This window comes from uncultured Cytophaga sp. (assembly GCF_937863595.1).
GTDB lineage: Bacteria > Bacteroidota > Bacteroidia > Cytophagales > Cytophagaceae > Cytophaga.
The window spans coordinates 1-45,966 of record NZ_CALMGQ010000078.1 but is presented as its reverse complement, the minus strand read 5'-3'; the positions used below and the strand labels follow the sequence as shown (position 1 = coordinate 45,966).

Genomic DNA, 45,966 nt, shown 5'->3' with positions numbered 1-45,966 from the left:
CGAAAACGATTGAAAATGGAGGGGTGTTGCATTTATGATTAGAATCCACCATCTTAATTATCCCATAAATTATAGAAAAGATGAAATTTACACATGTTAATTTATATTTTAAATATGTTGCACTTTCACAAGATGCAGTTAGATGGAAATTAGAATTTATGCAATAATCATAAATATAGGTTTTAAACCTACGTCAATTTCGTTATTGTATGTTTTTCAAAAACAAATCTAAATCTCTAATTAATAAATTACGTTCATTTGTATATCAATTAAAGATTACATTTTCAATCAGCTATGGAAACAAAAAATGAAAGTCACAATACAAAAAGAGTATTTATGGATATCATAGCTAATATGCTAGAAGTAATGCCTGGTGATATTCTTATTATGAGACCCATGCCGAAACAAACTATTATCTATGTAAGTTGATTTAGATCATTTAATTCTTTCTTAAATCCCCCGCTTAATATAGGGAAACGATACCACGAACGTGGATCTATATTGAAATCGTCCATATGAAAGGAGGGTGCGATGCGTTCTCGTTTCCATTGATTGATCGACCATAATTTATAAAACTTTGTTACCCAAAATTTGTATTCATTTTTAGTATGAAGGGTATCCTTAATTAATTCGGAATATACTTCTATGGGAGAAAGTCGTTCTTTAATTGCTTTTCGTTCTATACGAGCCAAAACTTCGTAGGGCATTAAATCCCGTTCGTCGGTTTGTGTATATTCGGTTGGTCGCAATTCGGCAGTAGGTGCCAAACCATTAACAAGAGCTAAGCCATTGTGTTTTCTATTTTTTTCAGCCCAACGCAACCAGTTACGAATGAAATTTTTGTCAACCCCTGCGATCGGAGCAATACCACCTGCTGTATCACCATCCATTGTTGCATAGCCAACATCGCCTTCGCTTCTGTTAGATGTTGTAATTAATAAGGCTTGTTTGATGTTGGTTAGCAACCAGATGATTGGTGCGCGCCCGCGTGCTTGAATGTTTTGTAATGCAAGATCATCTGTTTCCCAAGACAGTTCTCTGCCAATAACAGATTCAATGGTTGATTTATAACTTTCAATTTCGTCGTTAACACTCCAATTGTAAAATGTTGCTCCAATGGAATCGGCAAGTGATTTTGCAGATGTAAATGTTTCTTCACCAGAATTACTAGTTGATTGATACGCAGTAGTGAGAAATACGGAAGTGATTTTTTTAGCTTGTTCTTCAAAAGAAATCAAATGCAATGGTGCGAGATCAAACGCGTTTTCCATGCCCGATTTTTTTAAAAAAGCATCTAGTCCTAATTCTGCTAATCCTTTTCGAATCATTTCTGCAACCATGATGGCACAAGCTGCTGAGTCTGCACCGCCACTTAATGAAAGGACAAAACCTTTGCTACGACTTTTACGCATGTAGTCAAAAAGTCCGAGTGAAGTAGCTTCCCAAAATTCAAATTCTTTTTCTAAATCATCGTGCGTAAGTGCTATTTCTGACACCTCATTTGAGTCAATATCGATATCAGCATATATCAAGTTTACATTTTTAAACGACAAGCGATCGTTGCGTTGAACCAATTTACCTTTGTGCGCAATAAGTACTTCGCCATCATAAATCATGCGACCTGCTTCGTTGCCTAATAGGTTTGCGTAAATGTAGGTACAGTTAAAACGTTCAGAGCCACCAATGACTAAATCATACCGGATAGCAGATTTTCCAAATGCAAAATGACTGGCACTCGGATTTAATATTAACGTAGCGCCTTTTTCATAATTTCGAATCCCTACACGATCCACGCGCCATGCATCTTCGCAAATTTCAAAACCAATGCGAGCGCCTTTTACATTGTAAAGTACGTCTCCAATGGGATAAGTAATTGTATTGTATTTGAACGTAGTTATATGATTCCGCATCCATGCCGTAAACCATCGCGTTTCGTAGTGTACACCTTCGTTTGCTAAGAATTGTTTTGCTGTAAATCCTTGAACAACTCCATTATCAATCAAGCAAGCACAATTATAGGTATTGCCATTTAAACGAATAGGCAAACCGAGTGCAACTACTATATCTGTACACTCTACTGCAATTTTAAAACAATACTCTAATGCCGTCTCACTTACCCAGTCTGTTAAAAATAAATCTTCACAGCCATAACCCGTAATACATAGCTCGGGTAGGCACAAAATTTCTACGTTTGCATTCTTAGCTTCTTGAATTGCCTCCAAAATATTTGCAACATTATTTTCCCAATCAATGGGAGTTTGATTTATAGCTGCTCCGCCTATCCGCATGATACCCAAAATAAAGTTATGAAGTACTTGAAAGATAAGAAAAATAACGTAAAAAGTGTAACGTTTTATGTGTAAAATGGATAGCCAAAGTCAAAAGGCTTAAAGCTTAACTCTTTTGCCTTAGGCTTTAAGCATTAGGCTTTTCACCTTTCACTTTTTTCACCTACATTTACAGAATGTTATCAGTGAAAAATTTAAGCATGCGCTATCATGAAGGTGTTTTCGATGCCGTTCAGGATATATCATTCGATCTTCCTAAGGGCACTAAACTTGCCATAGTAGGAGAAAGCGGTAGTGGTAAAACAACCTTGTTAAAATTATTGGCAGGTTTATTTGATCCAAGCCAAGGAGAAATATTTTTAAATGAATCTCGGGTACTTGGTCCTGCTCATAATTTAGTTGCTGGTCACGAGCACATTCGTATTGTGTTACAAGATTATGGATTGAAAAAAAATCAATCGCTGAAAGAAAATTTGGAGCATCCTTTGCGTTATGATACACCAGCTGTTCAAGAACAAAAAATTGCAGCTTTTGCTAAAATATTCCACATTCAAGATTTATTAGATCGGAAATCCTATCAATTATCTGGCGGCCAACAACAACGAGCAGCCATTGCTACCTGCTTTGCAGCTAATCCACAGGTAATGTTGATGGATGAGCCCTTTAGCAATTTAGATGTTTTACTTGCAGATCATATACGCATGTATATGATGAAGGAAGTAAAAAAGAATAAAACCAGTTTGGTATTTGTGACGCATCAAACGGCTGATGCGCTTGCCTTAGCAGATAATATTCTTGTGATGCGCAATGGAAATATGGTTCAAATGGGTTCGGTTGAAGAAATTTATGACCAACCTGTTTCTCCATACGTTGCAGCATTATTTTCAGATATCACCTTCTTTCGTTTCTCTAAATTGGAAGACTTGAAATTGAAAGGATTTAAATCTTGTGTAAAAGAGTTAGGCGATACGTTTGTTTCAGGTATTCGTTCTCACGATATTGAAGTTATCACCAAAGGGAAAGGCTTAAGCAAAGCAGTCGTTATTCGAAAAGAATTTCATGGGGATCAATATAAATTATTTTTACGTTTGCCAAATAAATTGCAACTCAAAGCATTTACGGAAGACATGTCCGTACAAGTAGGGGATGTGGTTAAAATAAATTTTACTTTTGAAGATGTGTTGTTATTTTCCAATCAAACAACGTTGGAAGTTTAACAGAACGTATTAAATGTTATGCATATTCGTTGGAAAAAACATCGGTTGGAATTTACATTTCAAGCTGGAACATCTAGAGGTGTATTGTCGCATAAGGATACTTGGATGTTGATTGGTACAGAAAAAGATTCAGAATTTTATGGAGAATGTGGTCCATTAAAAGGATTGAGCATAGACGATCGTCCAGATTTTGAAGCCAAGCTAGAACTCGTGTGCGCACACCTTAACACACGTTCGATTCATGCATGGAATACCTTAGGTTTTGTAGATTCCTTAATTCCAGAATTACAATTGGTTGGGTTTCCTTCCATTGTTATGGGCTTGGAAACCTTACAAGCCGATTATTTGAATGCATGTAAGCAAGAGATTTTTGAAAACAGTTTCTATACCTTTGAAGCGCCCATAGCAATTAATGGTTTGGTTTGGATGAACGAACCCGAGCACATGTTGAATCAAGCCTTGCAGAAAATTGAAGACGGTTTTTCGTGTATCAAATTAAAAGTAGGGGCTATTGATTTTGAAAAAGAATGTTGGATTCTTGAAAAAATCCGTGAACAGTATTCTGAGGATAAAGTTGTGTTGCGTGTAGATGCAAATGGTGCGTTTACAGAACACGATGTGTGGCAAAAATTAGAAAAGCTTGCCGAATATGGAATCCATTCCATTGAGCAGCCAATCAAACCCAAGCAAATAGAATTGATGCGTCAATTGTGCAAGGATGGGGCACTTGATATAGCTTTGGATGAAGAATTGATAGGTGTTTCAACCCTAGAAGAAAAAGAACATCTGTTAGAAGAAATTGATCCGCCCTTTATTATTTTGAAGCCTACTTTACTCGGTGGTTTTGCAGCAACGGACGAATGGATCAAAGCTGCTGAATATAGAGGCATTGAATGGTGGATGACTTCCGCACTAGAATCCAATATTGGGTTGAATGCGATTTGTCAGTTTACCTCTACCTATTCAATTTACATGCCTCAAGGCTTGGGTACAGGCGGATTGTACAGCAACAATATTCCTTCGCCACTTACCGTTTATCGGGGTGGTATTCATTACGATTCAGATAAATCATGGGATTTTTCCCTTCTAAAATAAGAAATTAATGGAATCTGCTAAACCTCGTATTACCATAAATTTTTTGGCACTTGCGTTACAACTTGTTTTGTTTTTTTTATTCTATCTAGGGTTTGAAAAATCAGGATCAGACGAGCCAGCGTTATGGGCTGCCATGACCTATTTGGTATTGGCTTTTGGATTGAGGTATTTTGTGCCGCTGGATTATCGAAAAGGTATACGTGAAATGAAACTTGAAAATTATTCTGAAGCGATTACTTATTTTGATAAAAGTGCTATTTTCTTTTCAAAATACACGTGGGTAGACCGGTTCAGAGTATTTACGCTTTTTAGTATTTCTAAGCTTAGTTATCGTGAAATGTCTGAATTACATAAAGCACATTGTTTGGAATGCTTGAGGCAGGAGAAAAGTTAGCAAGGTGAAATATATAGTTGTAACTAAAGGGTAGTAATTTTTTCCAATCGAACAAAACTATCCCTGCGGGATTACGCAAAGATATGGGCTTGGTTTTTTACTATAAAGATTTGACCCTTACCTGGGTCATAACCTCCTAACAATCATTTGTAAAAAATAAGTAATGTAAACCATTAACAAACCAATTATTCATAAACACTATTGGTTAACCTAATTCGAAAAACATTTATACATTAATATAATAGTGGTATTGTTCCAAATTAAAAATAAGACCTACCTTCCCATTCCTGCACTGACTGCCGTAGGAGTCAAATCTTTATAGTAAACACAAAACCCAAAACGCATACGCGCGCTACCGAAGGTAGCAATAAGCGAGAGCAATAAATATGTCAACAAAACCATCCCTGCGGGATTGTGCGTAAAGGGATGGGCTTGGTTTTTTACTATAAAGATGTGACCCTTACCAGGGTCATTACCTAACATCACAAAGTTGTTGTAACATCCCATTTAACTCTAGATTATTGATCCGAATAATCGGAAACATATTTATTAACTGTTAAGATCAGCACTCTTTAACAGAGCAGTGTTCGAACGAACAAATGTGTCGTCTGAACATTGCGCTTAAAGCCGATTTGTCAGCTGCTAATAAGAACAACAATCTTGCCCCTTCCTTATTTTATAACTCCATTATCAACCAATTGCTGAAACATTTCAACGATAGATGCATCAATCGGACTGTAATGCATATCAAGTTGCTGAACACTTTTTGTATTATCAACTTTCCAGACGTGTCCAATATTGTTGGTAATCATTTTACGTTTAAAGCCTACCAGCGGCGCGAATATCCAAACGATGGATTTTGGTAAGTAGCGTGTTGGTAATGGAAAGGCTTTTCCAAATTTCTTATTTAATGCCTGGGTTAAAGCAAGTAGATTTGTGTTTTCTGCAGAAATAATATATCTCCCAGATGCGGATGGTGTAAAACCAGCCTTAATGTGCGCCTCTGCTACATCACGCACATCTACAAAGCCCAGATAAAATTCAGGTATACCAAAACGCATGCTTCCATCTCCAATTTGTTTTACAATATTAAAACTTTCGGAAGTTGCGAATGGATTTAAGCCTGGTCCGATAACTAGAGATGGATTAATTGTTACAAGATCCCAGCGCGTTTGTTTTTTATTTATTTCCCATGCAGCTTTTTCTGCTACAACTTTAGAGTAATTGTAGGCTTGGTGATTCACACTAGAAGTTGTATTCCAGTTGGCTTCGGTTGCTATTCCATTCGTATACGATTCGCAATCGATTGCATCGCCTATGATTGCAGCGCTGCTGCTTGTTAATACAACACGTTTTACGGATGGCGTTTTTTCAACCGATGATAAAACATTGCGTGTGCCGATTAATGCGGGATCTACTAAATCACGTTGTGGATCTTTTACCTTACTTATAAAGGGAGATGCGGTATGAAAAACCAGTTCACAGTCTTTCATTGCTTCGTCAAAGGATTCCGCTACTAATAAATCTGCTTTGAAATAAATAAGTTTTCCAGCAGATTTTTCTGCAATTGCAGTTAAGTATTTTAATTTTTCTGTGTCGTTGGGATTTCGTACGGTTGCATGAACGGTATATCCTTCGTCTAATAATTTTTTTACAAGCCAACCTGCAACATAGCCCGTTGCTCCTGTTACCAAAACTGGTTTTTCTTTATTAATAGTTGTCATGTGCAGGGTACGATAAAATGAATAAAATTTTCATGTATAAAAGATATACGAAGAAATAAACTGATCGGGTTTATTCGAGGGTATCTATTTCTAGTTTTATTTTTTTTGTTAATCCATTGTAAACGAGATTGTACGAATCGTCGATCCACTCTTTAATAAGCGCATCTTTAACGCTTCCATCGCAGATTATGGTATTCCAATGTTTTTTGCTCATGTGATAACCTGGTAATACACAATGGAATTTCTCTCGCAATTCAATCGCTATTTCAGGCTCGCTTTTAACATTAAATTGAACAGGAGAACTAGATAATGAAAATAGTAAGAATATTTTACCACCTATTTTAAAAACCAGCGTCTCTGCATCAAATGGGAAGCTTTCTTCAACTGCTTTTTTTTGTATGCAATAAGAGCGGAGTTCTTCGCTATTCATGATTGTATCAATTAGATGCTAAACAATGTATCTACAATATGGTGAAATATCTACGATAGAAGCAACTATCCTGAATTTATATGCTTACAACTACAATGTTTGTTACTAAAGGGTTTTTATCTTAAATTTATAGGAAATAAATATCTTTTTATGTCAACTATATTAGTTACGGGTGGTGCGGGTTATATTGGTTCTCATGCAGTTAGAGCATTAGCCAATTTAAATTATAAAGTCATTGTATTAGATAACTTGGTCTATGGACACAAAGAAGCCATTATTAATGCTGACGTTCGGTTTATCGAAGGAGATATAGCAAATAAGGCCTTAGTTAAGGATATCATTAAAACCTATGAAGTAGAGGCGGTGATGCATTTTGCAGCCTATGCCTATGTGGGCGAGTCTGTAACAGATCCGACTAAATATTACAACAACAATCTTGCTTCGTCTATTTTATTATTAGATGCAATGCATGAAGCAGGATGTAAAAATATTATTTTTTCATCTACCTGCGCATCCTATGGTACGCCAAAATACATTCCGATAGATGAATCACATCCACAAGATCCAATCAATCCCTATGGTGCGAGCAAATGGATGTTGGAGCGTGTGATAAAAGATTACCATCATGCGTACGGAATCAATTATGCATTTCTTCGTTATTTCAATGCTTCAGGTTGTGCTGCTGATGGCTTGATTGGTGAAGATCACAATCCTGAACCACATTTAATTCCGTTGATATTAAAAGCTGTGAAAGGCGAACGCGATGCCATTACGGTATTTGGTACCGATTACGAAACACCAGATGGAACCTGTGTACGTGATTACATTCACGTAGAAGATTTAGCTGATGCACACATCAAAGCGTTTACATATTTGTTGAGTGGGAAAGGACCTGTTATTTGTAATCTTGGTACAGGAGTTGGATTTTCTGTAAAAGAAATGATTGAAGCAGCGGAGCGTGTTACGGGTAAAAAAGTTCCGGTAATTTATGGTGATCGCAGAGAAGGAGATCCATCTCACTTAGTAGCCAATCCTGCAAAGGCATTAGCAGCGTTGGGCTGGAAAGCATCATATACAAACATCGAAGATATTATCGCTACCGCTTGGAAGTGGGAGAACGGTGAGCGCAAGGGCAGGTATTCTAAGTAATTATGAATTATGAATGATGAATTATGAATGACCATCTCGCGCGAGTCTTTGACGGGTGTGTATTATTTTGCAGTCTTTGACTGTTTTTTTTCTTGCACATTCACACGGGTATGTATCTTTTTTTTACTAGGGGCGCTGCCCCTAGCTTTGATGTGAAAGGCTTTCAGCCTTTGCTTTCTAGTATTGCTGAGCAGTAAATGTCAATTAAATGCGTTCAATCATGGATTTATATTATTCAGATTCTCCCTATTCAGCATTAAATACCGAACCCATCTCGCGCCAGTCTTTGACGGGTGTGTATTATTTTGCAGTCTTTGACTGTTTTTTTTCTTGCACATTTCAAACAATCAGTGCTCATCCACATTATTGAAAGGCTACATAAAGTGTATGTTTTCAACGCATATGCATTTCAGTTTTCGGCCACGTATCTGTATCTTTGTAAAATCTGCAGAATTAAAATACCATCATATTCAGGGTGCATGTGCTGACATTGTAAGGCAAACATCTTTTGTAGTTTTCTACTAATGCAATATATGCTTCAATCTCAATAAGCATTCTTTAATAATTTTACATGAAATACGTTTTCAATCTATTCGATTTATCTCAAAAAGTTAATTACAGAACCGAAGTCTTGGCGGGTTTAACGGTCGCCATGACGATGATACCTGAGTCTTTATCTTTTGCTATCATGGCAGGCTTTCCTCCTTTGGTAGGTTTGTATGGTGCATTTATTATGGGTTTGGTAACGGCAATCTTTGGCGGTCGTCCGGGTTTGATATCGGGTGGGGCAGGTGCAACGGTTATTGTATTAATTGCTTTGATGCATTCTCATGGATTGGAATATGTGTTCGGTGCAGTTGCTTTAGCAGGTGTCATACAAATACTCGTTGGCTTATTAAAACTCGGGAAATTTATTCGCTTGGTTCCGCAGCCTGTTATGTTTGGTTTTGTAAATGGTTTGGCGATTGTCATTTTTATGGCACAAATTGAACAATTTAAAGCAGTTGTAAACGGACAAACAGCTTGGATTACGGGTACGCCTTTTTTAATTATGGCTGGTTTGGTTATGCTAACCATTGCGATCGTGGTACTTTTGCCTAAAATAACAAAAGTCATTCCTTCTTCCCTTGTGGCAATTATAGTGGTGTTTGCACTTGTAATGCTTTTTAATATTGATACCAAACAAGTGAAAGATATTGCTTCTGTTAGCGGAAGTTTACCACCGTTTCACATTCCGAATTTTCCCTTTACATTTGAAACATTACAAATCATTGCTCCTTATGCGCTTATCATGGCTGCTGTAGGTTTAACAGAAGGGTTACTAACACTAAACTTAGTAGATGAAATTACAGGTACAAAAGGAAACAGCAACAGAGAATGTTTGGCGCAAGGTAGTGCGAATATTTTGAATGGGTTTTTCTTTGGTATGGGTGGTTGCCCTATGATTGCGCAAACACTTGTAAATTTATCTGCTGGCTCTAGAGCACGCTTGTCGGGTATTGTTGCCGCACTAACAATTTTGCTGATCATCTTAGTGGGTGCACCCGTAATTGAGAAACTACCAATGGCTGCTCTAACAGGTGTTATGATTATGGTTGCGATTGGTACTTTCGAGTGGGCCAGCCTACGCATATTTAACAGAATGCCGAAGTCGGATATTTTTGTAATGCTTGTAGTAATGCTTATTACTGTTCTCTTACACAATCTTGCCTTAGCTGTATTGATTGGTGTGATTATTTCAGCTTTGGTTTTTGCATGGGATAATGCAAAACGCATTCGTGCTAAAAAATATGTAGATGAAAAAGGAGTTAAGCATTATGAAATATACGGACCATTGTTTTTTGGTTCAGTAACTTCTTTTTCAGAAAAGTTTGATGTCGCCAATGACCCCAACGAAGTGGTAATTGACTTTGCAGAAAGCAGAGTGGTAGATATGTCTGCCATTGAATCATTAAATGGTATCACAAGTCGTTATCATAAAGCGGGTAAAAAAGTTCAGTTGAAACATTTAAGTAAGGATTGCATTGCCTTGCTTCAAAATGCAGAAGCCATCATTGATGTAAATATCATGGAAGACCCAATCTATATGGTTACAGGGAATGAAAAGTAGACTCTCTGGCTCTTGTTAAGAACAGCCTTCTGGCTGACTCTGGATTAACTCGCGTTACTTTTATTGTCTGTGGGCCACTATAGCCGTCAACTTAAGAAAAATTTTTGTCTGAACTCAATTTTAAACTTATTTGAGTAACATCATAGAGCAGCAGGTGGTTGGCCGAAAAGGCGCAACCACGGCGAGTTGGGGCGGCTAGGAAACGTAGATAGTTACCGACTATGGCAGAGGAAATGAAAAGTAGACTCTCTGGCTCGTTTTAAGAACAGCCTTCTGGCTGACTCTGGATTAACTCGCGTTACTTTTATGGTCTGTGACACAATCTTGAACGTATTCTATGGTTGTGTCACAAACCACGGAAAGGGTTTAAAAAGAATTGCTTCATGCAGCATGTAGAGTTTACAAAGATGTTTTTTCAGAACGTGTCAACCGGTCAATGTTACTATTTTTTCTGATCACTGACCACTTTTTCACTGATCACTCCCAATCCAAACATGTTATTATTGAAACATTTTTCATAAATGATGTAAAAATATTCGCTTGTTTCAATCTAGATTTGTTTACTATCACGACCATCGATTATGCATTTATAGAGAGTTTCTATCTTCATGCAAATCAATTCGTTCTATCACTTCATTAACCTATTCAAACTTTAAACACATACGTCACATGTTAAACGGAATCATGCTTCAATTTTTTCACTGGTATTCATGGGAAGGTGGTAATTTGTGGAATTACTTAAAAGACGAAGCTCCTAAACTCGCAGATCTTGGTGTTACTGCAGTATGGTTGCCTCCAGCTAGTAAAGGTTCAGAAGGAATGAATTCTAGAGGATACGATGTATATGATTTATACGACTTGGGAGAATTTTACCAGAAAGGTACTGTACGTACGCGATATGGTTCTAAAGAGGAGTATATAGAATGTATAAAAGTACTTCAAGAACATGGAATTACAGCAATTGCTGATATTGTATTAAACCACAAAGGTGGTGGCGACGAAACAGAAAAAGTTTGGGTTAAAAAAGTGAATCCAGAAAATCGGAATGAGTTTATAAGCGACCGTTTTGAAATTGAAGCGTATACAAAATTCACATTTCCTGGAAGACAGAAACAGTACTCTGATTTTGAATGGAACTCCCAATGCTTTTCAGGAGTAGATTATGATGCTGGTAATAAAGAAACAGCAATCTACAGCATTCAAAATGAATACGGTGATGGCTGGGAAGAAGTGATTGATATTGAAAAAGGAAACTTTGATTATTTGATGTGCTGTGACATTGAATACCGCAATCAAGCGGTGCGTGATGAAATTAAAAATTGGGGTAAATGGTTTTTAGATACTACTGGTTTTAACGGCATGCGCTTAGACGCGATTAAACATATATCTCCGAGGTTTATAAACGAGTTTTTAGATCACATGCGTGGCTTGAAAAATGATTTGTTTGTTGTGGGCGAATATTGGGCTCCTGGAGATTTGCCTTTATTGAAACGATACATAGAAGCTACACAAGGTCGCATGAGTTTATTTGATGCCTCATTGCATCATAATTTCTTCGATGCATCTCAAGCTGGCAGAGATTATAATATGGCAACTATTTTTGATGGTAGTTTAGTACAGGCAGTTCCCGCATTGGCCGTTACCTTGGTTGCAAATCACGATACGCAACCCTTGCAAGCATTGGAAGCACCTGTGAATCCTTGGTTCAAATCATTAGCCTACGCACTCGTATTGTTGAGAGAAAGAGGATATCCGTGTGTGTTCTATCCAGATTTATATGGAGCTTCTTATAAAGACAAAGGGAAGGACGGAAATGAATACGAAATATTTATGCCTAAATGCGATCATTTAGAAAACTTACTAAAAGCGCGAAAAGAAGTAGCATTTGGATATCAACGTGATTATTTCGATCATCCCAATTGTGTTGGTTGGACTCGCGAAGGTAAAGAAGACGACGATAAAACTGGTTGTGCTGTATTGTTATCAAATGGCGAAAATGGCACGAAGCATATGGAAATTGGTAGACGTCATGCAGGTAAAGCATTTTACGATTACTTAGGAGTAATTCAAGAAGAAGTACACGTGGATGATAACGGTTGGGCGGAGTTTAGATGTAACGGCGGAAATGTTTCTGTTTGGGTACAACGTTTATAATTTAATAAAATAAATAATAATGATGGGTTGGATAGGAGAAATGAGAGGTAAGAGAATATTCAGATTTGTTAAAGTAATATGCATCTGTGCATTTGTGTTAAACGGAAGTGTGGTATTTGCTCAAAAAAATAATTCAAAACACGATTCTAAAAAGGCTAGATATAGCATTCATCTTCCAAAGGGTTATACTTCTTCTAAAACGTATCCATTGGTATTTAATTTCCATGGAATGGGCTCGAAAGCCGTTAAGCACGAGCATTATTGTAAGATGGATAAAGTGGCAGACAAGGAAGGTTTCATCGTTGTGTATCCACAGTCTACACATTTTGGTTGGAATGCAGGTTTGGGATTTGCATCGTATACCAATGGTCCGGATGATATAGGAGATTTAAATAAATTATTAGATACGCTCGAGTCAATGTATTCCATCGATAAAAAAAGAGTGTATGCTACAGGTGTTAGTTTAGGTGGTTCATTGGTATACAGAATCGCATGTGAAATGAGCGATCGTATTGCTGCTGTTGCTTCCGTTTCTGGATTGATGACAGATAGCACACTCGTACATTGTAATGCTGAACGGCATATACCAATCTTACACATGCATGGAACCAGTGATTTTATTATGAGTTACGATGGCAAGCATCAAGCAAATGGGGTAGAAGAGTTGCTAAAAATTTGGACGTTGAAAAATCAATGTGTTCAAAAACCGGATACCATTCAAGTTCCGAACAGAGATAAAAAAGATCACTCAACGGTTCAATTGATAAACTATAAAGATTGTGCGGGCAAATCGGAAGTGTGGTTTTATAAAATAAAAAATGGTGGACATGCTTGGCCGGGTGGTGGAAACAAATTCAGAATAATGGGCACAAAAAATGACGATTTTAATGGCAGTCAAGCTGTATGGGATTTCTTTAAAAAGTTCACGCTGGATACTGGTAAGTAGATTGAAATGTAAGATAGTTAATTATTCTATTGGTACCATGCTATTGTGTTAAACGAAAAGGAACTATGGGTATTTAATATGTTTTTTTTAGATACCATTTTATATCCTAATCAAACACGGTAAATAGGTACTTCCTTTAAATAATTGGCGAAAATAATTATTCAAATTAAATTAGATAAAAAAAATTATAAGTTAGCAGCCCCTTTTATTCTATACTCCGTACTCGATACTCCGTACTTAATACACCGTACGTAGTACTGTTATTTCGCCTTAGGCCTTAATCTTTCCGCTTTAAGCGCTCCCATATAAACAAAAAAAGCTTCGTATTACTACGAAGCTTTTTTATATATTAAGAGTGTTGATTAACGATCACCTCTACCGCTACGACCGTTACCGCTTCCGCCATAACCACGGCTTTCGCCGCCGCCACCGCCACCGCCGTAACCACCGCCGCCGTATCCACCACCGCCGCCACGGTTTCCACCGCCGCCGCCGTAGCCACCGCCACCGCCGTTACCACCACCGCTGAATCCACTTCTTCTTGGACCATCTTTTTTCTCTTCTGATTTGTTAACAACGATTGTACGTCCGTTAACTTCAGCTCCGTTTAATTCGTCGATTGCTTTTTGTGCTGCTGCATCATCTGGCATTTCAACAAAACCGAAACCTTTACTTCTACCTGTGAATTTATCAGAGATGATTTTCGCTGAACTTACTTCACCGTATTCTTCAAAAAATTCTTTTAATTCGTTTTCTTCTAAACTAAATGGAAGGCTTCCAACAAAGATGTTCATAATTCTAAATGACCTAGTGTAAATTGATTATACTTTATAATACAAAAATAACCTTATTTTACTCAAGTACTAGAAATTCTACTTTTAATTTTGGTCTTCTTATAGGGAAAAATACCCTTTTTTGAAGCCATAAATTTTAATCAATTATCTAAGATACATCCTTTAAATAGCTGTTTTTTTTATAAAATGCTTTTAATTAAGTCTTTGAAAATGCATTTTTATTGAGCGGAGTCGTCTAATGTTGTGCTTTTTGTACTTTTGCCAACCAAATATACACCTACTAAAATGGCTATCGAGCTCAGTAATTTTTTGTCGTCTAGCGCATCAGATCCAAAATACAAGGCCACCAAGGTTGTTACAATGGGTTGAATATAGACATACATGCTCGAAACAGCCGGGCTGATATCTTTCAAAACATCTACACCAATATAATAATTTACGATGGTAGCAAAGACCACAATAAAGCCAAGCGATAACCACGCATAGGTTGGTATGTGCAGCCAATCGGTCGTTGTATAGTTTAAATAACTATAAGGAAAACTCAAACATGCACCCATTAAAAAAATCCAAAAGATAACCGTTACCGAATCGTAGGTGCGCATCAATTGGCGTGCGAGTATTAAAAAAATGCCATAGGAAATCGCGTTGATTAGAATAAATACATCGCCAATAAATAAGCCTTCAAACTTTCCTCTGGAATCTAATAACAATATCACGGCACCCGTTGCACTTAACAACAAGCCAAACAGATTCCAAGCATTCATTTTTTCTTTTAGAAACGCAATGGAAAGTATAAACACCGTGATGGGAATCCCAGACATAATCAAGGATGTATTGATGGGAGAGGTTCTACTCAAGCCTTCAAAGAAAAATATTTGATTGATAACAATTCCAAAAATGGCACACAAAAATAAACGGACATAATCTTTCTGTTCTATTTTAAAGGAGCGCTTGCTTAAAGCAATAAATAGCAAGAAGAACGTGGCTGTGCACACCATGCGTATCCAAATGATGCTGGAAGCTTGAATAAACTCCGGCATCACTTTTTTTGCTATCGTATAATTGAAACCTGATATAATGGTAAGTATGGTTAAAAAAATATGCGCGCGGACTATTCTGTTCATAATAGGAATTGGAAGCACAATTTTATGTAAATTTACTGTAGCAACCTCGTACTTGGACGGAAAAATAGTAATTCTTCCAGTAAGTGCCGTGCTTGGTCTTTTGACCAACCATCTTGTGCGTCGCCGTTTTGCCATGCTTGGTCTTTTGACAAAGCAACCTCTGCTTTCAGAAAAGAAGGCGGTGATTACAAATCACAAAAACGATTCCGCGTTAAAATAACATTCAATACTATCTCAAGACCATTACCACTATGCAACTGATCCCTTTGGCGGAACGTATGCGCCCGCAAACCATCGACGAAGTTTATGGACAAAAGCATCTAATCGGCGAAGGCATGGTTTTTAGACGATTTGTGGAAGAAGGTAAAATGCCTTCGATGATTTTATGGGGGCCGCCAGGCGTGGGAAAAACTACCTTAGCGCAGCTCTTAGCAAATAAAATGGGTTTGCCTTTTTATACCTTATCTGCTATCAGCGCAGGTGTCAAAGAAGTGCGCGAGGTAATTGCCAATGCGCAACAACAAGGCAAAGCGGTTTTATTTATCGATGAAATTCACCGTTTTAGTAAATCGCAACAAGATGCGTTACTTGGTGCGGTCGAAAAAGGAATCATACAATTGATTGGTGCAACTACTGAAAATCCTTCTTTTCAAGTAATATCTGCTTTGTTATCCCGTTCTCAAGTATACGTGTTGCAATCCTTGAGCGAAGAAGAATTGGTGCTGTTGATGCATCATGCGATTCAGAACGATGCATATTTAAAAACACGAAACATTACCATTCAAGAACATGAATCGTTACTCCGTTTATCGGGTGGCGATGCGCGGAAGCTATTGAATTTACTGGAGTTGGTAATCGATGCTGCGGGTAAAGGCGATATCGTTATTACGGATGAATACGTACAAAAAATTGCACAGAAGAAAGTTGCTTCTTACGATAAAAATGGAGAGATGCATTACGATGTTATTTCTGCATTCATAAAATCCGTTCGAGGCAGCGATCCAAACGCCGCAGTATATTGGCTTGCACGTATGATTGAAGGCGGAGAAGAAGTGGATTTCATTGCACGACGATTATTAATTTTAGCTTCCGAAGATATTGGAAATGCCAATCCCACTGCACTGGTAATGGCTACTACCGCCTTTGATGCCGTGCGTGTGATCGGCTGGCCCGAATCCAGAATTATTTTATCGCAGGTAACAACCTACTTAGCATCTTCTCCCAAAAGTAACGCCTCCTACATGGCCATCAACGAAGCTCAGCAATTGGTGCGCTCCATGGGCGACTTACCCGTACCATTACATTTGCGTAATGCGCCAACCAAATTGATGAAAAATCTAGACTACGGAAAAGAATATAAATACGCACATTCCTACGAAAATAATTTTGTAGAACAAGAATACATGCCCGACAAACTCGCCAACAAAAAAATCTACGAACCGGGTAATAGCGCGCGCGAGAATGAACTTCGAGTGTTTCTGCAGAAGAGGTGGAAGGCGAAGTATAAGTATTGAAGAGTACTTAGTACGGAGTACAAAGATTATGATCTTAGTATGGATTTTATAAAATCAAGTTTCGTGAAGGATGTAATCAATAATTTGAAAAAATAAATAAACGTTCATATTATCTATTAACTCTAACAATACTGTAAATACTAGATAAATATTTTTTCAAAGCAATATTTAATGTTTAAACCAAACGGCCTCATTTCAAATTGCGTTAAGAAATTATGGCTTATGGAGCTTTTTAAACGCTACAACTAGTCCTTTTTCAGGACGGTTTTGTAGCGTTAGCTCCCTAAGACATAATTTTAGCTAATTTGAAATCAGCCTTGATTTTTTGGTTCTTTTGTATCAAGACAAAAGAACAGAAGAATCGATAACAATCCATACCTGATATTTATAAAGAAAGATTTTTAGAAATTATTTTTTTAATTATACCAATTAGAAAAATCATATGTAATCTATTCAAATTATAAAATGGAAAGGTTTAAATAGTGTAATGAACGAATCGACATTTAACAATTAATTGCATAACTCACATTAACGAATCAATAAAGAAACTTTAATATTCAACCTTACAATCTATCTACAGCAAACAAATGGTTGGCAGTTTACAATCCTGATTTTTCAAATACTAGGTACATTTGTGACCGTAAACGTGCCAATCCATGGCTTATAAATCTTATCAGATTTACGCTATTCTTATTATTTATCTAGTTAAATACCAATTAGCACTAGAAACATAATCTTTGTACTTCGTACTCTGTACTCAGTACTTTTTTTCCTATCTTTAGCCAACAAACCGTATACATTTCCCTGTGTTAAAACGAAGCCTTTTTTTTATACTCTTGAACGTACTAGCACTTCCTTCCTTTGCACAAAAAAAAGGTAGAACTGCAACGTATTATTCATTGGGTGTACAGGGTATGGGAAGCTATTTTTTTGGAGATGTATCTTCGGGAATAAAAACCATACGTTGGGGTACGGGCTTACAATACTTACATAAAATTACGCCCAATTTTGCATTGACTACAGATGTAAATTACATTCGTTTGGTGGCAGACGACAATGCCGTATCTTCTCCAAAAAGGAACCGAACTCAAAATGCATACATTCGAAATTTGCACATGCGCAACGATGTGATTGAAATAGGCCTGCATGGGCGCTATGAATTTTTACCTACCTTTGATTATTTTACCAAGCGCAAAAAAATAAACGGATTTGCAACCCTTGGTATCGGACTTTTATATACCAATCCCAAAGCAAAAGACTCGACAGGGAATTGGCGCAATTTAAGAACCATTCAAACCGAAAATCATTCCTACTCGGCATTTACTGCTTACATTCCTGTTTCAGTAGGAGTGACATATAAAATTAGCAGTCATTTTGATATTGAGTTCGAATTGGGCTATCGATTTACTTTTACCGACTATTTGGACGATGCCAAAGGTACCTATGTAGATCCTGCACGTTTGAATTCTTCCGATGCCAAGTATTTCTCCAATCGTTCTGCTCAAGCAACCGATTCATATTCAGGAGATAAAAGAAACTTAACATACATTCAGAATGATTTGGGTTATCCCGTTCTAACCACTTCAGATGGCTATTCCTACGTTTCTAGTACCTCCGCTGGACAAAATCGAGGAACACGTTTTGGATTGGATGGCTATTTTGTTGCCATGGTCCGAATCGTCTATATTATCCCTAGAAAGTAGTATTTGTCCACCAAATGCGCTTTTAATGCAATTTTAATAGCAATAGGCTTTTTTTAACCCTGAAATCTTTTATTTTTGTAAGACTTAAATCCATTTAGCACTAATAAAATGAGCGTTCTAGTAAATAAAAATTCAAAAGTAATCGTACAAGGTTTTACGGGTACGGAAGGCAGTTTCCACGCACAACAAATGATTGAGTATGGAACAAATGTAGTTGGTGGTGTTACTCCAGGTAAAGGCGGTTCTTCTCACTTAGATAAACCAGTATTCAATACGGTTGCAGATGCAGTTGCTAAAACAGGTGCAGATGTATCCATCATTTTTGTTCCGCCAGCATTTGCTGCCGATGCAATCATGGAAGCCGCAGATGCAGGTATTAAAGTTATTATTTGTATTACAGAAGGTATCCCAGTTCGTGATATGATTGATGCAAAAGCATACGTTACAGCGCGCAAAATTACGTTGATTGGTCCAAACTGTCCAGGTGTAATCACTCCCGGCGAAGCGAAAGTTGGTATCATGCCAGGTTTTATTTTCAAAAAAGGTCGTATCGGTATTGTATCTAAATCAGGTACCTTAACATACGAAGCAGCCGATCAAATTGTGAAAGCAGGTTTCGGTATTTCTACTGCTATTGGTATTGGTGGTGATCCAATCATTGGTACAACTACAAAAGAAGCAGTTGAATTATTGATGAACGATCCTGAAACGGATGGTATCATTATGATTGGTGAAATCGGTGGACAATTAGAAGGCGATGCAGCAAAATGGATTAAAGCACACGGTACTAAACCCGTGGTAGGCTTTATTGCAGGTCAAACAGCTCCTCCAGGACGTCGTATGGGTCACGCAGGTGCAATTGTTGGTGGTGCAGACGATACAGCAGCAGCGAAGATGAAAATCATGGCTGAGTGTGGTATTTTCGTAGTACAATCTCCAGCAGACATTGGCGAAACAATGGCTAAAGTTATGAAGAAAGAATTGGTGTAATGTTTTACACTTTTAGATAATAAGAAAACCCTCGGTGTGTAAGCAGCGAGGGTTTTTTATTGGCTGGTCGTGGGAATGTAGCATTCTTGGATTGTTTTGAATGGTTTTTATTCTTTATAAACAAATATACTAGCCTCGGTTGTGCTTTTTCAGCCAACCGACTGGTGTTGTGTGTAGCTTGGAAATTTTGATTGAATATAAATAATAGCATGTTGAATTTAGTTTATTTGTTCTCGTTGCTTGTAAATTAAATGCTTATGATAAGTGGATTATAGTATTGCATAGTTGTTGAATAGTGACTAATTGAACTTTAAATTGATAATCATCGATGTACATTCTAAATTACACACTATGAAAAAAAATAAAGCTATGACTACGGTTTTAGAAAATTTGAAATTGTATTTTCAGAACAATTCAAAAGAGCAAATAGAAAAAGATTGGGCTGCATCTGAAAAATACGAACAATTGACGCATTCATGAATCAGTCACAGTTCCATTATGAATTGGAAAATAAGGATTCATTTTGGGAATTTAATTATTTAAACGAGATAGTAAAAAATCCGAAGTTCGCTTCGGATTTTTTTTTGTCTTATGTATCTAGATTATAATCTGGCTATTCAGATATGCATTTATGAAAAAAGAAGTCTAAACTTAAGAAACCTAAGCATCGTGTATCCGGACGAATATAATGCAGATTATTTGATATAGGCAACAACATGGTTTGCTGTAGAATGTTTTTAGCAAAATACCAATAAAATTTAGGATGCTTTTATTATACAAGCTTTATGCTTGATACAACAATCTAAAAAACCAATCTTACTCCATTGCCTACATGGCTCCGACAGAACCGGCGCCGTTATTGCAGGCTATCGTATGGTGTATGAAAATTGGACTAAAGAAGAAGCCATAGCCAAATTACGCGAAAAATAATTTGTCTACCACGAAACCGGGTTTCCAGAAATTGTAACGGTGTTGAGCGATTTGGATGTAGCATCTATACGCGCAGAAGTTTTTAAATCTAAAAATTGAAATGCCTGGGGGATATCCAAATTTTTTATTAACAGTCGTGAATGGGGTGAAATTAAAACATAATTCTGATAATCAATAGTTTGATTTAATTGATAATAGGTTTTTTAAATAATATTTTTTATAATTGTAACTTATAAGTTACAAATTGTGTTTAAATACAATCCGGGGGGAAATGAATAAAATACGAGAGATTATAGCTTATAAGCATTATTTCGAAGAGTTCTTATTGCAACAACCAGCTAAGGTTCAAGATAAAATCTTTAAAATAATTGAAGCAATAGAGACGCTAGAAAGAATACCACAGACATACCTAAAACACATGGAAGGTACGGATGGTTTATTTGAAGCGCAAATACAATTAGGATCTAATATTTGGAGGGTTTTTTGTTTTTTTGATAAAGGAAGATTGGTAATTATTCTTAATGGATTTCAAAAGAAAACACAAAAGACACCTAAAAAGGAAATTGATAAGGCCCTTGAACTAATGAAAGAATATTATGAAAGCAAAAGATAAAGATTCAACGATCAATTCTTGGTCTAATATTAAGGACCGTGTTTATGGAAAAACTGGTAGCAAGAGACGCGATAATCTTGAGCGTGAATCCGCGACTTTTAAAATTGGCTTGTTGCTAAAAGATGCAAGAGAATCTAAAAAAATAACACAAGAAGAGTTAGCAGGTATCATTGATAAAAACAGAACCTACATTTCTCGGGTAGAAAATGACGGGAGTAATATTACCTTAAAAACACTTTTTGATATTGTAGAGAAAGGCCTTGGCGGTAAGGTTAATATATCTATCGAGATCTAATTCTGTTTGGAAAAGTAAATTAATTCTAAAAATTGAAAAGCTTCGGGGATATCCACATTTGTTGTTAACAGTTGTTGAATGCCAATATCTATTTTCATCATACAACCGAACCTCAAATCTACACGTTGTTGTGACTTTTCTGGCAAATAACCCAGAAATGTCAGCAGGTATTTTGTAGTAATGCAGCGAAATGGATTAAAGCACACGGTACTAAACCCGTAGTAGGCTTTATTGCGCTTTTAAAATAGTAAGAAACCCCGTTGTGTGAGCAGCGGGGTTTCTTGTTGAAAACTTTTTTGGACTTTTTTTGTCCATTAGATATATATATATATATATATTTGGACATAATTTGACCAACATGCGAACGATTAAAAAAACAAAGTCTTTTGGTGAACATTTAAGAACTCTTCGAGAAGATGCTGGTTTAACACTTAAATCAGTTTCAGAACAAATAAGTATTGATACATCTTTACTTGCAAAAATTGAACGCAATGAAAGACAACCTACAAAGCAAATTATTAAGCAAATAGCAGATTATTTTAAGGTTGATGAAAAGGAATTGCTTAATGATTTTTTAAGTGATCAAATTGCTTATAAAATTATTGACGAAGAAGCGGATTTAAGTATTTTAAAAGCTGCAGAAGAAAAGGTTAAATATCTAAAATCAAATCTTGTAAAAAATTAATTATGCGTACTGAAACAATAGAAACAGAAATAAGCTTAGTGAATGAATTACAGTTGGACCTTATACAGCAGTATAAAAAAAGAGAAGTTATAGATCTAGAAATTGGAACGAAACCGTTAAATGTACTTTCTCTTTTTTCCGGATGTGGAGGCATGGATTTAGGTTTTGAAGGAGGATTTTCTGTATTACAATCTTCTATAAATGAAAAATTAAATCCTGATTTTATTGATAAAAAAATTAAAAATGGATTTGTATTGCTTAAAAAAACAAAGTTTAAAACGGTCTTTGCAAATGATATTTTAATTGATGCAAGAAATGCATGGGTGAATCATTTTTCAAAATACGGACATAAACCAGAAGATTTTTACAAAGAAAGTATTGTAGACTTGGTGAAAATGTATCGGAATGGAATTAACGTTTTCCCTAATGATGTTGATGTAGTTACTGGTGGATTTCCGTGCCAAGATTTTAGTATTGCAGGAAAACGAAATGGATTTAATTCTCACAAAAATCATAAAGGAGAACTCATAGAAAAAAAGACAGCATCAGTTGAAACTAGAGGCCAACTTTATATGTGGATGAAAGAAGTAATTGAAATTACTCAACCAAAAATATTTATTGCTGAGAACGTAAAAGGTTTAGTAAACCTTGATAATGTAAAAGAAATTATTCAAAATGATTTTTCATCGGCAAATGGAAATGGATACATTGTTTTAGATCCAAAAGTTTTACACTCTGCAAATTATGGCGTTCCGCAATCAAGAGAAAGAGTGATTTTTATTGGTATTAAAAAATCAGCATTAAAAAAATCGGCACTTGAAGAACTTGAAAAAAAAATAATTTCAAAAAAATATAATCCCTATCCTAATCCAACGCATTCGTATACGGTTGAAGGGGATGATTTAAAAGATTTTGTTCAATTAAAAGATCTTTTTAAACATTTAGACGAGCCTGAAAATGCAAAAGATTTGTCTCATAAATTTTATTCTAAAGCAAAATTTATGGGTCGTCATTGTCAAGGGCAAACGGAAATAAAACTTTCTGGAATTGCACCAACAATACGTTCAGAGCATCATGGAAACATAGAGTTTAGGAGGCTTTCACTAGAGAATGGTGGTAAAATTGAAAATGAATTAAATAAAGGTTTAAAAGAGAGAAGACTAACGCCAAGAGAATGTGCATTAATTCAAACATTCCCTCCAGATTATGATTTTGTAATAGAAAGTAAGACTGGCAGAAAAGGTTCGTTTTTAGTTAGTCCGTCACAAGCATATAAAATTATTGGAAATGCTGTTCCTCCACTTTTAGCTTATAATTTAGCAAGAAGAATTGAAGATATTTGGGATATATATTTTAAGAAGTAAAAATGATAGTTTCAGTAAATGCAGATCCAAATAGAAGAGAATTTGACTTATTGTTAAATTCAACAATGGATGTGCTTAAAATAAATGCTCAAAAATCGTCAAATAAAATAGCGACACTTACTGGTAGTAATTTTGAACCCTATGTCAGAGATGTAATGACCGATTTGGCATTTGGTACTGTATTTGAAAATTCTATTGAATTAATTGGAGGACAAAAATTTCCTGATATTGTTGCTAAAAAATATTATGGAATTGAAGTAAAAACAACCACTCAAAATCATTGGAAAACAACTGGGAATAGTGTTTTAGAAGGTACAAGAGTTGAAGATGTAGGGCGAATATTTATGTTATTTGCAAAACTAGCTCGCCCTATAGAGTTTCGTTGTCGTCCATATGAAGATGTATTATCAGAAGTTGTCGTAACACATTCTCCTCGATATTTAATTGATATGAACTTGGATCAAGGCAAAACAATTTTTGACAAAATCAATATGCCTTATGATATTTTACGAAGAAAAGAGAATCCAATTAAACCAATAGTTGAATATTATAAAAGCAAACTAAAACCAGGAGAAGAACTTTGGTGGATGGATTCTGAAAATAATAGTAAACCAAGTAGCATTATTATTAAGATTTGGAATAATTTATCACAAGAAGAAAGATATGAATTGAAAAATCGGTCAATGGTATATTTTCCTGAACTATTTGGTAATAACAGCGATAAATTTGGACGTCTTGCAATTTGGTTAGTAACTCGTGAAGCTGTTGTATGTCCCAATATTCGTGATTTGTTTACAGCAGGAGGCAAAGGAGATTTTATTGTAGGTAAAAAGACTTATAAAAAAGTACCTAGAATATTTTTAAATTTATTTGAAAATCTACCAGTCGTATTAGAGACTTTGATGCAAACGAACTCTATTGAACTTTCAGAGTATTGGTCAAATAAAACAACAGAAAAGAAAAAACTTTTTGATTGGATAGATTTAGTATCGTCTCATGCAAAAGGAATAAATGGAGCCAATCATTTAGACATAAAAAATATACTAACAGAGTTAGTTATGAAATAACAGAACTTCCAATACTCACCCTCACTCAAAAAATCACCCACCTGCAAACCTATCTAGAAACCGCAGAAGACAACTATGCAGATTCTTTTAAAGCAGACGTTGCAATCTGCTTAGGAGATTTTGAAGAAGGTAATCCATATTTGATTTTTTTAAGAACCCTCCGGTCGAAACAAGAAATCGAACTGTGGGTAGATACACTCACATCAAGAATTGTCTTAAAATTCAATGAAAACGAAGAACAACTGTCGGATTTTATACAGGAGTATATAGGCTAGGATAGAAAATGGGAGTTATAGAAGTGCAAAAATAGGCTACATTTTAGGCTTTCGGATCTTTGTATAATTATTCGTTAAAATAATTTCTATCCAATCCTTCAAAGCGTTATCTTGTGAAACGCAAGTGGTTAGATTTAGACCGTTTTAAGCATTCTAGCAAGATTCAAATTATTATGAACAGCGAAATACTGATATACGAAAATAAAGAGGGCAACGTCAAGGTAGATGTGCGCTTGGAAGAAGAAACTGTTTGGCTTACACAGGATCAAATGTGTTTGCTTTTTGGCAGGGCTAAATCAACCATAAGCGATCATATTAAAAATATTTTTGAAGAAGGCGAATTAAGTGCTGAAGTGGTAGTTCGGGATTTCCGAATAACCACTTCACACGGTGCTATCGAAGGAAAAACACAAGAATCTAAGGTTAATCTATACAATCTTGATGTGATCATATCTGTTGGATATCGGGTAAAATCGCAACAAGGCACGCAATTTCGTATTTGGGCTACCCAAAGACTCAAGGAATATATTGTAAAAGGTTTTGCATTGAACGACGACCGTTTTAAGTCGGGTACTTCAATGAATTATTTCAACGAACTTCAGAACCGTATTCGTGAAATACGGATTTCAGAAAAATTCTTTTATCAAAAAATAAAGGATATCTATACTACCAGCATTGATTATAATCCGAAGGACGAAAAAACGATTGAGTTTTTTAAAATTGTTCAAAATAAATTATTGTGGGCAATTAGCACGCAAACAGCAGCAGAATTGGTTTACAGAAGGGTGGATGCTTCTTTGCCATTATTAGGAATGCTTTCGTATGATAAAAAGGAAGGAAAAAATATAACAAAATCTGAACTTGTTGTTGCTAAAAACTATTTAAACGAAGATGAAATAAAATTACTCGGTTTGTTGGTAGAGCAATATCTTGCATTTGCCGAAACAATGGCGCAGCAGCAAACTCCTATGTACATGAACGATTGGATTCAAAGGCTGGATAGTATACTTCAGCTCAACGGTCGTGAATTGCTTAGTCATGCGGGTAAAATTAGCCATCAAAAAGCAATGGATAAATCCGAACAAGCGTTTCAAACGTATAAAAAAGCACAAAAGGAATTGGAACGGGAACAAAGCTTGAAAGAAATTGAAGAAGATATTAAAAAGCTAAAGCCCCAAAAATGAACCATTACAATACCAACAGTTAAACAAAAATCAGCTGCTGGTATAATAACATGGATAGGAAATTAGTCGGTTTGCACCAGCAGAAACAAAACACGAAAAAATCGTTTAATTAGATAGACGGCAAAACAAAATCAAACTTCCGATTATCAAAGCCTGTTGCAGGAAATAGCACTTCGCTACGAGCAAGGTAGGGCAAGAATTGCTGCCTATGTTAATACAGAGATTGTGCATACCAGATAAGGAGGACTTGTAATCCGAATAATGGCTTGTTGTACCTATTGAAATTATTCGCCAACTCCAAGTGAATGAACAAAGACTTTTCATTTGGCGATTAGAGTAAGAAATTATATTGCTTATAAATAGTAATTTAAATATTTATTCTAGCTGTATTTTTTTTAACATTTGTTAACCGATAAATCCATTTTACTATATTAAATTGTTTCATAATTTTTATAATTATTAAATCTTGATTAAGGTTTACGATAATCATACTTTTAAATTTTCATTAAAAGTAAAATTTATTCTACATTCAATAATCATCTAACCATCAAAATTGGAAATGAAACAAAACATTAAATTAATTATTATGTTTGCGATTTTTATCATTGGAATTACAAACAATTCACTTGCACAAAGTACTCCATCAAACAACGAAATCGAAGAAGATGAAATTGAAACGATGATAATAGAAAGAGATTTTTCCTCATTGACTACTTTAAACATAACTGCAGGTAAAACATATGTATTTATTGTGGATATAGAAAATCAATATTCAATGTTAGATGGAAGTAAAACCAATAATCAAGAAAAAGAAGAAAAAGAACTCATTAATAATTTTGGGAATGACGCATTTGAAATTCAATTTATTACAAGTAATACAGATATTTATTTTGCCAATAACCAAAAAATTAATTTTCGAGCAGATGGAGAATTAAATCAATCTTTTGCTTATTGGAGTGGCAAAATGGAAGATAATGTAATAGTGAAACAAGGTACACACCAATCTACAGAATTTGTTGCAGAACAAATGGGTGTTAAAAAAGAATCATCCTATGTTATTAACACACGCAGATGGAAATCGGAAGTAGCTTTGTTGCAAAATAAAAACAATGTTACCGAAAAATCTAAAATTGTTATGAATGCGTTTCTTAGTACTATTTCAAATACCTCTTTTGATAACAATATAGAAAAATACGCTAATCTGTTCGATCCAAAAAATGTAAAATTAAAAAATATAGAAACTTATTTTGACAAAAACGGTTCTAAGGTTTTTATCAAAAAAGTATCATTGAATGAAAAAGGGCAACCAATTTTATTGAAAATTTATTCACGCGATGGTGATGAATCTTCATCGATACAATTTATATATGAGAATGGAATGCTCACTAAAAGTATTGATGAAGAAGGTGAAATCATTCTTTTTACATACGATAATGAAAAAATGATACAAGTAGAAAGTAATAGGAATGAAAATGAAACAACAGTATTTACTCTTGTAGATAACATGTTATTACAAAAACATTATATCTTAAAAAGTGAAGCTTATAACAATTGGTGTTTTGAAGACAAATATGAAAATAATTGTAAAATTACATTTAGTAATAATTTTGTTTCGGATAAGGAATGTTTTAGTCAAATAGATAAATTTCCATTTATTTACAAATATACTTCTTTTCAGGATGGAGAAATTTTGCAGTTTGAAAAATCTAAAATTGAAAAGAAAGATGATAAAACGTTTGAAATGTATTTTTCAAAATCAGAATCAGAAGGACAAATTGATGATTATCAATTATGGGGAACTTTCAAATTAAATGAAAAAGGATTAGTGAATGCAATTAGCATTATTAATAATAATGAAACATTTGAAATAAAGATTGGTTATACGTATTATCCATAAAGAATATAGATATTATTCTTGGCTCAATATGATGTATAGTGGGTAGCGATAAATTGCATCAATACTAATTTGTTTTTTATCACTTAAGCCGGGTCTAAAAAATTTATACAATCATTCGTTAAGCACCGAACCCAATAGGGGTAGAATATTAATAGTATATAAATACGTACTAACTTATGCGCGCAATTCTGTAGGAATATGCATACATATAATCGGTTCAGGAAGAATTCCTGCGTAATTGCGGGTGCATTATTTATTTTCATTTTACTATATCAGCGGCTTCGGAATGTGATTTCTACCGGAGTCATAACTCATTTGAAAAGATCCAGAAAAATAAAATTTGATTGCTCACTATAAATCACATAAAGCCTTATTCTTTTAACCAAGGAATACATATATGCGAGTTCTGTATTCTAGGAAAATTAGATGTATTAGGTGAATGGTTTATTGCCTTATTAAAGAGAATGATTTTTTTAATGGAATAAACTGCCATCGTACAGTATTTATACGTTGGCCTCCGCTTTAGTGGATGCGCAACAAGGGCTTGAGAAGTGTGTAGGAAAACAGGTGGGAATGCCAACAACAGATAAATAGTAGTAGAATACAGTAACAAGTAAATAAAGAACGATAAAAAAAGTAGATCAATGAAAAAGGCAACAAAGGTAGTGGCTGTGACTTTGGGAGTACTCTTAGTTTCAGCATTTTTAATTTATTCTTTCAGCTCAGAACTTTCCGAAATTTGGTCTATGACTAACGTTTCAAATCATGGTGGGGAAGAAAACAATGGCTCCGATGAAGCTTACGAGGAATCAAATTTACCTTCAAATTATTGTTATGTTGGAGATGAAGAAAACGCATATTTAGCAAAAGGGAAATTGCTTGATAATTCTGCAAAGGAAATTTATGATAGTCTTCCTGACAAACTTATTTTTTTGGAATTTGGAGAAGGTTTGCAGTGCACGAACTGTTCAGATACGATAAAATTTGACAAACAAATGTATAATTATTATTATTGTTATGAAAAAGGAGCGGCAAAAAAAGGATTATCAGACCCCACTAGTAATCCTGCCTACGATAATTTGCGAAAATATACAATCCTTGCCGAAGAAGGTAAAGTAGAATATCCTACATATATATCCCCAGATCAATCAGAAGAATATTTGATTACAAGCAAAGCATTTTTGGCTAAATATGGTGACTATTTTATAAACACTGAGGATAATAGGCGAATGGACAGATTGCCATATGGCATCAAAGAAAAAGTGTTAGAGTTTTATCAATCAGAAGAAGGTAAAGATTATCGATATAGTCTTAGCGGAATCCATTATAGGAATGGTTTAATGTGGTCGGGAAATTTAACTGGAGCAGACAACAAAGAAATGGTAATTCTCTTTAAACAAACTACAAACAAACTAGAAGATAATTATATGCTATTGGCATTTGCAACACGAGATGTCCCGTACGAAAAAAATAAAGTTTACTATATCGTTTACAGTGAAAAATTCTATACTAAGGTTTTAATGGATCATTTGGTAACGAATGGAAGTGACGAAACGACCTCTATTCCATTTTACAAAAACTCAGATACGTTAGAATATGCGGATTTTGATGGCATCGTTTTAAAACAAGTTAATTATGCAGATAATGTTTTAGTGTACGACAAAGACTTCGATAGGCTGGTGAAATATGAACAAGTACCGAGGGTGTCAAAAGACGATTCCAACGAATATGAAGAAGATGAAGAATGAAATCTATTCATACTGGTCAGTAACAACGCCCGTTGAATCGCTTGTGCCTTTTCGGACAAGCGATACATACTGTTTGATGTTAATAGTATTGTTTTACCCAGCTCTTCGGATTTTGTATTTGTCGCGGCATACAGAAGCCAGATTTAAAAAAATGTAATCCGAATATAGTCTACTTGTTCCTATTACAGTAATATAAAAGGTGTTCAAACAATATGGAGAAAATAAAATCCCAAGATACCGATTACCAAATACTGTTGCAGCGAATTGCTCTTCGCTAGGAGCAAGGTAGGGCAACAATCGCTTTTTATGTTAACACAGAGATTGTACATATCTATTGGCATATTGGGCAATACTTTGTAGCGTTTGAGTAAGGTAGCAGTCAAAAAGCGGTCTATAGCAAAGGTTTGTTAGAGAACGTATGCAAAGATGTATCATTGGCTCATGGTAAAGGCTTTAGCCTGCCTAATCTGAAGCGGATGCCACAGTTTTATACTGTTTTTTCAATTAGTGAGGAGCTTCCTCACTAATTGAACTGGACGCATAATTGAACACTTTTATGTATTGATAATCGGGATAAAAAGGACTTTTATATTTTAAATTATAATTAGCTACTGGTCAAACAACATTAACATGAACAAAGAAATTCAGCCTAAAAAACTACTTGTTTCCATTAAAGAACTCATAGAGCAGAGCAAGCAGGAGGTTGCTGTAGCGGTTAATGCGAGCATGACGGCACTTTATTGGAAAGTAGGACAATACATCAATGAGGACGTGTTAAAAAATAATCGGGCAGAATATGGTAAACAAATTGTGCCATCACTCTCGGCATCATTAGAAGCCGAATACGGTAAAGGGTGGAGTGAAAAACAATTGAGGCATTGTATGCAGTTTAATATGGTATTTCCCAATGATCCAATTGTCTCCGCACTGCGGAGACAATTGAGTTGGACGCATATAAAAACAGTACTTTATATGGAAGATCCCTTAAAACGAGACTTTTATATTGAAATGTGCAAATTAGAAAAATGGTCTTCTCGTCAATTGCAAGAACGCATACAATCAATGCTTTACGAACGGACTGCTATAAGTAAAAAGCCAGAAATAACCATCCAAAACGAGTTAGGCCTACTCAAAAACCAACAGCAGCTAAATCCGGATTTGATTTTTAGAGATCCGTATGTGCTTGATTTTTTAGGATTGAGTGATAGCTATTCCGAAAAAGATTTAGAAACAAGTATTGTTGCAGAGTTGCAACGTTTCATTATTGAAATGGGCAGCGATTTCGCTTTTATGGCGCGTCAAAAACGCATTACGATAGATAATCGCGATTACTATATCGACTTGCTTTTTTATCACCGTAGGCTAAAGTGTTTGGTGGTTATAGACTTGAAATTAGGCGAGTTTGAAGCGGGCTATAAAGGACAAATGGAATTGTATCTACGTTATTTGGAAAAGCACGAGCAAATTGAAGGCGAAAATACACCCATTGGTTTGATTCTTTGTACAGGAAAAAAGGAAGAACATGTGGAGCTGATGCAATTGGATAAAAGTAATATACGCGTTGCAGATTATTTAACGGCTTTGCCTTCGCAAAAGCTATTGCAAGAAAAATTACATAAGGCTGTGGAGATCGCAAAAAGTAAAATGCTGCATCAGGAATAATTCAAATTATAGTGATTTGAACGCTTAAGTGCTTGTTCGGGATTTTCGAATAACCACTTGAGATGCTCCAATTGTGGGTAAGCACAAGAAAAGGAATTAATACATTATAATCTTAATGTGGTCACATCTGTTGAGTATAGGGTAAAATATCAACAATGCAGTTGGTAAGGCTTTAACAGAATGAAATGATATGAATATATATATTCGTATAAAAAAAAGGGAGCTTCATCTTTCGATGAAGTCCCCCCAAAAAAATCAAAAATATATTCGAAATTTTTATTCCTTCACCAATTTCAAGGTTTCAATCTTGTTATCGATATTGATTTTTACAACATACATACCAGATGCTACATTCTGACCAAATGTATAGGTACCACTAGCAGTCGTCGCTTCTACCAATATACCTTGTGCATTGTATACGTGTATTGTAGCCATTTGCGCATTGTTTGCTAAATGAATGGTTGTTTCTCCGGTAAATGGATTTGGGTAAACAATCGACTTCGTTTCAACAAATACCTCAGACCATTCTTCTGTGTTGCCTTCTCTAGCACTATTGCATTTTGGTATTGTGATGCAATAGGTAGTATAAGGAGCATTAGAATAGCTAACACCTACGCATAGTTGTCCAGTGTTGTAGTAGTTTCCTGTATTCAATGTTGTGTGATACCCTGATGGTATGAACGACTGTGTTGAACCAGTGAAGTACCAACCGTAACTTGTTGCATTTGCTCTTTTTGCAGCAGAGAGTTCATACGTAATCGTAGTGTTGTTGTTTGCGCAAGCAGGCCCAGTGATTGTAGCAGTAGATGCCGTAACAGGAACACCCATTATTGTGCTGTATGTATATGCACCTGCATTATCCGTTGCTTTTGCAGTAATGCTATAATTACCAACACCTACATTTGACCATGTATAGCTATATGGCGCAGTAAAATCTGTACCAATCAATGTGCTGCCACTAAAGAACTCTACTTTTGATACCGTTCCATTTGCATCGGCTGCATCGGCAGTGATATTGATGGTGGCAGGTGCAATGAATGCAGCACTTGCAGTTGGGGAAGTAATGGTTATAGTAGGCGCAGGGTTTGCAATTACATTTACTTGTGATATGGATGGCTGCGAAGCTAATCCAGCATCGTCAAAAGCTATTGCTATTATTGAATATGTACCTGCAGAAAGACTAAATAAAGTATATTCGTAAGGTGCATTATAGTCGGTACCAATAAGTGTTGAACCATTATAGAACTCTACTTTCCATATTGACCCATTCGCATCAGATGCCGTTGCACTTAAAGATATAGTAGCCGGAGCTGTAAAGTTTGAGTTTGATACTGGACTTGTAAGGCTTACCGTAGGAGCTGCATTTGCAAGTATTGCAACATTATTTACAGTATGTACTGCGGAAGCTCCTTTATCATCAAATGCAACCGCAGTGAAGGTATTCACGCTAGCAGTTATTCCATTTACAACGAATGAGTAAGGTGCTGTATTGTCGCTACCTAGTAATGTAGAACCTCTATAGAAATCTACACGTGCAATTGTACCATCTGTATCTGCAGCAGTAGCTGTTAATGTAATGTTGGCCGGTGCAGCATAGTTAGAACCCGAAACTGGATTCGTAAGCGTTACTGTAGGAGCGATATTTATAGTTTGTATTGTTCCGTAAAATTCAATTTCGGCTACATTACCTACTGCGCCTTCTGGGCCTATGTAGCGTATGTATTTAAAAGCAACTGTGCTAGAAACATCAAAACAGTTCCAACCAGATGTGGGTGCTGCAACTACTGTTGCTAAATCTGTATAGGTGCTGAAATCTTCTGAAGTACTACCTTGGAATTTTCCACCAACCATACGGCTTGCTAAATCTTGTCTAGGCACATAGCGTATGTTTGTAACGTTGTAGTAATTGCTAAGGCTCAAACCAGTCCAGGCCACGCTTTCATTTGCATCAAAAAAGGTATTCACATCTCCATCAAATGCTTTGTCGCGTGTGTTTCCTGAATTGTTCCAAGAACCCATTGTACCTATTACAGTACCCGTAATTTTGGTTCCTGCCGAATTACATGGTGTTGTAGTTATTACCTTAGATGAAACAGCTACTTTGCCTGTATTATCTGTAGTTTTAGCAACAATTGCGTGTATTCCACCGCTTACATTATTCCATACAAAACTGTATGGCGCAGTGTTATCGCTTCCTATCAACGTAGTATTGTCGTAGAAGTCTACTTTAGTAATTGAACCCGTTGCTACAGATGGAGCAGCGATAGCAGTGATCGTTACCGAATTGCTAGTATATGAGGTACCAGTTGTTGGCGATGTAATACTGACGGTTGGGAATGGCGTTGATGTGATAGTAATGTTATCAAATAATACCTTTGTAGGATAAGTAGTGTATCCGTTTCCTTTTGCAAAAAAACCAACATATGCCTTTGAAGACATCGAGATAGTTTGATTTTCAATCTTTACCCAATTTGATCCATCTCTTGATACATAGCTCTTAATTTGATCTCCAGTTCTTTCGATCTTTAACCAGTTATGTAATTCATACAGATGCAGGTCATTAAGTTTATTTGGGTTTTCTATCGTTCCGGCACCTGCAGAAGATCTTTGTATGGTAATTGCACCATTCATATTTGTTTTTGTAATCGCTGCAAAAGTAGCATTGGGCTCCAATGATTCGCGAATCATAAGACCTACTCTTTGATTTTGAACGGTATTGTAGTTGGCTAAATGCACAATGAATGTGCCATCGCCATTGATAGGCTGATACAAATACGTGAAATTGTCGGCACCATTGCCCACTGCATCGGAATAGGTTTCCAAGTAATACGCATTGCCCGTGTTTGCTACAAAATCCGAACTGTTTACGCTACCAATTGCAGCTTTTTGCCAAGGTGTTGGCAGTGCCGCTTGAGTTGCTTTTCTTTTGAACGTAACGGACACCGTTTTTGTACCTGAGATTCCTGATAATACAAAAGGATTTGCCGTTGCTACCACAAAACCATTTACTTTTACCTGATCAATTTCATAGCCAAGATTAGGTGTGAAATTAAATGTTTTACTTTGTCCATTAGCCACACTTAATGTTCCCTTTGGAGAAATGTTTCCATTGATGTCCGATGAAGCTACAATTGTATTGGGTCTTGCAGTTACAGTAAACTGCATGGTTGCACCTGGACTAGAAATGTTGTTTATATTAATTCCAAACTCACCACCGTCTTTCCAACGGAAAGGTGTACCATTGGGGAAGGATTTATTTACAGAACCATAAAGGTCCTCAAAGTCTCCTCTTACATCTGAAGGAACTAAAAATTCATCATGCATTTCATCTTTGTTATCTGCTTGCACCAGACGGATAAAATACTGGTTGTCATCATTGGGATTTAAAGGAGCGTCATAACCGGTTTCTTCGTCTACATACCAAATAGCCAAACCTTCTGGCGTATTAGTACCCATAATAGATTGGTAATAACCATCAATTTTGTAAGCGTTAAATAGTAAATATTCTTTTGGATTGTTTGGATTGGTGTATTTGTGAATTGTCGTGTAGCTGTTTGCAGTCAGTGTATAGGTTTGTGTAGTTGTTCCTGAAACAGAAATTACATTGTCAATCCAATGACGCTGCATACGCAAAGCAGGATTGATAGGCATTGGAGCATTATTAGTGCCGGCTGAAGCCATTACACAATAATTACCTAAGTTTGAAAAAGCGGTTGCGTAATAATCTGTCCAGCCCATTACACTATGACCCATTTCGTGGCAAATGGTATTTATATTTAAAGATGAAGATCCTAAAAAGGTCATGTTTCCTTGGCCTACTTCTATCTGGCTTGTTGTGTTGTTCTTTATAAATTTACCAGCGCTAGCACCATTAGTAGAGGAACGACCTGTAGCTCTAGATATGAAATTTATATGTAGTAATTTTCCATCCACGGGATCTGGAGTTAAATTCAGAAAACCATTCGGATAATTTTGATTTACTAAATCAATCGCTTCATCTACATAATTTAATTTATTGGTTTCATAATATCCAAAACTCTTTGATAGTGTAACTTTTACTACCGTACTAGTGATGGTAACTTTTCCACTGGTTTGTGTGTAAAAATAATCACGTACAGAACCTATCTGTTCGTTTCCAGTATAATTTTGTTTGTTCATTAGGTCATCCACTTCCTGAATTGGATCATTCATTGGAGCACCTTGAAATGCAACCATCACTGTAACACCTTTAATGATTGATGGAATGCTGACCTGCTGTGCCATAGATAGTTGATACAGCAGAATACTACAAAATAGTAAAATTGTGTTTTTCATTTGGGTAAAAAGTTTAGTTTAAAATATGCTATTGAAAATTGGCAGTCAACTTAAAAGTCGTTAACTCAAAAATAATAGCTGATCGTATATTGACAAACATATAAAATCTAAGTAAGGCAATTGTTGCTATTTAGTTAAAGGTTGCATTTTGCATTTGAATGGTTGGTAGTAATTAGTTTAAGGAATAATGAGCGTTTGTATAAATAACATTTCGCAGATCTTTATATAGCGTTAGATGGAACATGCCATGATTTTTAAACCATCCTTTTCGGTTGAGGTATCAATGTGCAAATGTGCTGGGGAATGGAAAAATCAGTTGGTCAATTTGCCTCTAAGTCCCGCCATAGTTAGTTTTTCCATACACGGTACGTGGCTCACAGACTGAAATTTTGAAATGTGGTTATTAAATGGTTTGTGAGCCATAGGCGATCGTAGATAATCCTATAAATCGATAAAATCACAAGAATCACAACCTGTCATGCTTTTGGGCGTGCGTTTAGAAAAACATTCAAACAGAGAATGCATTATTTCGCTAATTTCAATCGTAATTTTTCGGACCTATAAATATCAACTACTCTTTCTATCTTCGAACGGATGCCAGTAGAGATCCCATCTTTATAGCAAATTTTAAAATGGGAAAACGGCCTCCCGAAGTGAGCTTAGTTTTTCCAATTTTAAATACGTCATACCTTCGGTATGGAGCGTACTATTATTTGGTGGAGAGGTTTTCAATAAATAAGTGACCCTTATCAGTGTCATCACTATACCCTTAGAATTGAAATTTAAATTGAATTGCGAAATCATTGATTTCGTAATCAGTAGAGTGTTTTTTCTTGTTTTTTGAATTGTGTCCGCACCGCGGACACAATTCAAAAAACAAGTCTATTACCCATTCATACATTCCCAATTATCATCGAGCGCATCCTGCATCCATTTTACCATTGAGTAATTTTTTATATGTAATTACATATAATTTAAATAATTTATCAACTTTTATATGTAAAAGCATATAAATTATAATTTTTATGTATATTTATATTCAAATGCATATAAAATGGATCATTTAGCGGATTTTATAAAAGCCAAACGCAAGCAATTAGGCCTTACTCAGGAAGAATTTGCGGATAAAGCAGGGGTAGCCCTCACGGTAATTCGTAAGATTGAACAAGGAAAAGACAATCTGAGTTTAGCAAAAGTAAACCAGGTATTGATGCTATTTGGTCATGTATTAGCTCCAACAAGAAACACCGATGCGACAAGGAATAGTTAAGTACAATAACGAATTGGCTGGCCGTATTATAGAAGAAGACAAAGGCGAATATGTGTTTGTGTATGATGACGAATATTGTCAGAAATATCCAAGTCAATTTATCACCTTTAACATGCCTGTTACACAGCATCCATATAGAAGTACACGATTGTTTCCTTTTTTTGATGGCTTGATTCCGGAAGGTTGGTTGTTGAATATCGCAGCAGAAAGTTGGAAAATAAACAAAAACGATCGCATGGGTTTGTTATTGGCATGTTGTCAAAATGTGATTGGCGCTGTAAGTATTCACCCTGTAACGGATAAAGAAGATGCGTAAGTGTTTGTATTGCTATCAGGAACTGAACGAGCAGGAGGAAGCGAACGATTATCATGCCGCCTGTGCGAAAGCCTTCTTTGGAACGGCCAATGCCCCTATGTTACCCTACAAGTTGTCTGATATGGCAAAGCTCGCCAAAGAAGCTGCAGAGCTCTCTATAACAGTTCCTGGGGTGCAACCAAAATTATCATTGGGTTGGTTGAGGACTGAACTAGTAAAAGGGCATACGGGACGGTTGACCATTATGGATGCCATGGATGGCAACTATATTTTAAAACCACAAAATCCATTGTATGCAAACATGCCAGAAAACGAACATCTATCGATGAAGTTAGCTACACTCTTTAAAATAGATGTGGTTCCATGCAGCTTGATTCGATTGGCATCTGGAGAATTGTGTTACATTACCAAACGTATTGATCGCAAGCAAGACGGCTCAAAAATACACATGATAGACTTCCTACAAATATTGGAATTGGAAGATAAGTACAAAGGCACCATGGAAATGCTGGGTAAGACTATTGGTGAATTGTCTGTGAATACCTTATTAGATAAATTGCGTTTTTTTGAATTGGCTGTTTTTAATTATGTTATTGGTAACAATGATATGCATCAAAAAAATTTCTCGCTTTGGCTTACTAAGCAAGGCTGGACGTTAACACCAGCGTATGATCTGTTAAATGTGAAAATGATTTTGCCGAAAGATAAAGATGATACTGCTTTATTACTAGGTGGAAAAAAACAGAATTTTAACAAATCGTATTTTGACCAGTTTGGAGTGGTTTTAAAACTCAATGAAAAACAAATTAGATCTATTTATACGAAGTTTGCTAAATGGTTACCGAATGCAACGCAATTGATTGACGAATCTTTTCTGAAGCAAGAAGATAAAAGTGTGTATACGAAATTAATACAACAAAGAACAGCGATATTTATCGGATGAATCGATATGTTATATTGAAGTAATTTGTCAATTGTGTCCGCAAGAGGAAAAAATTGACAATTTACGAACGCACTGCGTTCGTAAATCAAGTAAGCCCTTTGGAAATCATATTGGTCGCAGCGAAACGAATCCAAATGAAAAGTATTTGAAAGTCCAATAACAAAACAACCCTCGAATAAAATAGTTCTTATTCCATTCGATCATATAACAAATATTTTAACCAACGAATAAAAAAAAATCAATGAATACCTACAAACAAATTGAAGCCGCAATACTATCGGCACAAAACATCGTTATCACTGCGCATAAATCTGCCGATGGCGATTCTGTTGGCAGCTCTTTAGGCTTATTATACTTCATCGAAAAGTTGGGAAAAAAAGCGGTTGTTTGTCACCCCGATAGAGCGCCGGAGTTTTTAAACTTTCTAGATCTGTCAAGCATCGTATTAATGAGCGACGAACCACAAAAAGTAACCGAAGCATTTCAGCAAGCAGATTTAATTTTCTGTTTGGATTACAATGCCGTCGATCGCGTAGGTGCAGATATGCAAGGATTGTTGGAAGCAGCAACGTGTGAAAAAATTATGATCGATCATCATTTAAATCCGCAAGACTTTCCAAATATTGTAGTATCTGAAATTACCGCATCTTCAACGGCACAATTGATTGTAGAATTGATTGATCAATCGGGAAATATAGGATTGCTGGATGCAAAAATTGGAACCCCTTTGTATGTGGGTATTTTAACAGACACCGGAAGCTTTCGGTTCTCATCCGTATTGCCGCGTACCCACGAAATACTTGCGAAACTATTAGCTGCAGGTGTGCAACATCATTTGATTCATGAAGCATTGAACGATACCAATACAGCAAGTCGTTTGCGTTTACAAGGCTTTGCGATGAGTGAAAAGATGGAAATATTAGAAGACTATCACATCGCCATTATTCCCTTGACGAAAGAAGAATTAGAAAAATACAATTACAAAAAAGGCGATACCGATAGTTTAGCAAATCTTGCCTTGTCGATTAAAGGGATGAAAGCAGCGATTGTATTTTCAGAGCGGGATGGCATCATTAAAATATCCTTCCGTTCAAAAGGAAAAGAGAACCCAGTAAATGTTTTTGCATCGGAACATTTTAACGGAGGCGGACATGCAAACGCATCAGGCGGTATGAGTGAATTGTCGGTACAAGAGACGTTGGATAAAATGAAGCGATTGATACCGGAGTATTTTACGAAGGGGTAGTAGGTGTTAAATTGGTGGTGATTGACAGTTATATTTGTATACAAAATTTTCAAAGACTACAAAAATAAACAGACACTAGTGACGCTGCGCTTAAAACTAAAGCCAGGTGTGCTGAGCGTTTGTGAGAGATGTATAGAATGTATTTATGAAAAATGGAGATGATACAACAAAACAATTTATCTGACTTATTAAAAGTATGCTATTGATATATTTATCATCAACCGATTTTCAAATCAATAATGTCTCCTTTACCTTTCCAATTGAAATAGAAAAGTTAAGAAGTGTATTAGTAGAAGCCGATAGAGTAAATATTTTGAAGAATAATTCCATTTATACTTGGGATGAATTGGGAATACTAGCATATTCTAAAGATGGAAATAATATTGAATCGCTTTGTGTAGAATTTCAAGTTAAGAATTATGCATTCAGTCCAAAAAATAAATTTAGTGGTACGTTTAATCTCGATAATAAAGAAATTAGATCGTATTATAAAATAAATAAAAAGAACCGTATCGGGCTTTTTGAAGGGGATACTTCTGGTGCATTTGTATTCAATGATATGAGTGTTTGGTTTAACTTTGAAGGAAAGGAGATTTCAATGATTCAAGTAAAAGCATTTAATCTTGAAGTACATAATAACGAAATTGAAAAGAATGTAGTTCCAAAAGATAAATACGTTATTAAAGAATTGGAAGATGAAGAAATTCGTTTTGTTGATTTTGGATTTAAGTTGGCAGTAATTCAAGAGTTGATGTATAACAAAGGCTTATTAGAACCTAAATTTGATTTGTATGAATTTGCGAAGTGGTACCCTCACAGAAAAATTGATATTGAAAAAGAAGGTTATGAGCCCATCGAAGAAGTAACGGAATATTTCAGAAACATACCAATTCCGAAAAAACTGGCTTTAGAAGTTACGGAAATTAATCAAGATGGTGGAAATGATATTTATATGGATCTATTGCGTTTTGGTGATGGCTGTGAAACGTATTGGGATATTGAATGCATTGATGATGTTGAAAATTTTCCAAATATTAAAACGGCCATACTTTGTTATGCAAAAGATAAGGTACTCGATGGACTCAATGCCATGGGTATAAAAGCGGAGTGGATATAGGGATACATGCCATTGGGGAAATAACTATTGTATAATAATGTGCATTCGTAATCTATTTGAACATAATTTTTGATAAAAATGAAACTAAAAACTACCCATCACTATCATGCACGTCCAGAAGAACTATGGCCCTTGTTATTTGGCTCTAAAATGGATGCAAAACGCCCTTGTAATTTTTTGTTTGGTTTACCAAAGCCACTAGAATGCAGATTGCAAGATGGAGAAGGTGGCGTTGGTAACATGCGCGAATGTGTTTCGGATAAAGGCATTATAAAGCAAACTATTTTAGAATGGGAACCGAATCGAAAATTATCTTTTGAATTAAAAGAAACAGATATTTATTTTGGTCCTTGTGTGACGCGTATTATCGAGGCCTTTATTATAAATCCAATAAATGATTCAACAACATCGATTACACGTGAAACCGAATTTGTGGTGATTTCTAAGATGCGTTTCTTTATTTCCATACCCATGTATATTGGACTTAAGAGCATACATAGGTATGTGTTTAAAAATTGGGATCGGATTGTTGAAGAATCTAGGGCATAATGGATAGGCTTATATAGAAATTGAAACACTATTAATATCTCTGTTTATTCTATTATTTCCACCATGCCCACCATAGAACTCCAAACCCTGATTCACGCAGAAAAGGAAATCGTTTTTGATCTTTCCCGCAGCATAGACTTACATAAAATATCTACCCAGCATACCCATGAAGAAGCCGTTGCTGGAAGGCTGACTGGTTTGATAGAATTAAACGAAACCGTAACCTGGAAGGCGAAACATTTTGGTGTATATCAATATTTAACTTCAAAAATTACTGCGTTTGATCGTCCCGATTATTTTGTGGATGAAATGGAGAAAGGTATTTTTAAGAGATTTAGACATCAACACATTTTTAAGAATCAGGAGAAGGGAACGATGATGATTGATATCTTCGAATATAAATCTCCATTGGGCTTTCTTGGAAAGATAGTAGATTTCGTATTCTTGAAAAGATACATGATGAATTTACTAATGAAGCGAAACGTAACCATTAAAAATTTTTCGGAAACCAGTAAATGGAAAGAAGTTCTAATACCAAATCTAAATTCAAAATAGTTCAAAATATATTTTGACTTTGCTAGTTTGTTGGCCAGAAAAGGCACAACCGTGTAGCTTGGTGCTTAGGTTATGATATACCCAAATATAAAAATGGACTATTTTGTAGAAGGAATTGGTAATACCCATTAATATTTCCAGTTCGTGTGTAAAAGCGATTCATATAAAATGTATATATATATATGCAAATTGTAGTATAGAATAAATACACAATAAATCTATAATATGCTTGCTTTTAAACCGGCTTTTAATTTTTCTTAAGCTAGTCAATTAATTTGAGCCAAAACTGAATAAGTATACTTAGATGGGATGACTGATATCATGTTTTGTACTGACATTCAATTTTACCTTTATCCCAAGATTAAAATTTAACACTCATGAGTAATTTGTCGCAATCACACAGAATGCTATTTTTAAACACACTCGCTTTTGCAGTTTGTTTTGGCTGTTGGACCCTAAATGGGGTACTTGTTACGTTTTTGGTAGATCAAGAAATATTTGATTGGAATGTCGTCCAAATAGGCTGGCTATTAGGTATTCCTGTACTTACAGGTTCCTTGATGCGTTTGCCCATGGGTATTTTAACCGATAAATATGGTGGCAAAGTCGTGTATTCATCCTTGTTGGTATTGGCATCTATTCCCTTGTTTTTACTTCCTCTAGCTACGAATTTCTGGATGTTTGCATTTTTGAGTTTTATGTTTGGGATGGTTGGAACAAGTTTTGCAGTTGGGGTCGCTTACACTTCGCTTTGGTATCCAAAAGAATGGCAAGGTCGCGCTTTGGGTATCTTTGGAATGGGTACTGCAGGTGCATCCATCACTCCATTTATTGCACCCAGTATGTTGAAACATTTTTCAGAATCGGATCCCATAAACGGATGGAAAACCTTGCCCATAATTTATGGAGCAGTATTATTAGGTATGGGACTTATTTTTATTTTCTTCTCAAAAACAAAAAAAATAGAAGCAAAACCTAAATCTATCCAGCAGCTTTTGCAACCCCTTAAAGAAGTGCGTGTATGGCGTTTCGGAATGTATTATTTCTTACTGTTTGGTTCCTTTGTTTCTTTTTCTCAATGGTTGTTGCCAAACTTTATGAATGTTTATCAAACGACTTTAATATTAGGTGGTTTGTTTACAACGTGCTTTAGTTTACCAGCAGGTGTTATTCGTGCCTTTGGTGGTTTTCTGTCGGATAAATTTGGCGCACGTAAAGTTATGTATTGGGTATTAAGTAGCTCGGTGATCTTAAGTTTTTTACTGCTATTCCCCAAAATGAACATCACCACTTCGGGTAATGGATTAATGGCAGGCAAAGCGGGTACTGTTACGGCGGTATCGCCCTCTAAAATTGTCATTGGCGAACGTGTGTATCCAATCAGCCAAAAAAATACCGATGAACCACACAGTCAATATTTTCCTTCTAAAAAGACATGGCAAGAAGTCGTTGTTGCAGAGAATCAAGTGGTACAGAAAAAAGAATTGATTGCAAACGGAATTACGGAAATACATTTTGAAGCCAATATGTGGGTGTATCTGGTATTGGTAATCTTATTGGGTTCTTGTTGGGGGATAGGCTCCGCAGCCGTGTATAAACACATACCCGAATATTTCCCAACGCAAGTGGGTGTGATCGGTGGTATGGTAGGTATGATTGGTGGTTTGGGTGGTTTTATCGGACCCATTGTGTTCGGTTATTTGCTTGCATTTACTGGTTTCTGGACAAGCTCTTGGATCTTTATCTTTGTATTATCATTGGGATGTTTGATATGGATGCATCGCGTAATTGTAAAAGTTACTGCTGAAAAACTTCCAGAAATTGCACATGATATGGATCGGAAAGATTAAAAAAATGAGTCGTTACATTCATTGGGATGCACCTAAACAGTTCATTGTTTTGTTGCATCTCATTGAGATGTAACTGATTTTAGGTAGAAAAGATTCAGTATAAATAATGAAATTTATATTCTAACACCTAAAGTTATTAAGACTAAATCTAATTTATGAATATAATATAGATTAGATTTGATAGTTTGGCAAGTCAATATTAACGGGTGGTGTGGGAATAATAATGGATACAGCACCTTACAATAAATAAAAAAATGAAAGGAAATGGGATTGCATATCTATGATTAACTACGGATGTATGAATCGTTTGATCTGAATAATAAAATCAAAGGAAGTTCATTAAAAAAAGAATGGGTATATTTATATTTTAATAAAGAGTAGAATACATATGAAAAATAAAACATTCAATAGGAAAGCATTACTGATTGCAACAGGCTTGTCGATATTGATGATTGTTATGGTGTTTTATGGCTCAAGAAAATTACAAAATTTTGATGCTGCTTTAATCACCTATTTGTTTGGAACGGTGTTTGCTTTTTTTGGTATTGTATACCGCTACTCTGTTTGGTTGCAAAGACCGCCAACTTGGATTTACTTCAAAAGGGGGGTAAGTTATTTAGTTACCGGAAAAGTATTCTCACATTTTTGGTTTGCTTCAAAAGAAACGATTGAAAACATTGCCTTCCAAAAATTTATTTATCCAAGAGGTAAATACCGTTGGATGGCGCACTTTATGATTGCCATCGGATGTACGTCTGCTTTTTTAATTACTATTCCATTAACATTTGGTTGGATCCATTTTACTATGGCACCCAACAGTATTTCTATATACGAAGCGCACTTTTTTGGTTTTAAAGTGATGGAATTTGAATTGGGTTCAATCATTGCCTTATTAACTTTTCATGCATTAAACTGGTCTTCATATTTAGTTATTTTCGGTTCCTTGTATTATCTACGACGCAGACTTACCAATCCTGGTTTGATTGCCACGCAAACATTTGAAGGTGATTTATTACCCCTCATATTATTAATTGCGATCTCTGCTACAGGTTTGGGATTAACGTATTCCTATCAATTTATGAAGGGCTTCGCATTTGACTTCTTAGCGGTGCTGCATGCTGTAACGGTTATTATGTTTTTAATCTGGGTTCCCTTTGGAAAGTTCTTTCACATCATTCAACGGCCTGCGCAGATTGGCGCCCACATCTACAAGAAGCAGGGTATGAAGCTTGGTATGGCTGTATGTGAGCATACGGGAGATGCCTTTGCTACGAAGTTGCACATCAACGATCTTAAAATTGTGACCAAAGAATTGGGTTTCAATTTTGATCGGCCAGACGGTACCTCGCATTTGGATTTAAGCCCCGAAGGCAAACGATCTCGTTTGGCAATGGCGCATTTGAAGGCAAGACAAGAAGGTGGAAATTTATTCGGATAATTTTTAAAAAAGACACACATGGCAAAATTACCTGTTTCTGAAGAAAACATTGTTACGGAATATGGACCGCATAAAAATTACAGTCCAAAAGACGGCTATGCGGGAAGAGACGAACCAGACGAGCTTGTAAAAACGCATTGCTGTTTTTGCGGCATGCAATGCGGCATTCAATTGTCTGTAAAGGATAATAAAGTAGTAGGCTTTGAACCTTGGATGGAATTTCCATTCAATGAAGGAAGATTGTGCCCGAAAGGCGTACAGCGTTATTTGCAAAACAATCACCCCGATCGGTTATTATCTCCCATCAAACGTGTGGAAGGGAAAGGATTTGAGTCGATTGCTTGGGACGAAGCGATGGATAAAACCGTTTCAGAGATCAAACGCATTCAAGCGACATATGGCAACGATGCTATGTCCATGCTTTCAGGTGTTTCGTTAACAAATGAAAAAAGTTATTTGGTTGGCAAGTTTGCACGTGTAGCACTTAAAACAAAGAACCTAGATTACAACGGACGCTTGTGCATGGTTAGTGCAGGTGCAGGTAATAAAAAAGCTTTTGGTTTGGATCGCGCATCCAATACCTATGCCGATTTAGAGTATGCTGAAGTAATTATTGTAGCGGGTGCAAATATCAGTGAAACGTTTCCAACCCTAACACACTGGATTTGGAAAGCACGCGATAGAGGTGCGAAATTAATTGTAATTGATCCGCGCATGATTCCCTTGGCACGTACGTCTGACATCCATTTAGATGTACGCCCGGGTACAGATTCTGCTTTGTACGGCGCAATGTTAAAGTACTTGGTAGATCACGACATGCTCGATCACGATTTTATAAACAATCATACTTCGGGTTTTCAAGATACCATTGATGCGGTAAAAGACTATACGCTCGAGTGGGCAGAAGAAGTTACGGGTATAAAAAAAGAAAAAATACAAGCTGCTGCGGAATTATGGGGCAGAGCGAAAACAAGCTTTTTACTTCATGCTCGTGGCATCGAACACCACTCAAAAGG

At 35.9% G+C, this 45,966-nt stretch carries 39 protein-coding genes; 32 read left to right on the top strand and 7 right to left on the bottom strand.

Features of this window, described 5'->3' with window-relative positions; all coding sequences use genetic code 11:
- Positions 1-416: 416 nt before the first annotated feature.
- A complete protein-coding gene (gene nadE / locus Q0543_RS07175) occupies positions 417-2,297 on the bottom strand; it encodes an NAD(+) synthase (protein WP_299250808.1) in 1,881 nt (626 codons plus the stop codon).
- 167 nt (positions 2,298-2,464) lie between these two features.
- On the opposite strand from nadE, the gene Q0543_RS07170 reads away from it, so the two are divergent.
- Genes Q0543_RS07170 through Q0543_RS07160 form a run of 3 tightly spaced genes read left to right on the top strand, consistent with a single transcriptional unit; the run spans position 2,465 to position 4,994 of the window.
- Complete coding sequence (locus Q0543_RS07170; RefSeq protein ID WP_299250806.1) at positions 2,465-3,505, top strand: ABC transporter ATP-binding protein; 1,041 nt, start codon at positions 2,465-2,467, stop codon at positions 3,503-3,505.
- Positions 3,506-3,523: 18 nt separating this feature from the next.
- The gene (locus Q0543_RS07165) at positions 3,524-4,600 is read left to right on the top strand and encodes an o-succinylbenzoate synthase (RefSeq protein WP_299250804.1); all 1,077 of its coding nucleotides are present in this window, start codon (positions 3,524-3,526) and stop codon (positions 4,598-4,600) included.
- A 7-nt stretch (positions 4,601-4,607) separates the two neighbouring features.
- Entirely contained in the window at positions 4,608-4,994 is a 387-nt protein-coding gene (locus tag Q0543_RS07160) for a hypothetical protein (protein ID WP_299250802.1), read from the top strand.
- Between the two features lie 273 nt (positions 4,995-5,267).
- Here the strand turns inward: Q0543_RS07160 and Q0543_RS07155 are convergent, their stop codons facing one another.
- The 3 genes from Q0543_RS07155 to Q0543_RS07145 all read right to left on the bottom strand — a co-directional run bounded on the left by Q0543_RS07155 (position 5,268) and on the right by Q0543_RS07145 (position 7,148).
- Positions 5,268-5,480, bottom strand: a complete 213-nt coding sequence (locus tag Q0543_RS07155) for a hypothetical protein (RefSeq protein WP_299250800.1) — start codon at positions 5,478-5,480, stop codon at positions 5,268-5,270.
- Between the two features lie 185 nt (positions 5,481-5,665).
- Positions 5,666-6,718 carry an NAD-dependent epimerase/dehydratase family protein gene (locus Q0543_RS07150; RefSeq protein ID WP_299250798.1) on the bottom strand — a complete coding sequence of 351 codons (1,053 nt, stop codon included), beginning with the start codon at positions 6,716-6,718 and terminating at the stop codon, positions 5,666-5,668.
- A gap of 70 nt (positions 6,719-6,788) precedes the next feature.
- Positions 6,789-7,148: an MmcQ/YjbR family DNA-binding protein gene (locus tag Q0543_RS07145; RefSeq protein WP_299250796.1), complete on the bottom strand. Its 360-nt coding sequence runs from the start codon at positions 7,146-7,148 to the stop codon at positions 6,789-6,791.
- Between the two features lie 150 nt (positions 7,149-7,298).
- On the opposite strand from Q0543_RS07145, the gene galE reads away from it, so the two are divergent.
- The 4 genes from galE (at position 7,299) to Q0543_RS07125 (ending at position 13,507) form a co-directional block, all read left to right on the top strand.
- On the top strand, positions 7,299-8,297 hold the full coding sequence (galE, locus tag Q0543_RS07140) for a UDP-glucose 4-epimerase GalE (protein ID WP_299250794.1): 999 nt from the start codon (positions 7,299-7,301) through the stop codon (positions 8,295-8,297).
- 571 nt (positions 8,298-8,868) lie between these two features.
- A complete protein-coding gene (locus tag Q0543_RS07135) occupies positions 8,869-10,407 on the top strand; it encodes a SulP family inorganic anion transporter (RefSeq protein WP_299250792.1) in 1,539 nt (512 codons plus the stop codon).
- A gap of 669 nt (positions 10,408-11,076) precedes the next feature.
- The gene (locus Q0543_RS07130; RefSeq protein ID WP_299250790.1) at positions 11,077-12,561 is read left to right on the top strand and encodes an alpha-amylase; all 1,485 of its coding nucleotides are present in this window, start codon (positions 11,077-11,079) and stop codon (positions 12,559-12,561) included.
- Between the two features lie 19 nt (positions 12,562-12,580).
- Positions 12,581-13,507, top strand: a complete 927-nt coding sequence (locus Q0543_RS07125; RefSeq protein WP_299250788.1) for a PHB depolymerase family esterase — start codon at positions 12,581-12,583, stop codon at positions 13,505-13,507.
- Between the two features lie 362 nt (positions 13,508-13,869).
- On the opposite strand, the gene Q0543_RS07120 is transcribed toward Q0543_RS07125, so the two are convergent.
- The gene (locus tag Q0543_RS07120; protein ID WP_299250786.1) at positions 13,870-14,301 is read right to left on the bottom strand and encodes an RNA-binding protein; all 432 of its coding nucleotides are present in this window, start codon (positions 14,299-14,301) and stop codon (positions 13,870-13,872) included.
- A gap of 218 nt (positions 14,302-14,519) precedes the next feature.
- Positions 14,520-15,425, bottom strand: coding sequence for a DMT family transporter (locus tag Q0543_RS07115; protein ID WP_299250784.1), 906 nt, complete (start codon positions 15,423-15,425; stop codon positions 14,520-14,522).
- Between the two features lie 52 nt (positions 15,426-15,477).
- Here Q0543_RS07115 and Q0543_RS07110 point away from each other — a divergent pair, with 52 nt between their 5' ends.
- The 15 genes from Q0543_RS07110 to Q0543_RS07040 all read left to right on the top strand — a co-directional run bounded on the left by Q0543_RS07110 (position 15,478) and on the right by Q0543_RS07040 (position 31,352).
- The gene (locus Q0543_RS07110) at positions 15,478-15,645 is read left to right on the top strand and encodes a hypothetical protein (protein WP_299250782.1); all 168 of its coding nucleotides are present in this window, start codon (positions 15,478-15,480) and stop codon (positions 15,643-15,645) included.
- A 31-nt stretch (positions 15,646-15,676) separates the two neighbouring features.
- The gene (locus tag Q0543_RS07105) at positions 15,677-16,939 is read left to right on the top strand and encodes a replication-associated recombination protein A (RefSeq protein WP_299250780.1); all 1,263 of its coding nucleotides are present in this window, start codon (positions 15,677-15,679) and stop codon (positions 16,937-16,939) included.
- Positions 16,940-17,775: 836 nt separating this feature from the next.
- Positions 17,776-18,642 carry a DUF6089 family protein gene (locus Q0543_RS07100; protein WP_299250778.1) on the top strand — a complete coding sequence of 289 codons (867 nt, stop codon included), beginning with the start codon at positions 17,776-17,778 and terminating at the stop codon, positions 18,640-18,642.
- A 108-nt stretch (positions 18,643-18,750) separates the two neighbouring features.
- Positions 18,751-19,632 (top strand): succinate--CoA ligase subunit alpha, encoded by an 882-nt coding sequence (sucD, locus tag Q0543_RS07095; RefSeq protein ID WP_299250776.1) that lies wholly within the window; start codon positions 18,751-18,753, stop codon positions 19,630-19,632.
- Between the two features lie 351 nt (positions 19,633-19,983).
- The gene (locus Q0543_RS07090; RefSeq protein WP_299250775.1) at positions 19,984-20,112 is read left to right on the top strand and encodes a hypothetical protein; all 129 of its coding nucleotides are present in this window, start codon (positions 19,984-19,986) and stop codon (positions 20,110-20,112) included.
- Positions 20,113-20,421: 309 nt separating this feature from the next.
- On the top strand, positions 20,422-20,562 hold the full coding sequence (locus Q0543_RS07085) for a dual specificity protein phosphatase family protein (protein ID WP_299250774.1): 141 nt from the start codon (positions 20,422-20,424) through the stop codon (positions 20,560-20,562).
- Positions 20,563-20,833: 271 nt separating this feature from the next.
- Positions 20,834-21,175, top strand: coding sequence for a type II toxin-antitoxin system RelE/ParE family toxin (locus tag Q0543_RS07080; protein WP_299250773.1), 342 nt, complete (start codon positions 20,834-20,836; stop codon positions 21,173-21,175).
- The gene (locus Q0543_RS07075; protein WP_299250772.1) at positions 21,159-21,470 is read left to right on the top strand and encodes a helix-turn-helix transcriptional regulator; all 312 of its coding nucleotides are present in this window, start codon (positions 21,159-21,161) and stop codon (positions 21,468-21,470) included. The genes Q0543_RS07080 and Q0543_RS07075 overlap by 17 nt, the downstream gene beginning before the upstream one ends.
- 358 nt (positions 21,471-21,828) lie before the next feature.
- Entirely contained in the window at positions 21,829-22,155 is a 327-nt protein-coding gene (locus Q0543_RS07070) for a helix-turn-helix transcriptional regulator (RefSeq protein WP_299250771.1), read from the top strand.
- Positions 22,156-22,157: 2 nt separating this feature from the next.
- Positions 22,158-23,519 (top strand): DNA cytosine methyltransferase, encoded by a 1,362-nt coding sequence (dcm, locus tag Q0543_RS07065; RefSeq protein ID WP_299250770.1) that lies wholly within the window; start codon positions 22,158-22,160, stop codon positions 23,517-23,519.
- A gap of 2 nt (positions 23,520-23,521) precedes the next feature.
- Complete coding sequence (locus tag Q0543_RS07060; RefSeq protein WP_299250769.1) at positions 23,522-24,586, top strand: hypothetical protein; 1,065 nt, start codon at positions 23,522-23,524, stop codon at positions 24,584-24,586.
- A gap of 448 nt (positions 24,587-25,034) precedes the next feature.
- On the top strand, positions 25,035-26,045 hold the full coding sequence (gene rhuM / locus Q0543_RS07055) for a RhuM family protein (protein WP_299250767.1): 1,011 nt from the start codon (positions 25,035-25,037) through the stop codon (positions 26,043-26,045).
- Positions 26,046-26,631: 586 nt separating this feature from the next.
- Entirely contained in the window at positions 26,632-27,942 is a 1,311-nt protein-coding gene (locus Q0543_RS07050; protein WP_299250765.1) for a hypothetical protein, read from the top strand.
- Positions 27,943-28,586: 644 nt separating this feature from the next.
- Positions 28,587-29,690, top strand: a complete 1,104-nt coding sequence (locus tag Q0543_RS07045; RefSeq protein WP_299250763.1) for a hypothetical protein — start codon at positions 28,587-28,589, stop codon at positions 29,688-29,690.
- 630 nt (positions 29,691-30,320) lie between these two features.
- The gene (locus Q0543_RS07040) at positions 30,321-31,352 is read left to right on the top strand and encodes a PDDEXK nuclease domain-containing protein (protein WP_299250761.1); all 1,032 of its coding nucleotides are present in this window, start codon (positions 30,321-30,323) and stop codon (positions 31,350-31,352) included.
- Positions 31,353-31,628: 276 nt separating this feature from the next.
- Here Q0543_RS07040 and Q0543_RS07035 read toward each other — a convergent pair whose 3' ends face one another.
- Complete coding sequence (locus Q0543_RS07035; protein ID WP_299250759.1) at positions 31,629-35,666, bottom strand: Ig-like domain-containing protein; 4,038 nt, start codon at positions 35,664-35,666, stop codon at positions 31,629-31,631.
- Between the two features lie 1,054 nt (positions 35,667-36,720).
- On the opposite strand from Q0543_RS07035, the gene Q0543_RS07030 reads away from it, so the two are divergent.
- From Q0543_RS07030 to Q0543_RS06985, 10 genes are all read left to right on the top strand, one after another.
- Entirely contained in the window at positions 36,721-36,936 is a 216-nt protein-coding gene (locus Q0543_RS07030; protein ID WP_299250757.1) for a helix-turn-helix transcriptional regulator, read from the top strand.
- Positions 36,917-37,252 (top strand): HipA N-terminal domain-containing protein, encoded by a 336-nt coding sequence (locus Q0543_RS07025; protein WP_299250756.1) that lies wholly within the window; start codon positions 36,917-36,919, stop codon positions 37,250-37,252. Before Q0543_RS07030 ends, Q0543_RS07025 begins: the two co-directional genes overlap by 20 nt.
- A complete protein-coding gene (locus tag Q0543_RS07020) occupies positions 37,245-38,195 on the top strand; it encodes a HipA domain-containing protein (RefSeq protein WP_299250754.1) in 951 nt (316 codons plus the stop codon). The genes Q0543_RS07025 and Q0543_RS07020 overlap by 8 nt, the downstream gene beginning before the upstream one ends.
- Positions 38,196-38,436: 241 nt before the next feature.
- Positions 38,437-39,441 carry a bifunctional oligoribonuclease/PAP phosphatase NrnA gene (locus tag Q0543_RS07015; protein WP_299250752.1) on the top strand — a complete coding sequence of 335 codons (1,005 nt, stop codon included), beginning with the start codon at positions 38,437-38,439 and terminating at the stop codon, positions 39,439-39,441.
- Positions 39,442-39,637: 196 nt separating this feature from the next.
- Positions 39,638-40,558, top strand: coding sequence for a hypothetical protein (locus tag Q0543_RS07010; protein ID WP_299250750.1), 921 nt, complete (start codon positions 39,638-39,640; stop codon positions 40,556-40,558).
- A 78-nt stretch (positions 40,559-40,636) separates the two neighbouring features.
- Positions 40,637-41,107, top strand: a complete 471-nt coding sequence (locus Q0543_RS07005; protein ID WP_299250748.1) for a hypothetical protein — start codon at positions 40,637-40,639, stop codon at positions 41,105-41,107.
- A 63-nt stretch (positions 41,108-41,170) separates the two neighbouring features.
- Positions 41,171-41,662, top strand: a complete 492-nt coding sequence (locus Q0543_RS07000) for an SRPBCC family protein (RefSeq protein ID WP_299250747.1) — start codon at positions 41,171-41,173, stop codon at positions 41,660-41,662.
- Between the two features lie 377 nt (positions 41,663-42,039).
- On the top strand, positions 42,040-43,512 hold the full coding sequence (locus tag Q0543_RS06995) for an MFS transporter (protein WP_299250745.1): 1,473 nt from the start codon (positions 42,040-42,042) through the stop codon (positions 43,510-43,512).
- Positions 43,513-43,900: 388 nt separating this feature from the next.
- Positions 43,901-44,950, top strand: coding sequence for an MFS transporter (locus tag Q0543_RS06990; RefSeq protein WP_299250743.1), 1,050 nt, complete (start codon positions 43,901-43,903; stop codon positions 44,948-44,950).
- An 18-nt stretch (positions 44,951-44,968) separates the two neighbouring features.
- Positions 44,969-45,966 (top strand): molybdopterin-dependent oxidoreductase (locus Q0543_RS06985; RefSeq protein WP_299250741.1); only part of this gene is annotated, 998 nt, incomplete at its 3' end.

Excerpts from the sequence above, each read along its gene's own strand:
- Q0543_RS07165 (WP_299250804.1), top strand. The coding sequence starts at position 3,524 with ATGCATATTCGTTGGAAAAAACATCGGTTGGAATTTACATTTCAAGCT.
- Q0543_RS07045 (WP_299250763.1), top strand. The coding sequence starts at position 28,587 with ATGAAAAAGGCAACAAAGGTAGTGGCTGTGACTTTGGGAGTACTCTTA.
- Q0543_RS06990 (WP_299250743.1), top strand. The coding sequence starts at position 43,901 with ATGAAAAATAAAACATTCAATAGGAAAGCATTACTGATTGCAACAGGC.
- Q0543_RS07135 (WP_299250792.1), top strand. The coding sequence starts at position 8,869 with ATGAAATACGTTTTCAATCTATTCGATTTATCTCAAAAAGTTAATTAC.
- Q0543_RS07040 (WP_299250761.1), top strand. The coding sequence starts at position 30,321 with ATGAACAAAGAAATTCAGCCTAAAAAACTACTTGTTTCCATTAAAGAA.
- Q0543_RS07075 (WP_299250772.1), top strand. The coding sequence starts at position 21,159 with ATGAAAGCAAAAGATAAAGATTCAACGATCAATTCTTGGTCTAATATT.
- Q0543_RS07000 (WP_299250747.1), top strand. The coding sequence starts at position 41,171 with ATGCCCACCATAGAACTCCAAACCCTGATTCACGCAGAAAAGGAAATC.
- Q0543_RS07145 (WP_299250796.1), bottom strand. The coding sequence starts at position 7,148 with ATGAATAGCGAAGAACTCCGCTCTTATTGCATACAAAAAAAAGCAGTT.
- Q0543_RS07030 (WP_299250757.1), top strand. The coding sequence starts at position 36,721 with ATGGATCATTTAGCGGATTTTATAAAAGCCAAACGCAAGCAATTAGGC.
- Q0543_RS07160 (WP_299250802.1), top strand. The coding sequence starts at position 4,608 with ATGGAATCTGCTAAACCTCGTATTACCATAAATTTTTTGGCACTTGCG.
- dcm (WP_299250770.1), top strand. The coding sequence starts at position 22,158 with ATGCGTACTGAAACAATAGAAACAGAAATAAGCTTAGTGAATGAATTA.
- sucD (WP_299250776.1), top strand. The coding sequence starts at position 18,751 with ATGAGCGTTCTAGTAAATAAAAATTCAAAAGTAATCGTACAAGGTTTT.
- Q0543_RS07080 (WP_299250773.1), top strand. The coding sequence starts at position 20,834 with ATGAATAAAATACGAGAGATTATAGCTTATAAGCATTATTTCGAAGAG.
- Q0543_RS07005 (WP_299250748.1), top strand. The coding sequence starts at position 40,637 with ATGAAACTAAAAACTACCCATCACTATCATGCACGTCCAGAAGAACTA.
- Q0543_RS06995 (WP_299250745.1), top strand. The coding sequence starts at position 42,040 with ATGAGTAATTTGTCGCAATCACACAGAATGCTATTTTTAAACACACTC.
- Q0543_RS07090 (WP_299250775.1), top strand. The coding sequence starts at position 19,984 with ATGAAAAAAAATAAAGCTATGACTACGGTTTTAGAAAATTTGAAATTG.
- Q0543_RS07070 (WP_299250771.1), top strand. The coding sequence starts at position 21,829 with ATGCGAACGATTAAAAAAACAAAGTCTTTTGGTGAACATTTAAGAACT.
- Q0543_RS07060 (WP_299250769.1), top strand. The coding sequence starts at position 23,522 with ATGATAGTTTCAGTAAATGCAGATCCAAATAGAAGAGAATTTGACTTA.
- Q0543_RS07170 (WP_299250806.1), top strand. The coding sequence starts at position 2,465 with ATGTTATCAGTGAAAAATTTAAGCATGCGCTATCATGAAGGTGTTTTC.
- Q0543_RS07105 (WP_299250780.1), top strand. The coding sequence starts at position 15,677 with ATGCAACTGATCCCTTTGGCGGAACGTATGCGCCCGCAAACCATCGAC.
- galE (WP_299250794.1), top strand. The coding sequence starts at position 7,299 with ATGTCAACTATATTAGTTACGGGTGGTGCGGGTTATATTGGTTCTCAT.
- Q0543_RS07010 (WP_299250750.1), top strand. The coding sequence starts at position 39,638 with ATGCTATTGATATATTTATCATCAACCGATTTTCAAATCAATAATGTC.
- Q0543_RS07125 (WP_299250788.1), top strand. The coding sequence starts at position 12,581 with ATGATGGGTTGGATAGGAGAAATGAGAGGTAAGAGAATATTCAGATTT.
- Q0543_RS07115 (WP_299250784.1), bottom strand. The coding sequence starts at position 15,425 with ATGAACAGAATAGTCCGCGCGCATATTTTTTTAACCATACTTACCATT.
- Q0543_RS07150 (WP_299250798.1), bottom strand. The coding sequence starts at position 6,718 with ATGACAACTATTAATAAAGAAAAACCAGTTTTGGTAACAGGAGCAACG.
- Q0543_RS07025 (WP_299250756.1), top strand. The coding sequence starts at position 36,917 with ATGCGACAAGGAATAGTTAAGTACAATAACGAATTGGCTGGCCGTATT.
- Q0543_RS07130 (WP_299250790.1), top strand. The coding sequence starts at position 11,077 with ATGTTAAACGGAATCATGCTTCAATTTTTTCACTGGTATTCATGGGAA.
- Q0543_RS07020 (WP_299250754.1), top strand. The coding sequence starts at position 37,245 with ATGCGTAAGTGTTTGTATTGCTATCAGGAACTGAACGAGCAGGAGGAA.
- rhuM (WP_299250767.1), top strand. The coding sequence starts at position 25,035 with ATGAACAGCGAAATACTGATATACGAAAATAAAGAGGGCAACGTCAAG.
- Q0543_RS07120 (WP_299250786.1), bottom strand. The coding sequence starts at position 14,301 with ATGAACATCTTTGTTGGAAGCCTTCCATTTAGTTTAGAAGAAAACGAA.
- Q0543_RS07015 (WP_299250752.1), top strand. The coding sequence starts at position 38,437 with ATGAATACCTACAAACAAATTGAAGCCGCAATACTATCGGCACAAAAC.
- Q0543_RS07050 (WP_299250765.1), top strand. The coding sequence starts at position 26,632 with ATGTTTGCGATTTTTATCATTGGAATTACAAACAATTCACTTGCACAA.
- Q0543_RS07035 (WP_299250759.1), bottom strand. The coding sequence starts at position 35,666 with ATGAAAAACACAATTTTACTATTTTGTAGTATTCTGCTGTATCAACTA.